Origin of the sequence: Sphingomonas sp. dw_22 (assembly GCF_018449795.1) — a bacterium.
In the GTDB taxonomy this organism is placed as follows: domain Bacteria; phylum Pseudomonadota; class Alphaproteobacteria; order Sphingomonadales; family Sphingomonadaceae; genus Sphingomonas.
Genome location: NZ_JAAVVE010000038.1, coordinates 1 through 42,010 on the forward strand (window position 1 = coordinate 1; position 42,010 = coordinate 42,010).

The 42,010-nt window shown below is 68.0% G+C and carries 42 protein-coding genes and 1 pseudogene; 23 read left to right on the forward strand and 20 right to left on the reverse strand.

Going from position 1 to position 42,010, the window contains the following annotated elements:
- The 8 genes and pseudogenes from HB724_RS15260 to HB724_RS15295 form a co-directional block, all read right to left on the reverse strand.
- A pseudogene (locus HB724_RS15260) lies at window positions 1–338 on the reverse strand (GTPase HflX); the annotation flags it as partial.
- 9 nt (window positions 339–347) lie between these two features.
- Complete coding sequence (hfq, locus tag HB724_RS15265; RefSeq protein ID WP_256731544.1) at window positions 348–926, reverse strand: RNA chaperone Hfq; 579 nt, start codon at window positions 924–926, stop codon at window positions 348–350.
- A gap of 44 nt (window positions 927–970) precedes the next feature.
- Window positions 971–2,350, reverse strand: coding sequence for a sigma-54 dependent transcriptional regulator (locus HB724_RS15270; RefSeq protein ID WP_213981803.1), 1,380 nt, complete (start codon window positions 2,348–2,350; stop codon window positions 971–973).
- Window positions 2,347–4,605, reverse strand: a complete 2,259-nt coding sequence (locus tag HB724_RS15275; RefSeq protein ID WP_256731545.1) for an ATP-binding protein — start codon at window positions 4,603–4,605, stop codon at window positions 2,347–2,349. Before HB724_RS15275 ends, HB724_RS15270 begins: the two co-directional genes overlap by 4 nt.
- Window positions 4,606–4,665: 60 nt before the next feature.
- Window positions 4,666–6,111 carry a nitrogen regulation protein NR(I) gene (gene ntrC, locus HB724_RS15280; RefSeq protein ID WP_213981804.1) on the reverse strand — a complete coding sequence of 482 codons (1,446 nt, stop codon included), beginning with the start codon at window positions 6,109–6,111 and terminating at the stop codon, window positions 4,666–4,668.
- On the reverse strand, window positions 6,108–7,226 hold the full coding sequence (locus HB724_RS15285) for an ATP-binding protein (RefSeq protein ID WP_213981805.1): 1,119 nt from the start codon (window positions 7,224–7,226) through the stop codon (window positions 6,108–6,110). Before HB724_RS15285 ends, ntrC begins: the two co-directional genes overlap by 4 nt.
- On the reverse strand, window positions 7,202–8,200 hold the full coding sequence (gene dusB / locus HB724_RS15290; protein WP_213981806.1) for a tRNA dihydrouridine synthase DusB: 999 nt from the start codon (window positions 8,198–8,200) through the stop codon (window positions 7,202–7,204). Before dusB ends, HB724_RS15285 begins: the two co-directional genes overlap by 25 nt.
- 64 nt (window positions 8,201–8,264) lie before the next feature.
- On the reverse strand, window positions 8,265–8,459 hold the full coding sequence (locus HB724_RS15295) for a hypothetical protein (protein ID WP_213981807.1): 195 nt from the start codon (window positions 8,457–8,459) through the stop codon (window positions 8,265–8,267).
- Window positions 8,460–8,596: 137 nt separating this feature from the next.
- On the opposite strand from HB724_RS15295, the gene HB724_RS15300 reads away from it, so the two are divergent.
- Both HB724_RS15300 and HB724_RS15305 read left to right on the forward strand, forming a co-directional pair.
- Window positions 8,597–9,745 carry a bifunctional 2-C-methyl-D-erythritol 4-phosphate cytidylyltransferase/2-C-methyl-D-erythritol 2,4-cyclodiphosphate synthase gene (locus tag HB724_RS15300; RefSeq protein WP_213981808.1) on the forward strand — a complete coding sequence of 383 codons (1,149 nt, stop codon included), beginning with the start codon at window positions 8,597–8,599 and terminating at the stop codon, window positions 9,743–9,745.
- 40 nt (window positions 9,746–9,785) lie between these two features.
- Window positions 9,786–10,316 (forward strand): CinA family protein, encoded by a 531-nt coding sequence (locus HB724_RS15305; protein WP_213981809.1) that lies wholly within the window; start codon window positions 9,786–9,788, stop codon window positions 10,314–10,316.
- Here the strand turns inward: HB724_RS15305 and HB724_RS15310 are convergent.
- On the reverse strand, window positions 10,247–10,738 hold the full coding sequence (locus HB724_RS15310) for a type II toxin-antitoxin system RatA family toxin (protein WP_213981810.1): 492 nt from the start codon (window positions 10,736–10,738) through the stop codon (window positions 10,247–10,249). The genes HB724_RS15305 and HB724_RS15310 overlap by 70 nt on opposite strands.
- A 153-nt stretch (window positions 10,739–10,891) precedes the next feature.
- Complete coding sequence (lipA, locus tag HB724_RS15315; RefSeq protein WP_213981811.1) at window positions 10,892–11,818, reverse strand: lipoyl synthase; 927 nt, start codon at window positions 11,816–11,818, stop codon at window positions 10,892–10,894.
- 103 nt (window positions 11,819–11,921) lie between these two features.
- On the opposite strand from lipA, the gene HB724_RS15320 reads away from it, so the two are divergent.
- The gene (locus tag HB724_RS15320; protein ID WP_213981812.1) at window positions 11,922–12,551 is read left to right on the forward strand and encodes a carbonic anhydrase; all 630 of its coding nucleotides are present in this window, start codon (window positions 11,922–11,924) and stop codon (window positions 12,549–12,551) included.
- A 2-nt stretch (window positions 12,552–12,553) separates the two neighbouring features.
- On the opposite strand, the gene HB724_RS15325 is transcribed toward HB724_RS15320, so the two are convergent.
- Complete coding sequence (locus tag HB724_RS15325; protein WP_213981813.1) at window positions 12,554–13,327, reverse strand: polyphosphate kinase; 774 nt, start codon at window positions 13,325–13,327, stop codon at window positions 12,554–12,556.
- Window positions 13,328–13,390: 63 nt separating this feature from the next.
- A complete protein-coding gene (gene aspS / locus HB724_RS15330) occupies window positions 13,391–15,184 on the reverse strand; it encodes an aspartate--tRNA ligase (protein ID WP_213981814.1) in 1,794 nt (597 codons plus the stop codon).
- Between the two features lie 177 nt (window positions 15,185–15,361).
- Here aspS and rnd point away from each other — a divergent pair, with 177 nt between their 5' ends.
- Both rnd and HB724_RS15340 read left to right on the forward strand, forming a co-directional pair.
- The gene (gene rnd, locus HB724_RS15335; protein ID WP_213981815.1) at window positions 15,362–16,537 is read left to right on the forward strand and encodes a ribonuclease D; all 1,176 of its coding nucleotides are present in this window, start codon (window positions 15,362–15,364) and stop codon (window positions 16,535–16,537) included.
- Window positions 16,534–16,821, forward strand: a complete 288-nt coding sequence (locus HB724_RS15340; protein WP_213981816.1) for an I78 family peptidase inhibitor — start codon at window positions 16,534–16,536, stop codon at window positions 16,819–16,821. The genes rnd and HB724_RS15340 overlap by 4 nt, the downstream gene beginning before the upstream one ends.
- A gap of 152 nt (window positions 16,822–16,973) precedes the next feature.
- Here HB724_RS15340 and HB724_RS15345 read toward each other — a convergent pair whose 3' ends face one another.
- The 4 genes from HB724_RS15345 to HB724_RS15360 are packed head-to-tail and all read right to left on the reverse strand — an operon-like array spanning window position 16,974 to window position 22,565.
- Complete coding sequence (locus HB724_RS15345; RefSeq protein WP_213981817.1) at window positions 16,974–18,473, reverse strand: Ppx/GppA family phosphatase; 1,500 nt, start codon at window positions 18,471–18,473, stop codon at window positions 16,974–16,976.
- Between the two features lie 5 nt (window positions 18,474–18,478).
- Window positions 18,479–20,665 (reverse strand): RNA degradosome polyphosphate kinase, encoded by a 2,187-nt coding sequence (locus HB724_RS15350; RefSeq protein WP_213981818.1) that lies wholly within the window; start codon window positions 20,663–20,665, stop codon window positions 18,479–18,481.
- Window positions 20,662–21,273: a DnaA/Hda family protein gene (locus HB724_RS15355; protein WP_213981819.1), complete on the reverse strand. Its 612-nt coding sequence runs from the start codon at window positions 21,271–21,273 to the stop codon at window positions 20,662–20,664. Before HB724_RS15355 ends, HB724_RS15350 begins: the two co-directional genes overlap by 4 nt.
- Window positions 21,270–22,565 carry a heavy-metal-associated domain-containing protein gene (locus HB724_RS15360; protein ID WP_256731547.1) on the reverse strand — a complete coding sequence of 432 codons (1,296 nt, stop codon included), beginning with the start codon at window positions 22,563–22,565 and terminating at the stop codon, window positions 21,270–21,272. Before HB724_RS15360 ends, HB724_RS15355 begins: the two co-directional genes overlap by 4 nt.
- A 64-nt stretch (window positions 22,566–22,629) precedes the next feature.
- Between HB724_RS15360 and purM the strand changes: the two genes are divergently transcribed.
- From purM to pyrF, 7 genes are all read left to right on the forward strand, one after another.
- Window positions 22,630–23,736, forward strand: a complete 1,107-nt coding sequence (gene purM, locus HB724_RS15365; protein ID WP_213981821.1) for a phosphoribosylformylglycinamidine cyclo-ligase — start codon at window positions 22,630–22,632, stop codon at window positions 23,734–23,736.
- Window positions 23,737–23,880: 144 nt separating this feature from the next.
- On the forward strand, window positions 23,881–24,402 hold the full coding sequence (gene purN, locus HB724_RS15370; protein WP_213981838.1) for a phosphoribosylglycinamide formyltransferase: 522 nt from the start codon (window positions 23,881–23,883) through the stop codon (window positions 24,400–24,402).
- Window positions 24,387–24,767 (forward strand): MmcQ/YjbR family DNA-binding protein, encoded by a 381-nt coding sequence (locus HB724_RS15375; RefSeq protein WP_256731548.1) that lies wholly within the window; start codon window positions 24,387–24,389, stop codon window positions 24,765–24,767. The genes purN and HB724_RS15375 overlap by 16 nt, the downstream gene beginning before the upstream one ends.
- Window positions 24,768–24,814: 47 nt before the next feature.
- On the forward strand, window positions 24,815–25,510 hold the full coding sequence (locus tag HB724_RS15380) for an endonuclease/exonuclease/phosphatase family protein (protein ID WP_213981822.1): 696 nt from the start codon (window positions 24,815–24,817) through the stop codon (window positions 25,508–25,510).
- Complete coding sequence (locus HB724_RS15385; protein ID WP_213981823.1) at window positions 25,507–27,795, forward strand: patatin-like protein; 2,289 nt, start codon at window positions 25,507–25,509, stop codon at window positions 27,793–27,795. Before HB724_RS15380 ends, HB724_RS15385 begins: the two co-directional genes overlap by 4 nt.
- A 62-nt stretch (window positions 27,796–27,857) precedes the next feature.
- Window positions 27,858–28,199, forward strand: coding sequence for a LapA family protein (locus tag HB724_RS15390; RefSeq protein ID WP_213981824.1), 342 nt, complete (start codon window positions 27,858–27,860; stop codon window positions 28,197–28,199).
- Complete coding sequence (gene pyrF, locus HB724_RS15395; RefSeq protein WP_213981825.1) at window positions 28,196–28,870, forward strand: orotidine-5'-phosphate decarboxylase; 675 nt, start codon at window positions 28,196–28,198, stop codon at window positions 28,868–28,870. The genes HB724_RS15390 and pyrF overlap by 4 nt, the downstream gene beginning before the upstream one ends.
- A gap of 63 nt (window positions 28,871–28,933) precedes the next feature.
- On the opposite strand, the gene HB724_RS15400 is transcribed toward pyrF, so the two are convergent.
- Complete coding sequence (locus tag HB724_RS15400; RefSeq protein WP_213981826.1) at window positions 28,934–29,671, reverse strand: SDR family oxidoreductase; 738 nt, start codon at window positions 29,669–29,671, stop codon at window positions 28,934–28,936.
- Window positions 29,672–29,775: 104 nt separating this feature from the next.
- Here HB724_RS15400 and HB724_RS15405 point away from each other — a divergent pair, with 104 nt between their 5' ends.
- From HB724_RS15405 to HB724_RS15440, 8 genes are all read left to right on the forward strand, one after another.
- On the forward strand, window positions 29,776–30,162 hold the full coding sequence (locus tag HB724_RS15405) for a helix-turn-helix domain-containing protein (protein ID WP_213981827.1): 387 nt from the start codon (window positions 29,776–29,778) through the stop codon (window positions 30,160–30,162).
- A gap of 41 nt (window positions 30,163–30,203) precedes the next feature.
- The gene (locus HB724_RS15410) at window positions 30,204–30,719 is read left to right on the forward strand and encodes a GNAT family N-acetyltransferase (RefSeq protein ID WP_213981828.1); all 516 of its coding nucleotides are present in this window, start codon (window positions 30,204–30,206) and stop codon (window positions 30,717–30,719) included.
- Window positions 30,719–31,348 (forward strand): phosphoribosylanthranilate isomerase, encoded by a 630-nt coding sequence (locus HB724_RS15415; protein WP_213981829.1) that lies wholly within the window; start codon window positions 30,719–30,721, stop codon window positions 31,346–31,348. The genes HB724_RS15410 and HB724_RS15415 overlap by 1 nt, the downstream gene beginning before the upstream one ends.
- Complete coding sequence (trpB, locus tag HB724_RS15420) at window positions 31,345–32,577, forward strand: tryptophan synthase subunit beta (RefSeq protein ID WP_213981830.1); 1,233 nt, start codon at window positions 31,345–31,347, stop codon at window positions 32,575–32,577. The genes HB724_RS15415 and trpB overlap by 4 nt, the downstream gene beginning before the upstream one ends.
- Before the next feature lie 157 nt (window positions 32,578–32,734).
- A complete protein-coding gene (gene trpA, locus HB724_RS15425; RefSeq protein WP_213981840.1) occupies window positions 32,735–33,523 on the forward strand; it encodes a tryptophan synthase subunit alpha in 789 nt (262 codons plus the stop codon).
- Window positions 33,520–34,380 carry an acetyl-CoA carboxylase, carboxyltransferase subunit beta gene (gene accD, locus HB724_RS15430; RefSeq protein ID WP_213981831.1) on the forward strand — a complete coding sequence of 287 codons (861 nt, stop codon included), beginning with the start codon at window positions 33,520–33,522 and terminating at the stop codon, window positions 34,378–34,380. Before trpA ends, accD begins: the two co-directional genes overlap by 4 nt.
- 170 nt (window positions 34,381–34,550) lie before the next feature.
- Window positions 34,551–35,873, forward strand: a complete 1,323-nt coding sequence (locus HB724_RS15435; RefSeq protein ID WP_213981832.1) for a folylpolyglutamate synthase/dihydrofolate synthase family protein — start codon at window positions 34,551–34,553, stop codon at window positions 35,871–35,873.
- An 85-nt stretch (window positions 35,874–35,958) separates the two neighbouring features.
- Window positions 35,959–36,387, forward strand: coding sequence for a DUF6628 family protein (locus HB724_RS15440; protein WP_213981833.1), 429 nt, complete (start codon window positions 35,959–35,961; stop codon window positions 36,385–36,387).
- Here HB724_RS15440 and HB724_RS15445 read toward each other — a convergent pair.
- Window positions 36,370–37,140, reverse strand: coding sequence for a tetratricopeptide repeat protein (locus HB724_RS15445; RefSeq protein ID WP_213981834.1), 771 nt, complete (start codon window positions 37,138–37,140; stop codon window positions 36,370–36,372). The two genes, HB724_RS15440 and HB724_RS15445, sit on opposite strands and share 18 nt — an antisense overlap.
- On the reverse strand, window positions 37,137–38,492 hold the full coding sequence (locus tag HB724_RS15450; RefSeq protein WP_256731550.1) for an MFS transporter: 1,356 nt from the start codon (window positions 38,490–38,492) through the stop codon (window positions 37,137–37,139). Before HB724_RS15450 ends, HB724_RS15445 begins: the two co-directional genes overlap by 4 nt.
- Window positions 38,493–38,978: 486 nt before the next feature.
- Here HB724_RS15450 and HB724_RS15455 point away from each other — a divergent pair, with 486 nt between their 5' ends.
- Window positions 38,979–40,109 carry an SRPBCC family protein gene (locus tag HB724_RS15455; protein WP_213981835.1) on the forward strand — a complete coding sequence of 377 codons (1,131 nt, stop codon included), beginning with the start codon at window positions 38,979–38,981 and terminating at the stop codon, window positions 40,107–40,109.
- 89 nt (window positions 40,110–40,198) lie between these two features.
- A complete protein-coding gene (locus HB724_RS20530) occupies window positions 40,199–40,330 on the forward strand; it encodes a hypothetical protein (RefSeq protein ID WP_256731549.1) in 132 nt (43 codons plus the stop codon).
- Between the two features lie 3 nt (window positions 40,331–40,333).
- Here the strand turns inward: HB724_RS20530 and HB724_RS15460 are convergent, their stop codons facing one another.
- A complete protein-coding gene (locus HB724_RS15460) occupies window positions 40,334–40,768 on the reverse strand; it encodes a response regulator (protein ID WP_213981836.1) in 435 nt (144 codons plus the stop codon).
- 107 nt (window positions 40,769–40,875) lie between these two features.
- Here HB724_RS15460 and HB724_RS20535 point away from each other — a divergent pair.
- The coding region (locus HB724_RS20535; protein WP_346344741.1) for a pseudouridine synthase at window positions 40,876–42,010 on the forward strand (1,135 nt) is incomplete at its 3' end.

The following is a 42,010-nucleotide window of genomic DNA, read 5'->3' on the forward strand; positions in this document are numbered from 1 at the left end:
GTGCGATCGATCACCTTGCAGCCGAGCGCAGTCTCCAGATTGCGCTGCTGCACCGGCGTCAGCGCCGCGTCGAACACCGCGAGGTCCAATTCCCCATCGCGCACCGTCTCGGCCAGCGCCTCGACCTGGCCCGAGCCGATCAGCGTGCCCGGCTTGGGGCTCCGGAGCTTCACCGCCACCTTCTCGCGCACCTCGATGCCGATCGCGGCGGCAAGGCCAGCGGTCTCCTCCAGGCGCGCCTCCGCGTCGCGCGAGCTCGCGCCCATGTCGGGATAGACGACAAGCGCCCTTGCCCCGCGAGCGAATTCGTCGGGGTCGCGCTCGAAACCGGTGCTCATAAGGTCACATCAATCGCTGTCGGAACCGTTGGTTTCCTCGGCGAGGTTCAGCGGGTGCGCGGGCTGGATCGTCGAGACGGCATGCTTGTAGACGAGCTGCGCCATGCCCTCGCGCTGGAGCAGCATGCAGAACAAGTCGAACGCGGCGATATTGCCCTGGAGCATCACACCGTTGACCAGGAACATCGTCACATTTTCCTGCGCCTTGCGCACGGCGTTGAGGAAGATTTCCTGTAATACCGGGTTCTTGTGCTGATATTCCCCCGCCGCCTCGAGGAGCGCGGAAAGATCGACCGGGCCGGCGGGCATGATCGTGGAAATGGCATGCTTGTAGATGAGCTGCGACTGGCCGTCGCGACGCAGCAGCACCGAGAAATTGTCGAACCAAGTAACGATGCCCTGAAGCTTCACGCCCTTGACCAGGAACATGGTCACAGGAACCTTGGAGCGGCGGAGTGAATTGAGGAAGAGATCCTGAAGCGAGGTTTGCTTCTCTGCCATGCTGTCGGTCCTTCTATTCTTGGCGGGATCTGTCCCGCGTTGCGCCGGTTCCCGGCGTCGGAGGGCGCGCGCCACCTCGGCGCGCATGCGCGCGTTTTAAGGGTTTAGCGTCCGCCCGTCCATAGGCGCCGCTATTCGTCGCGCGTATCGGTGATGCCGAGCAGCTTGAGTTTGCGGTGGAGCGCCGATCGCTCCATCCCGATGAACGTCGCGGTGCGCGAGATATTGCCCGAGAAGCGGCGGATCTGGACGCGCAGATATTCGCGCTCGAAGCTCTCGCGCGCCTCCTTGAGCGGCGATCCCATGATCGCGTTCGATCCCGCGCCGCCGGCGGCATCGCCCTGGCGGCCCAGCACCTCGGGGGGCAGCAGATCGACATCGATCCGCCCGATCCGGTCGCCCGGCGCCAGGATCACGGTGCGCTCGACGACGTTGCGGAGCTGGCGGACATTGCCCGGCCATTCATAGCTCTGAAGGGCCACGATCGCATCGGGCGCGATCTCGGGCGTCGGCACGCGGCGCTCGGCGGCATAATGCGCGGCGAAATGATCGACGAGCGCAGGGATATCCTCTCGCCGGTCGGTCAGCGGCGGGATCGCGACGGGCACGACATTGAGGCGATAATAAAGATCCTCGCGGAAACGCCCTGCGGCGATCTCCGCCATCAGGTCGCGCGCCGTGGCGGAGACGACGCGGACATCGACCTTGACGGTGCGCGTGCCCCCTACCCGGCTGAAGCTCTGGTCGGTCAGCACGCGCAGGATGCGCGCCTGGGTAGCGACCGGCATGTCGGCGATCTCGTCGAGGAACAAGGTGCCGCCATGCGCCTGTTCGAGCAGGCCGGTGCGGACCAGATCCCCGCCCTCCTCCACGCCGAACAGCTCTTCCTCCACCCGCTCGGGCGTCATCCGCGCCGCGCTGACGATCACGAAGGGCGCCGAGGCGCGCTGGCTCCAGCCATGAAGCAGCCGTGCCGCGACTTCCTTGCCCACGCCGGGGCCGCCGGTGATGAGCACGCGGCTTCCCGTGGAGGCGACGCGTTTCAGGGTCGCGCGCACCGAATTGATCGCGCCCGAGCTCCCGGTCAGGTCGTTCTCGCGACCCACCGAGGCGCGCAGGGATTTGACTTCCTGCCGCAGCCGATCGGTCTCGGTCGCGCGCTCGACCATCAGCAGCAGCCGCTCGGCCTCGAACGGCTTCTCGATGAAATCGGAGGCGCCGCGCCGGATCGCCGCCACGGCAGTATCCAGATTGCCATGGCCCGAGATCACCAGCACCGGGATCGAGGAGTCGCGCCGCTTGATCTCGTCGAGCAGTTCCAGCCCGTCGAGCCGGGAGCCCTGGAGCCACACGTCGAGCAGCACCAGGCTGGGCCGGCGTTCGGCGATGGCTTCCAGCGCGGCGGTGCTGTCGGCGGCGCCGCGGGTGGCATAGCCCTCGTCCTCCAGAACACCCGCGACCAGCTCGCGGATGTCGCGCTCGTCGTCGACGACCAGGATATCGAGGCTCATGATGTACTTCCGGTTCGTGTAAGCGCCGCGGGCCGCGGATCGCTGCTGTCCTGATCGGTGGTGTCGGTGGCGAGGTGGTCGAGCGCCTGGATGTCGAAGCAGATCGTCACCAGCGTGCCCCCGCCCGGGCGATCCCCGAAGGCGATGGTGCCGAAATGCTCCTCGATGATCTTCTTGACGATCGCGAGGCCCAGCCCGGTGCCGCGGCTGCGCGTGGTCATATAGGGCTCGACGATCCGGTCGCGCTCGATCGGCAGGCCGACGCCGTTGTCCTCGACGGTGAGCTCCAGCTTGTGGTCGTGTTCGGGCGACATGGTCAGGATCACTTCGCCGCGCGGCAGCGCCTCCCCCTCCCCGCGCGCCTCGATCGCCTCGACGGCGTTCTTGATGACGTTGGTTAGTGCCTGGCCGATCTGGCGGCGGTCGCAGATCAGGCTCGGCGCGGGATCGGGCGCGTTGAACTCGAAGCGGATCGTGGGGTGCGCAACCTCGTGGAGGAACATCGCCTGGCGCGCGATGTCGAGCAGCGATTCGCGGCGGAACAGCGGCTTGGGCATGCGCGCGAAGGAGGAGAATTCGTCCACCATCCGGCGGAGATCGCCCACCTGGCGAACGATCGTATCGGTGAGGCGAGCGAACACGCCGTCGCCCGGATCGATCTGCTTGCCATAGCGCCGCTGGAGCCGCTCGGCCGCGAGCTGGATCGGTGTGAGCGGGTTCTTGATTTCGTGCGCGATCCGCCGCGCCACGTCGGACCAGGCGGCGCGGCGCTGGTCGAGCAGTTGCTGGGTGATATCGTCGAAGGTGAGCACCTTGCCGCCCTCGTCGGCGGTGATCTTCACCGCAAGCGTCCGCGCCTCGCCGCCGGCATTGATCTGGACCACGGCCTCGCGGTCCCCGCCGTCGAGCAGCGCGTCGAGCTCCGGGGCGATCTCGGCCAGCGGCCTGCCGACCGGATCCTCCCCGCCCCGGCGCAGGAGCTCGGCCGCCGAGGCGTTCATCAGCCGCACAGTGCGATCCGCCGCGGTGGAAATAACGCCCGCCGACACGCCCGACATCACCGCCTCGATCAGCGCGCGGCGACTCTCGATCTGAGCATTGGCACTCACCAGCGCATGGTTCTGCGCCTCCAACCTGGCGGTCATGATATTGAAGGTGCTGCCGAGGGCGGCCACTTCATCGCGCGATTTCGCCACGGGCACGCGCACCGAGAGGTCTCCGGCGGAGACCCGTCGCGCAGCACCGACAAGCTCGTTGAGCGGCCGCACGAGCCGATCGGCGACGGTGAGCGCGATGAAGACGACCACGCCGATCACGAGCAGCGAGATCACCAGCAGCGCGATGTTGAAGCGGATCTGGAGCGATCGGGTGCGGCTGAGTAGCGAGCCGTAATCGCTCAGCACCGCGCGGGCGCGGTCCATGCGCGCGGCCATCTCCTTCGCGCCTACTTCGCGCGTCGCATAGAGGAACAGGTCGGTGCCGAGCACCCGGGTCAGCGAATAGGTGCGCTGCGAATTGGTGCCGATGACGCTTTGCGAGCTGCCCTGAAGCTTGCGGATATCGCTATATTCGATGTCCTGCATCGGATTGCGATCCGAATTCTTGACGATCGCGATCGTGTGAATCTCGCCATTGGCCGTCGCAGAAAACAGCACGGCGTTCGAAAGGCTGCGCTGGTAGACGTCGCGCACGAAGGTATTGGTGAATTCGCTGCTGTCCGGCTCCCAATGATATTCCAGGAGCATCTGGCGCACATCATTCGCCATGGCGACATTCTCATTGTCGACATAGCTCATCATCTGCGCATAGGATTCCTTGGCGAGCTGCTGCGAATTGTCGATCATCGCGCGGGTGCGCGGCGAGAACCAGAATTCTGCCCCATATTGGAACAGCAGCGAGGCGATCACCGCAAGCAGCACGGTCGGCACGCTCGCCAGGATCGAAAAGATCGCCACCAGCCGGACGTGGAGCTGTCCCTCGCCGCCCGCCGCCGAACGCGCCGCCCGGCGCTTCGCCACGCGGCGGCCGAGCAGCACGATCAACGCGCCGCAAGCGAGCAGATTGGCGACGAGCAGAAGCGCGACGAGCGGAGGCGTCAGCAGCCGTTCCGGAGAAGTGCGCCCACTGATCGCAAGATAGGTTCCGATCACAATCGCGATCGCCAGCGCCAGCACGCCGAACTCCACCGCCGGCGTGACGCCAAACCGGCGCCGCGCGGGCGTCAGTTCGGCAATCGGCTCGGGAACTCCATCCATCGTTGCTCGAATACAACGCAATTGTTGCCCAGAAAACACATAATTTGCGTCAACTTGTCGCTATTCGCTGTCATCCTGACGGCCGCCGAGACCAATCCCCAGCGTATCGAGACGCTTGCGCAGCGTGTTGCGGTTGATCCCCAGCGCCCGCGCCGCGCGGAGCTGGTTGTGCTGGTGCCGCGCCAGCATCGCCTCGATCAGCGGGCGCTCCACCTCGCCGATGATGCGATCATAGAGCGAGCCGTCGTCGAGCGCGCCGGGCTCCTCGATCGCGATCCGCTCGAGTCGCGCGCGCACCGCGGCCTCGATCCCCGCATCGCCCATCGCGGGCATCGCCGCATTGGCCTCGCCCAGCGCGCGGCGGATCGTCGCTGAGTCGATCCACTCGTCGCGGGAGAGCGCCGCGATCCGCCGCATCAGGTTTTCGAGCTGGCGGACGTTGCCCGGCCAGTCGAACGCCTCGAGCACCGCCACCGCATCGCGATCGAGCTGTTTGCGGGGCAGCCCGTCCTCGGCCGCGCGATCGAGGAAGTGCCGCGCGAGCAGTTGCACGTCCTGGCGCCGCTCGCGCAGGGACGGCAAAGCGACGGGCACGACGTTCAGGCGATAGAACAGGTCTTCCCGGAACTGCCCCGCCTGGACGAGCTGGTTCAGATCCTTGTTGGTCGCCGCGACGATGCGCACGTCGGCGCGGATCGTGCGCGCGCCGCCCACGGTGGTGAACTCGCCCGATTGCAGCACGCGCAGCAAGCGGGTCTGCGCGTCCATCGGCATGTCGCCGATCTCGTCGAGGAACAGGGTGCCGCCTGCCGCCTGCTCGAACTTGCCCGCGACTCGCGCCGCCGCGCCGGTGAAGGCGCCGCGTTCATGGCCGAACAGCTCGGCCTCGATCAGCTCGCGGGGGATCGCCGCCATGTTGAGTGCCACGAACGGCGCCCGTCGCCGCGGCCCCAGATCGTGGATCGCCTTGGCGACCAGCTCCTTGCCGGTGCCCGACTCGCCGGAGATCAGCACGGTCAAGTCGTTCGAGACGACGCGGGCGATCACCCGATAGACTTCCTGCATCGCCGGCGAGCGGCCGATCAGCGAGGTGCCGGCGCCGGTCTCGGCATCGGGCAGGTCGGCGGGCTGGCGGCGCCCGCGCGCCATCGCCCCGCGCACCGCCTGGGCCAGCACGTCGAGATCGAAGGGCTTGGGCAGATAGTCGAACGCCCCCACTTCGGTCGCGCGCACCGCCGTCGCCAGCGTGTTCTGCGCAGAGAACACGATCACCGGCAGCGTGGGATGCTCGTCCACCAGCGCGGCGACGACATCGAGCCCGTTGCCGTCGGGCAGCACGACATCGGTCACCAGCACGTCCGGCAGGCCGTTCACCAGCACGCGGCGCAACTCCGCGATGCTCGCGGCGGTCGTTACCCTGTGTCCCTCGCGCTTGAGCGCGGCGGCGACCACGGTGCGGATAGCGCTGTCATCATCGACGACCAGGACCGAACCCGGCGCGGTCACGCGCTGGCCCTGGGGAGCAGAATACGGAACACCGTTACCTCCGGTTCGCGCTCGCGCGCATATTGAACGATGCCGCCCATGTCGCGCACCAGCTTCTCGACCAGAGGGAGCCCCAGCCCCTTCCCCTCCGGCTTGCCCGATACGAACGGCTCGAACAGATGCTCGGCGATGTCCTGCGGCGCGCCGGGGCCATTGTCCATGACGAGGATCTCGATCGGCAGCGGCTGGCGCGGCCGTCCGGGTCCGGTGCTGATCGACATGCCGTGGCGATAGGCGGTCGACAACGTGATGCGCGGCTGGGCGAGGTCCACAAGCGCCTCGGCAGCATTCTTGAGCAGGTTGAGCAGCACCTGAAGGAAGGCGTCGGGATCGATCTGCACCGCGGGCAGCGAGGGATCGAATCGTTCCTCGATCACCATCCCCCGCGCGAACCCAGCCAGCGCGACCCTCCGCGCGTGATCGAGCAGCGGATAGACATTGGTCGGTGCCAGCTTGAGCGGGCGCGTATCGGTGAAATCCTGCATCCGGTCGATCAGCGCGACGATGCGGTCGACTTCGGTGGTGATGAGCTGGGTCAGCTCGGCCTGGCCCTCCCCCGCGCCGCTGCTCAGGAGCTGCGCCGCGCCGCGGATGCCGGAGAGCGGGTTCTTGATCTCGTGCGCCAGCATCGCCGCCGCGCCCACCGCCGCGCGCGCGCCCGCCGTGCGATCGGCGCCCTGGGCGATGCGGCGCGACTGGGGCGCATGATGCAGCGTCACGATCCGCCAGCCCGGATGATCGGCGACCAGGGTCTCGACGAAATCGACGCGGATGCGCGCGCCGCGGATCGCCTCGATCTCGGTGTCGAAGGCCGCGAAGCCATGCCCGTCGCGCCGTGCGGCATAGTCGGCGGGCGGCAGCAGCACCGCGTCATAGGGCTGCCCGACCATCGTCGTCTCGCTATGGTTGAGCAGTGCCTCGCAGGCGGCATTGGCGCGGGCGATCCGCCCGTCGGGATCGATCACCAGCACCGCGACCGGCAGTGCGCCGAACAGCTCGCTGAAGCCTGGTCCGGTGATCGCCTCCGCCTTAGCACGCCGCAGGGCGGCGCTCAGGCCGCCGCGCGGGAAAGCCATGGCGCATAGAATTCGGCGAGCATGTCGAGCACTACCCGGGGATCGGCCTGCTGGTTCACCTTGTTGCGGAACTCGGCCGAGCCATGGATGCCCTTGGTGTACCAGCCGATATGCTTGCGCATCATATTGACGCCCACCTCGTTCCCATAATGAGCGAGGGTATCGATATAATGCTCTGTAATCACGCGATATTGTTCTTCGAGCGACGGATCGGGGCGCTCGCCCTTGCCGCTCAGCGCGTCCATCATCTGCTTGAGAACCCATGGCCGGCCATAAGCACCGCGCCCGATCATGACGCCATCGGCGCCCGACTGGCGCAGCGCCTCGCGCGCGTCCTCGATCGTGCAGATGTCGCCGTTCGCGATCACCGGGATCGACACCGCATCCTTCACCCGGCGGATGAAGGCCCAATCGGCCGAGCCCTTGTACATCTGGTTGCGGGTGCGGCCATGGACGGTGACCATCCTGCATCCCAGATTCTCGGCGATGCGCGCCAGTTCGGGAGCATTGAGGCTGTCATGGTCCCAGCCCATCCGCATCTTGAGCGTCACCGGCACCTTCACGGCCTTGACGCAGGCATCGACGATCGCGGCGGCGTGCTTCAGGTCGCGCATCAGCGCCGAGCCGGCATCGCCATTGGTCACCTTGCGCACCGGGCAGCCCATGTTGATGTCGATGATCGCCGCGCCGCGATCCTCGTTGAGCTTGGCAGCCTCGCCCATCTCATAGGGCGTGCAGCCGACGAGCTGCATCGAGACCGGCTCCTCGATCGGATCCCAGGCCGCCTTCTGGAGCGACTGGCGCGTCTCGCGGATCGCCGCCTGGCTGGCGATCATCTCGGTGACGTTGAGCCCCGAGCCGTAGCGGCGCACGACGCGGCGAAACGGCAGGTCGGTCACGCCCGTCATGGGCGCGAGCAGCACCGGCTCGTCGATCCGCACCGGACCGATCTGGATAGGGGCGAGTTGAGTCATGATCTGCCTGAAAAATAGGCAATGGCGCCTAGCTTCACAAGCGGTGATTGGCAAGGTGGAGGATTTACACGGCCAAGTTGGCGAAGGTTGCGCCGGGCCTCCCTGCGCAGAATTTTCCACTTTCCGTCAAACGGGACGGAAACGGGCGGGTTTCCGCGGAGTCGGTGTTGTTCCAGTGGACGAAGCGAGCGCCGAAATTCACAGGGATCGGGATAATCGCGATCAGTCGATTGAAATCGCGTGCGTAATCCACGTTCATATTCGCATCCACAATGTCAAAGAGCGCTGCCGTCCTTTCGGACGACGGGCCCAGCCTGTGCGGCGATATCCTACAAGTACAGCGGTTTCGGCGGCGGCCCCTACCCTCGTCCCGTCAGTTGGGCTAGGCGCGCGGCCATGACCAAGCCGAGAACCGCCGCGCTGATCGTTGCCGCCGGCAGCGGCACCCGCGCGGGCGGCGCGATCCCCAAGCAGTTCGCACCGATCGCCGGCCGGCCGATGATCGCCCATAGCCATGGCGCCCTCGCGCGCCATTCCGCGATCGACACCGTCCTGGTGGCGATCGCCGAGGGCCAGCAGGCGGCGCTCGAAGCCGCGCTGGGGCCGGTGCCGTTCGTCATCGGCGGCGCGAGCCGGCGCGAGTCGGTGCGCAACGGGCTGGAGGCGCTGGCAGGGCATGACCGCGTCCTGATCCATGATGCGGCGCGCCCTTTCCTGCCGGCCCGGGTGATCGACGACCTGCTGGATGCCCTCGACCGGCATGAGGGCGCCATCCCTGCCCTTCCTGTCGCCGACACGCTGGTTCGCCACGACGGCGTGATGGGCGACAACCTGCCGCGCGACGGGCTTTATCGCGTCCAGACGCCGCAAGCCTTCGCCTACGCGGCCGCGTTCGCCGCGCATCGCGACTGGCCGGAAGGTGTGGATGCGACCGACGACGCCCAGATGGTCCGCGCGCTCGGCCATGCCATTGCGATCGTTCCCGGAGACCCGATGCTGGAAAAGATCACCCATCCCGCCGATTTCGCCGCAGCGGAAGCCCGCTACGCCGCGACGCTCCGCGTCCGCACCGCCCAGGGCTTCGACGTCCACCGCTTCGCCGAGGGCGAGGCATTGTGGCTCGGCGGCGTCCTGATCCCGCATTCCAGGGGGCTTTCCGGCCATAGCGACGCCGATGTGGCGCTCCACGCGATCACCGACGCCCTGCTGGGCACGATCGGCGCAGGCGATATCGGCATGCATTTCCCGCCGAGCGACCCGAAATGGAGGGGCGCCGCCTCGGCGCGCTTCCTCCAACATGCCGCGTCGCTGCTTGCCGCCCAGGGCGGGATCATCGACTTCATCGACCTGACGCTGATCTGCGAGGCTCCCAAGATCGGTCCGCACCGCGAGGCGATCCGCGCCGGCATCGCGGATATTCTCCGCATCCCCGCCGGCCGCGTCAGCGTGAAGGCGACCACCACCGAACGCCTGGGCTTTACCGGCCGCGGCGAGGGCATGGCGGCGCAGGCAATCGCCACGGTGCGAATAGCGGAAACGAACTGACTGGCTTCATTAACATGACGGTGGCAAACGCGCCTTCATCATGGACACGATTCTCCCGTCCGAGCTGATCGAAGCCGCCCGCAGGGTGCTCGACGCCAATCGCGCCGCGGGCCGCCGCATCGCCGTGGCCGAAAGCTGCACCGGCGGGCTGGTCAGCGCGGCGCTCACCGAAATCCCCGGCTCGTCCGACGTGTTCGAGGCAGGGTTCGTCACTTATTCGAACGAAGCCAAGCATGACGTGCTGAAGGTCAGTACCGACGTGCTGGAGACGTTCGGATCGGTCTCGATCGCGGTCGCCTGGAGCATGGCGCAGGGCGCGCTCAACAACACGCATGCCGATGTCGCGGTGGCGATCACCGGTATCGCCGGCCCCGATGGCGGCAGCGAGAAGAAGCCGGTGGGCACGGTCGTCTTCGCCCAGGCCGAGCGCGCCGCCGATCCGCAGCACGTGGTGGCCGATGCGCGGCACCTGGAGAATAACGGCCGCGGCGGAATCCGCCTTCAGGCGGCGCTGGTCGCGCTCGAACTGCTGATGCCGGGCGAGCCGGCGCCCGAGGAAGAGCCCGCGTAGAGCTTCGCCGCGCGCTCCTCGAACGCGCCGATCATCTTCCGCAGCGCCCGATCGAACACCTGGCCCGCCAGCATCTCGAACACGCGGTTCTTGAAAGCGAAGTCGACGCTGAAATCGACCAGGCACCCGCCCTTGCCGTCGCTCCGGAACTTCCAGTCGTTGTTCAGGTGCTTGAGCGGCCCTTCGAGATAATCGACCCGGATATGCTCGGCCCGCTGCTTCTCCACCTTCGAGGTGAAGGTCTCGCGCAGCCCCTTGAAGCCGACGATCATGTCCGCGACCATCGCGGTCGGGCTGTCGGATCGCACCCGGATCGCACTCACCCAGGGCAGGAATTCGGGGTATCGCGCCACGTCCGCCACCAGATCGAACATCTGTTCGGGGGTGTAGGGTAAGTGGCGTGTTTCGGTGTGTTTAGGCATTTTCTAACTCCTCCCCGGAACGGGGAGGGGGACCGCGGCGCGAGCGGCGTGGTGGAGGGGGGGGCCACCCTCCACCAGCAACATCCTTTGGCGAGAGCGGGGCCCCCTCCACCATGCTTCGCATGGTCCCCCTCCCCGTTCCGGGGAGGAATTTCACGCAGGCACCTTCGCCAGCTTGGCCGCGCGGGCCTCGCGCATCTTCGCGAAATCGTCGCCGGCGTGATAGCTCGACCGCGTCAGCGGCGAGGATGCGACCAGCAGGAAGCCCTTGGCGCGGGCGATGGCGCCATAAGCCTGGAACGCCGCCGGCGTCACGAACTCATCCACCTTGGCATGGCGCGGCGTGGGCTGGAGATACTGGCCCATCGTCAGGAAATCGATGTCGGCCGAGCGCATGTCGTCCATCACCTGATGGACCTCCAGCCGCTGCTCGCCCAGCCCCAGCATGATGCCGGACTTGGTGAAGATCGACGGATCGAGCTTCTTCACCGTCTCCAGCAGACGGATCGAGGCGTAATAGCGCGCGCCGGGGCGGATCGTCGGATAGAGCCTGGGGACGGTCTCGAGATTATGGTTGTAGACGTCGGGCCGCGCCGCGACGATCGCCTCGACCGCGGCTTCGTGCTTGTTGCGGAAATCGGGGGTCAGGATCTCGATCGTCGTGGTCGGGTTCGTGCGGCGGATCGCCTCGATCACCTTCACGAACTGGCTCGCCCCGCCGTCCTTCAGGTCGTCGCGATCGACCGAGGTGATGACGATATGCTCCAGCCCCATCTGCGCGGCGGCATCGGCGACGTTCTGCGGCTCCATCGGATCGACCGCGCGCGGCATGCCGGTCTTGACGTTGCAGAAGGCGCAGGCGCGGGTGCAGGTGTCGCCCAGGATCATCACCGTCGCGTGCTTCTTGCTCCAGCACTCGCCGATATTCGGGCAGGCCGCCTCTTCGCAGACCGTGGTCAGGCTTTTCGAGCGCATCAGCTCGCGCGTGGCGGCGAAGCCGGCCGAAGTGGGCGCCTTGACGCGGATCCAGTCGGGCTTGCGCTGGCGTTCCGGCCGGGGAAGCGGAGTAAGATCGTTCATGACAAGGGCAGATAGAGCCGCGCGGCCGGTTTCGCCAGCCCCGCTTGCTGCAACCGGGATGTCGCAATCGACAACCGCACCGCACCCGGCTAATCGCCCCTGCATGGAAGGTCTCGGCGCGCTCATCTCCGGCTATCACCGCTTTCGCGATACCGGCTGGAGCTCCCAGCGCGCGCGCTGGACCGAACTTTCGGAGGGGCAGAGCCCCAAGGCGATGGTGATCGCCTGCTCGGACAGCCGAGTCGATCCCGCCCAGATCTTCGATACCTCGCCCGGCGAGATCTTCGTGGTGCGCAACGTCGCCAACCTGGTTCCGCCCTTCGAGATCGACGATCGGCGCCACGGCGTCTCGGCCGCGCTCGAATTCGCGGTGACGCAGCTAGAGGTGAGCGAGATCGTTGTGCTCGGCCATGGCGCGTGCGGCGGCGTCAGCGCCGCGCTGTCGCGCCGTTTCGAGGGCAAGGCGCCGGGCGACGGCGGGTTCATCGCGCACTGGGTCGACATGCTCGACGCCGCGCGCGACCGGATCGTCGCGGAATTGGGCACCGGTCCTGAGGCGGTGCATGCGCTGGAACTGGAGACGGTGCGCGTCTCGATCGCGAACCTCCGCACCTTCCCCTGCATTCCCGAGCGCGAGGCAGCGGGCACGCTGCGGCTGCACGGCGCCTATTTCGCCATCACCGACGGCATCCTGCATGTGATGGACGAGAAGGGCGCCTTCGCGCCGGCCTGAATTCAGTCGCCGAGCGCCTTGCGCGCGACCTTCTCCACCTCGGGATCGAGCGCGGGCGGCTCCATCGGGACATGCTCTTCCAGCCGGTCGGCGATCGCGGTCAGCGCGGCGATGCGCCCCGCCTTCTTGTTGTTGCCGTCGATCACGATCCAGGGCGCCGTCCTGGTGTTCGTCTCGCGGAACATGTCGTGCATCGCGTCGAGATATTCGGCGCGCTTCGCCCGGTTGCGGTAATCCTCCAGCCCGGTCTTCCAGCGCTTCCAGGGATGCTCCAGCCGGTCGCGCAGGCGCTTGTCCTGCGTCTCCTGGGTCACATGGATGAAGATCTTGATGAGCGTGGTCGCGGTCAGAGCCTGTTGCCGCTCGAAATCGTTGATCTCGGCATAGCCGCGCTTCCACTCGGCCTCGCTCGCATAGCCTTCCACCCGCTCGACGAGCACGCGCCCGTACCAGCTCCGGTCGAACACGGCGATATTGTGCTGCGCCGGCAGCCGCCGCCAGAAGCGCCAGAGGAAATGATGCGCCAGCTCTTCCGAGGTGGGCGCGGAGATCGGCCAGACCTCGAAATAACGCGGATCCCATTCGCCGGTCAGGCGCTTGATGATCCCGCCCTTCCCCGCCGCGTCCCAGCCCTCGAACAGGATAACGGCGCGGCGCTTGTGGATGATGTGCGCGGTCTGGATATGGCTCAGCCGCCGCTGCAGTTTGGCGAGGGCTTCGTCATAGTCGCCGTCGAAGGATTTGCCCTTCTCATAGTCGCCCAGATCAATCGCCATCGCCGTCTCCTCGGCGCCCTATGTGGCACGCAGCGCCGGGGCGCTGCAATGCCACGGAAGGGATCAGGCCGGCGTGACGCCCGGCGCCAGCCGGATATGCAGTTCCTTGAGCTGCTTGTCGTTCACGAACGAAGGCGCCTGCATCATCAGATCCTCGGCCTTCTGCGTCATCGGGAAGGTGATGACTTCGCGGATATTGGGCTCGTCGGCCAGCAGCATCACGATGCGGTCCACGCCCGGCGCCGATCCGCCGTGCGGCGGCGCGCCGAACTTGAAGGCGTTGATCATGCCCGCGAAGTTCGTATCGACCTCGGCCTGGGTATAGCCGGCGATCTCGAACGCCTTGTACATGATCTCCGGACGATGGTTCCGGATCGCGCCCGAGCTCAGCTCCACGCCGTTGCAGACGATGTCGTACTGGTACGCCAGGATATCGAGCGGATCCTTGGTCTCCAGCGCCTCCAGCTCGCCCTGCGGCATCGAGAAGGGATTGTGGCTGAAATCGACCTTCTTGGCGTCCTCGTCATATTCGAACATCGGGAAATCGACGATCCAGCAGAATTCGAAGCGCTTCAGGTCGATGAGCTCGAGCTGCTCGCCCACGCGGGTCCGCGCCAGGCCGGCCAGCTTGGCCGCCTGGGCTTCCTTGCCCGCGGCGAAGAAGATGCCGTCGTTCGGGCCGAGGCCGAGCGCTTCCGCGATCGCCTTCATGCCCTCCTGGCCATGGTTGTTGGCGATCGGGCCGCCGAACACGCCGTCCTTCTGCGTGGCATAGCCCAGGCCGGGGAAACCCTCGGACTGCGCCCACGAATTCATGTCGTCGAAGAACTTGCGCGACTTCTCGTGCGTGTTCGGCGCCGGGATCGCGCGGACCACTTCGCCCGCCTCGACCATCGAAGCGAAGCGGCTGAAGCCCGATCCCTTGAACTGCTCGGAGACGTCGGTGATGAGGATCGGATTGCGCAGGTCGGGCTTGTCGTTGCCGTATTTCAGCATCGATTCGCGGAACGGGATGCGGCGGAACGGCAGCGGCGAGACGCTGCGGCCCTTGCCCTCCCAATCGGCGAACTCCTCGAACACGCCGTGGAGCACCGGCTCGATCGCGGCGAACACGTCATCCTGCGTGACGAAGCTCATCTCGAAATCGAGCTGGTAGAACTCGCCGGGCGAGCGATCGGCGCGGGCATCCTCGTCGCGGAAGCAGGGGGCGATCTGGAAATAGCGGTCGAACCCCGCGACCATCAGCAGCTGCTTGAACATCTGCGGCGCCTGCGGAAGCGCGTAGAACTTGCCGGGATGGACGCGGCTGGGGACCAGATAGTCGCGCGCGCCCTCAGGCGACGAGGCGGTCAGGATCGGCGTCTGGAACTCGGTGAAGCCCTGCCCGATCATCCGCCGGCGCAGCGATGCGATCACGTTCGAGCGCAGCAGGATATTCTTGTGCAGCCGCTCGCGGCGCAGATCGAGGAAGCGATAGCGCAGGCGGATATCCTCGGGATATTCGGCATCGCCGAACACCGGCATCGGCAGCTCCTGCGCCGCCGACTGGACCGAGACCTGTGCCGCGCGCACTTCGATCGCGCCGGTCGGCAGGTTGGGGTTCATCGCGGCGGCGTCGCGCGCGATCACGTTGCCGGTCACCGTCACGACCGATTCGCTGCGCAGCGACTCGATGGCCGCGAACGCCGGCCCGCTGATGTCGGTGACGATCTGGGTGATGCCGTAATGGTCGCGCAGGTCGATGAAGACCAAGTCGCCATGGTCGCGCTTGCGGTGCACCCAGCCGGACAGGCGAACCTCCTGGCCGACATGTTCGGCGCGCAGTTCCGCGCAGTTATGGGTACGATAGGCGTGCATGGGTCTTCTCTCGCTGTTTCGTCACCCCGGCGAAAGCCGGGGTCCAGGGTTACAGGCGATATCCCGCCTGGCTCTGGATCCCGGCTTTCGCCGGGATGACGGCTAAAAATTGATAGGCCGGGCGCATCTCCGTCCCACCCTCTTTTGTCAACCCGAAGACCGGTCTATGGGCTCCAGATGCACATCCATGGCCTGATCGAGGACTCCGCCGCCCTCGCCAATCTCTGCACCCGCTTTGCCGCCAAGCCCTATATCTGCGTGGACACCGAGTTCATGCGCGAAAACAGCTATTGGCCCGAGCTCTGCCTGATCCAGATCGCCGATGACGAGGAAGCCGCCGCGATCGATCCGATGGGCGGCATCGACATGAAGCCGCTCCTCGACCTGCTGACCGAGAATGAGGACGTGCTCAAGGTATTCCACGCCGGCGGGCAGGATATCGAGATCGTCTACAACCTGACCGGCAAGACGCCCCACCCGCTGTTCGATACCCAGGTCGCCGCCATGGCGCTCGGCCAGGGCGAGCAGATCGGCTATTCGAACCTGGTCGACACCTATCTGGGCATCACCGTCGACAAGGGCGCCCGCTTCACCGATTGGGCGCGCCGCCCGCTCGACAAGCGCCAGATCGACTATGCGATCGCCGACGTCACGCATCTCTCGAAGATCTTCCCCAAGATGCTCGACAAGCTGCGCAAGACCGGCCGCGGCGCCTGGCTCGACCAGGAGATGGAGCGGCTGGCCGATCCCGAGAATTATCGCAACGACCCCGATCAGGCATGGCAGCGCGTCCGCGTCTCCAGCCGCAAGCCCGAAGTGCTCGGCCGGCTGAAGGCGCTCGCCCGCTGGCGCGAGCTGGAGGCGCAGGGCAAGGATCTGCCGCGCGGCCGCATCGTCAAGGACGAGACGCTCGCCGATCTCGCCGGCACCCCGCCGAAGAAGCAGGCCGATCTCGGCCGCGTGCGCGGGCTTTCCGCCGCCTGGGCGGGCAATGACATCGGCGGTCGGCTGATGGCGGCGCTCGACGGCGCGGCGCCGATGTCCGCCGCCGAGCTTCCGCCGCGCGACGATCGCAAGCCTTCGCTGGGCAAGGACGGCGCGCTGGTCGCCGATCTGCTCAAGCTGCTGCTCAAGATCCGCGCCAAGGAGATCAACGTCGCCGCGCGCCTGCTCGCCCGGTCCGAGGATCTCGAATCGCTCGCCGCCGGCCAGCGCGACAGGCTGCCGATCCTCGAAGGCTGGCGCTACGAGCAGTTCGGCCGCGACGCGGTGGCGCTGGTCGAGGGCGAGCTGGGCTTCACCGTCCGCGGCGGGAAGCTCAAGATGACCCGCACCGAGGGACCGTCCGCATGATCCGTCTCGCCCTCCCCCTGATCGCGCTCGCTGCCGGGGGGTGCATGCAAAACAGCCCGCCCAAAACCGAAGTGCCCGGCGTGCAGTGCAATGCCAATGGGCTCAAGCGCCTTATCGGTCAGCAGCGCAGCCCCGAGGCAGAGACGCTTGCGAAGCAGCTTTCAAATGCGAAGACCGTGCGCTGGCTGGAGCCGGGTTCGGTCATGACGATGGACTTCCGGCCCGATCGACTGAACCTCAACGTGGACGAGCAGGGCCGCATCACCAGCGCACGCTGCGGTTGAGCCCATCCGCCACCCCGGCCGAAGTGCCCGGGGTCCACTTATCCTCCAGAGAGCCCCTTGAGCCTCCAGCGGCTCTACCAGCTTCCCGGTGGACCCCGGCACTTCGGCCGGGGTGACGACGGGTTTACCGTTTGCCGGCGGGCATATCGTCCCTAAGCCTCCAGCACCGGCGTCTTGGCAAAGGCGGCGGCCAGCGCGCGGTGGCGCTTCTCCACTGCCTCGCCATAGAGCGGCTCATCGATGCTCTCCAGGCACAGCGCCAGCTCGTCCGCATCCAGCCGCACATGCGATCGCCGGAGCGGCGCCGCGACGCCGCCGCTCAGCCGCTGGCCGAGCCGCATCGCCAGTCCCCACAGCTTGGCGCGGTGCAGCACTTCGGGGCCTGCGAGCCGGCCGAGCGGCTCGGGCGTCTCGGCCGTGCCGCCGAGCGAGGTGAACAGCGCCTGCGCGACGATCGCCCGGCCGATCGAGTCGATCCCTACCCAATTGCCGTGCAGCCCGATCTCCATGCCGCGCTCCGCCCGGAATTCCGGGTTCGCCCGCCAACCGACATCGGCGAGCAGGCAGGCGGCGTGGCGCAGCCGGGCGAGATCGGCCGCATCGTCTTCGAACAGCGGCGCCACCCAGGCATCGAGCAGGTCGCCATGCTCGGCGAAGCGCCCGAGCCGCTGGCCCTCCTCGCGCGCGGCGACGATCAGCGGATCCTCCTGGCGCTCCTGGATCGACAGGCGCTGGAACAACAGCCCTTCGCGCAGGCCATAGGCCGAGACGACGGTTCCGCTGCTGCCCAGATGCTTGAGCATGCAGCCCAGTACCGCGGTCGCGTTGCCCAGCGTCGGCACCCGCGCGCTCGACAGGTCGGGAATCGCCTTGAGATCGGATTTCGAGATCAGCCCCAGCGTGCGCCCCAGCTCGGCGATGCGATCGAGCGAGAGCGGATATTGGTGGACGATCGGCAGCGGATAGTCCGACAGGTGCATGTCGAGCTTGGCGAGCGAGCGCCACGATCCGCCGACCAGATAGAAGGGCAGATCCTTGCCCCGCCCCTTCCAGCCGGCCTCGTCGATCAGCCTGGCGACCTGGCGATCGAGCGCGCCCTTGCCCTGGGCACGGATCGCGTCGAGCCGCAGCACCCCGAGCGGGAACGACACGCGATCGGTGACGGTGCCCGCCACCACGCGCACCAGCTCCAGCGATCCGCCGCCCAGATCGCCCACGATCCCGTCGGCATCGGGAATGCCGGAGAGCACCCCCATGCCCGAAGCGGTCGCCTCCTCCTCGCCCGACAGCAACTCCACGTCGAGCCCCAGCGCCTCGGCGGCGGCGATCAGATCGCCGCCATTGGCCGCGTCGCGCACCGCCGCCGTCGCCACCGTGCGCAGCTCGCTCACCTGCATCTCGCCCGCCAGCAGCGCGAAGCGTGCCAGCGCCGATCGCGCCATCGCCAGGCTCGCCGCGTCGATCGTTCCCGTCTCGCCCAGCCCCTTGCCCAGGCCGGCCAGCACCTTTTCGTTGAACAGGATCGACGGCAGCCGCGCCGCCCCTTCATAGACGACCAGGCGCACCGAATTGGACCCGATATCGATGATCGCGACGCGCGCGTTCGCCGATACGCGCTCCTGGCGGGGTTTGCGAAAAAGCAACGTGGCCACCGCCTTCAATTCTCCCTGGTCGGGGAACGACGCCGCCTGAGCGAAAGTTTCGGCACCGGCCTGCGCGATTCGAGCGCCGCGCCCCGGCCGGAGAGCGAGGGATTGGTCATGAAATAGCGGTGCAGGTTGAACGAGCCCTCCTCGCTCGGCTCGATGCGGTCATATTGGCCGTCGCTCTGGAGGCTCCAGCTCTGCTCGTTGTCGAGCAGATTGGCGACCAGCACCTGGTCGAGCACCTGATCGTGCACCGTCTTGTTGAGGATCGGCAGCATGAACTCGACGCGGCGATCGAAATTGCGCGGCATCCAGTCGGCCGAGGAGATGAACAGCTTGGCGCCGTCGTTCGGCAATGCCTTGCCGCCGCCGAACGCCCAGATGCGGCTATGCTCCAGGAAACGCCCGACGATCGACTTCACCCGGATATTCTCCGACATGCCCGGCACGCCGGGCCGCAGGCAGCAGATGCCGCGGATGATGAGGTCGATCTGCACGCCCGCATTGCTCGCTTCATACAGCTTCTCGATGATCGCGGGATCGACCACCGAGTTCATCTTGGCCCAGATCGCGCCCGGCCGCCCCGCCTGGGCATGGGCGATCTCCTCGTCGATCAGGTCGACCAGCCGGTTGCGCAGGTCGCGCGGGGAGATGCCGAGCAGCTCCAGCCCGTGCGGCTCGACATAGCCGGTGACGTAGTTGAAGATCTGCGCCGCATCGCGCCCGATCCGCGGATCGGCGGTGAAGAAGCTGAGGTCGGTATAGATGCGCGCGGTGATCGGGTGATAATTGCCCGTGCCGAAATGGCAGTAGGTGCGGAAGGCATTGCCCTCGCGCCGCACGACCATCGAGACCTTGGCATGGGTCTTCCAGTCGATGAAGCCATATACGACCTGCACGCCCGCACGCTCCAGCGCGGTCGCCCAATAGAGGTTCTGCTCCTCGTCGAACCGCGCCTTGAGCTCCACGACGGCGGTCACCGACTTGCCGGCCTCGGCCGCGGCGATCAGCGCGTTGATGACGGCGGGCTGCTTGCCGGCGCGATAGAGCGTCTGCTTGATCGCGACCACGTCCGGGTCCGCCGCCGCCTGGCCCAGGAACGAGAGCACGACGTCGAAGCTCTCATAGGGATGGTGGACGACGATGTCCTTGGCGCGGATCGCCGCGAAGCAATCGCCGCCATATTCGCGGATCCGCTCGGGAAAGCGCGCCGAATAGGGCGAGAATTTCAGGTCCGGCCGATCCTCCTCGACCAGCGTCGCCAGGTCGCCGACGCCCAGGAAGCCACCGGTCTCGGTCAGCAGCGCCTCGCTGCCGCCCAGCTCCTCCTTCAGCACCGCCTCCAGCTCGGGCGCGATGCCGTCCTCCATCTCGAGGCGGATCACCCTGCCCCGCCGCCGCCGCTTGATCGCGGAGCGGAAGGTCATGACCAGATCCTCGGCCTCTTCCTCGATCTCGATATCGCTGTCGCGCAGCACCCGGAATGCCGCCGCGCCCAGCACGTCGTATCCGGGGAACAGCACCGGCGAGAAATGCTTGATGAGCGTCTCCACCGTCACATAGCGCGCCGGATCGCCCGGCAGCCGGACGAAGCGCTTCATCGTCGTCGGCAGCAGCACGAGCTCGCGAATCGGCTCATGGTCCGAACGGCGGACGAGATCGAAGATCACGCTCGATCCCTGGTTGGGGATGAACGGGAACGGGTGCGCCGGATCGAGCGCCTGGGGCGTGAGGATCGGGAAGATCTGCTCGCGGAAATGATCGGCAAGCCAGACTTCGGTCTCACCGTCGATTCCATCCGCCTCCAGCACGGTGATGCCCGTCTCGGCCAGCTCGGCGCGGATGTCGATCCACACGGCCTGCTGGCTGTCCGCCAGTATCTCCGCCTCGGCCGAGATCGCCGCGAGCTGCTGGGCCGGGGTCAGGCCGTCGGCCGAATGCGCCTCGATATCCTGGAGCTGCTGCCCCATCAGCCCCGCCACGCGGACCATGAAGAATTCGTCGAAATTGCTTCCCGAGATCGACAGGAAGCGCAGCCGCTCGAGCAGCGGATGGGCGGGATTGAGCGCCTCCTCCATCACCCGGCGGTTGAAGGCGAGCCAGGAGAGCTCGCGGTTGAAGAAGCGCTTTCGGGCATCCGCCGGCGCGGTGCGCGGCAGATCCTGCGGGGTTCGTTGGGTGGTGGCAGCCTTGGTCATTCGTTCTCGCTAGCGCCGGATTGCGTCAAAAGGCTTGCAGCCTCCAATGTGGCGCGCACCACCGGAATGGACAAGCGCTGTCCCTCCACCTCCAGCGCATCGGCAACGCGCAGGATCGCGACATGGCTGCGCTCCACCCGTTTGGCGATCCAGGCGATCACATCGGGCTTGGCATGCAGCAGATGCCGCTCGAATGCACGCTCCAGCAATTGCGGGATCAGCACATCGTCGGGCGGCCCGATCTCCAGCAGCGGCGAAGCTGCGAGTCGCGAGCGCAGGTCGGGCAGCTTCACGTCCCATGCGGGCGGCGCGGCATCGGCGACGATCAGCAGCGGGTGGCGCTCCGATTGGGCGCGGTTCCAGGCGTGGAAGATGTCCGCCTCCTTCACGCGCTCGGCATCGTCGATGATCGTCGCGCCGGTCTTGGCCGCGAAGATCCGCGCGAGCAGGCTCCGCCCGGACTTGCGAGGACCGACGAGCAGGGCCGCCATCACCGGCCAGGTCGCCCAGCGTTCGAGCTGTTGGACCGCGCGCAGGTTTGATTCGCCGACCAGGAACTCCGTCTCGCTCGCCTCGGGCAGGCCGAGTGGCAGGCGTAGCTGGTTCATTGGCCCCGGGGTGTCGCCGTTGCCCGGGGCGTGGGGCCGGCCCGGGGCGTCGCCGTGACCTGGGGCGAAGGCGGCGCGCTGGGCGTCGCGGCGCCTCCTCTGCGGATGCGCAGGACACCCGGCCCCTCCTGCACGCTCCATCCGCGTGCCTCCAGCGCCGAACGCAGGGCGGCCTGTGATCCGTCATAGGACACGTGCATCACCGATATGCCGCCCAGCGCGAGGCTGGTCGTGTTCGCCGAGCGCACGCCTGGAAGCCCACGCATCGCCGCCTCGGACGCGGTGAGCGACGCCGCGGTCGGCGTTTCCACCTGCACGGTCAGGCTGGTGGTCGTGGCGGCCTCGGCGCTGGGAGTCGGCATGGGGGCCTCTTCCTCGGTCGCGGTCTCTTCCACGGCCTGGGCCGAAGGCGGCCGAGTCGCCAGCAGCGGGTCGGTGCGCAGCGCCCCGCTCGCCAGCGCCTTCTGATAGGCCTCGTCCATGCGCTGGATGCCGGTGTCGAGCAGCGTGTCGATCGCGTCGCCATTGTCGACGCGCAGCGCGAAGCTGGTCACCGGGCGCCGATCAGGACCGTGGCTCGCCGAGAAGATGCCGACGATCGGCCCGCCCGGATAGTCGCGGCGAAGCTGCACTTCGGCGACCAGCACGTCCGAAGCGCCATATTGGTCGAGCACGGTGCGCCACCAGTTGCGCCCGCGCCGCAGCGTCTGCCCGGCATTGACGAGCAGCGAATCGGGGCCCGTGCCGCGCAGCCGCACATAGTCGATCGAGCTGCCCGCGGCGCGGAAGCGGTTCCAGGCGCGCGCCCAGGCGGTCTCGCGCTCATATACCTGCCCCGTCCCGCCCGAGAATTGCAGCGGCACCAGCAGCATCGGCGGCGAATGGGTGACGGCGATCGAGACGCCTAGCATCTGCCCGGCCCGCCCGCGATCGAAGAGCACGCCCAGCTTGGCGATATAGCGAGTCGGCCCGATCTGCTCGCGCTCGACGACGATGCCGGTGACGAGCGAATCGAGCGTCGAATCGGAAAGGCTCGATCCCTTGCCGGTCAATCGCTTGGCCAGCATGTCCCAGCCCTTGCGCTGGGCGATCCGCCAGCCGCCGAGCCGCGCGGTATCCGCATCCTTGCCGCTCACATCGACGGCGATGCCCGAAACCTCGAAGCTGCCGGAGGCGTCGATCGGCACCGCGCTGATGCCGTTGCCGGGCGCCTGCGCCATCACGGCGGCCACACCGCCCAGGGCGAGCGTGGATGCGATGGCGATGGCGAGGAATGGGCGGCGAAGCTGCATGCGATGGCCCTTTTGACGAACCGGGCGTGGAAATCCAAGCGCGTTGTGGCTAGGCGCTTTTTCCATGAGCGAGAACGAACCGGGCCAAGGCCCCTATACCTATGCCCAGGCGGGCGTTTCGATTGCGGCCGGAAATGCGCTGGTGCGCGCGATCGGCCCGCTTGCCCGCGCCACCCGGCGCCCGGGCGCGGACGCCGATCTGGGTGGATTCGGCGGCATCTTCGACCTGAAGGCGGCGGGTTTCACCGATCCGCTGCTGGTCGCCGCGAACGACGGCGTCGGCACCAAGCTCAAGCTCGCGATCGATGCGAACGCGCATGACGGCGTCGGCATCGACCTGGTCGCGATGTGCGCCAACGATCTGATCGTCCAGGGCGCCGAGCCGTTGTTCTTCCTCGACTATTACGCCAGCGGAAAGCTGGACAACGCCGTCGCCGAGCGCGTCATCGCCTCGATCGCCGAGGGCTGCCGCCAGGCCGGCTGCGCGCTGATCGGCGGCGAGACGGCGGAGATGCCCGGCATGTATGCCGCCGGCGACTATGACCTCGCCGGCTTCTGCGTCGGCGCGGTCGAGCGGACCCAGCTGCTCGACGGCAGCGCGATCCGTCCGGGCGACGTGATCCTCGGCCTCGCCTCCACGGGCGTCCATTCCAACGGCTTCTCGCTGGTCCGCCGACTCGCCGCCGACAAGGGCTGGAAGCTCGATCGCCCGGCGGTGTTCGATCAGGACGTGATCCTGATCGACGCGCTGATGGCGCCGACGCGCATCTATGTGAAGAGCCTGCTCCCGCAGGTCCGCAAGGGCGCGATCCACGGTCTCGCCCACATCACCGGCGGCGGCCTGCTGGAAAATGTGCCGCGCGTGCTGCCCAGGGATTGCCACGCCCGCATCGACGCCGCCGCCTGGCCGCTCCCGCGCCTGATGGCGTTCCTCCAGGCCCAGGGGAATATCGAGCCCGAGGAGATGGCGCGCACCTTCAACTGCGGTATCGGCATGATCGCGGTGGTTTCCGCCGCCGATGCGGATGCCGTGGCGGCGGAGCTCACTGCCGCCGGCGAGACGGTCCATCGCATCGGCACGATCGAGTCGGGCGAGCGTGGCTGCACCGTTTTCGGCCCCGCCGAGACCTGGAGCGCGCGTTCGGATTGGAGCGCTTCGCATAATGGCTGATCTTCTCCCCTTCCGCTTGCGGGAGGGGTCGGCGGAGGGCTTGTTCCTTGCACCCGACAGCCTCTCCCCTAACCCCTCCCGCAAGCGGAAGGGGAACACGTGAAGAAGAAGCTCGGAATCCTCATCTCGGGCCGGGGCTCGAACATGGCGGCGTTGGTCGAAGCGTCGCATGCCGCCGATTGCCCGTATGAAGTCGCCCTCGTCGCCAGCGACAAGCCCGAAGCCCCGGGCCTTGCCTGGGCGCGCGAGCAGGGCGTGCCGGTCTTCGCCCATTCGCCGCGCGGCATCTCCAAGCCCGAATATGAAGCGGCCATCGATGCGGCGCTCCGCAAGGCGGGCGTCGAGGCGATCGCCCTCGCCGGCTATATGCGCCTGCTTTCCGACGATTTCGTCGCCAAGTGGCGCGGCCGGATCGTCAACATCCACCCCTCGCTGCTGCCCCGGCACAAGGGCCTCGACACCCATAAGCGCGCGATCGAGGCGGGCGACAGCCATGGCGGCACCTCGGTCCATATCGTCACCGAGGAGCTGGACGGCGGCGAGGTGCTCGGCCAGGCCCCGGTCGAGATCCTGCCCGGCGATACGCCGGAAACCCTTGCCGCGCGCGTGCTGGCGGAGGAACATCGGCTCTACCCGAGGGTAGTAGCAGCATGGCTGACACGCTGAGCGCCGAACCCGATGCCGCGCTGGACCAAGTCCGCGCGCTCGCCCTCGACCTGCCCGAGACCAGCGAGAAGCTTTCCCACGGCCAGCCGACCTTCTTCGTCGCCGGCGCCATGTTCGCCCAGTTCCGCCACGATCACCATGGCGACGGCCGCACCATCGTCGCGGTCAAGACCGCCGACGAGGAGGATCTGGCGCTGATCGAGGCGGCGCCCGATCTCTATTCGCGCGTCGCCTATTTCGGCCGCGGCTGGGTCGGCCTCGCGATCGGCCGGCCCGATACCGACTGGGCGCATGTGGGCGACCGTATCGCCCGAAGCTGGGAGCTTGCCGCCCCGCGCCGCCTGCTGGAGGCGGGCGGACGCTGAGTCGCCCCCTTGCTCCCAGCCCCATGCCCCCGCGATAAGAGGCGCCGATGATAAAGGTCGCCAGCTACAATATGCGCAAGTCGATCGGCACCGATCGGCGCCGCCGGCCCGAGCGGACGCTCCAGGTTCTGTCCGAGATCGATGCCGATATCATTGCGCTCCAGGAGGCGGATCGCCGCTTCGGCACGCGCGAGGCGGTGCTCGCCGGCCATCTGCTCGCCGAGCACAGCCCCTGGAAGGCGATCCCGTTCGGCGCGCGCGCGCGATCGATGGGCTGGCACGGCAATGCGATCCTCGTCCGCCGCGATGCCCAGGTGCTCGACAGCGAGGCGATCCACCTGCCCGCGCTGGAGCCGCGCGGCGCGGTGATGGCCGATGTCCGCATCGACGGCCAGGTGATACGCATCGTCGGCATGCATCTCGATCTTTCCGGCCTGTGGCGCCGCCGCCAGGCGCATGCGATCCTCGCCCATGTCGCGGCCAGCACGCATCAATACCCCACGGTGATGATGGGCGACCTCAACGAGTGGAGCGTCCAATCGGGGTGCCTGCGCGATTTCGCCGCGCACTATCAGTTCGCGGAGACCGGCAAGAGCTTCCACGCCCGCCGCCCCGTCGCGCGGCTCGATCGGATCATGGCCTCGCCCGATCTGAGGATCACCGGCGCCGGGGTCCATGAGACGCTGTCCTCCCGCACCGCGTCGGATCACCTGCCGATCTGGGCCACGGTCGCGCCGCGTTGACCCAGGTCCGCGACAAGGAACTGCGCCTCGCGCTCGTCTGCTATGGCGGCATCAGCCTGGCCGTCTACATGCACGGCATCACCAAGGAGATATGGCGGCTGGCCCGCGCAAGCTGCGCGGCGCGCGAGGGCGAGGGGCCCGGCGGCGTCTATCGCGAGCTGCTGGAGGAGATCCGCGAGACCGCCGGCATCAACCTGCGCGTGTTCGTCGACATCGTCTCGGGTGCCAGCGCGGGCGGGATCAACGCGGTGTTCCTGGCCCAGGCGATCGCCACCGGCCAGTCGCTCGACCCGCTGACCGACCTGTGGATGCAGCACGCCGATGTCGAGGCGCTGCTGGAACCGCGCCAGGCGCCGGCGCACCGCTTCGCCAAGATCTGGGCGACGCCGATCGCCTGGATGGTCGCCAATCGCTCGAAGACGATCCACGAGACGGTGGAGGCCGGCGCCCGTGCCGAGGTGCGCCACAAGCTGGAGCGCTTCGTCCGCTCGCGCTGGTTCGAGCCCCCGTTCGGCGGCAAGCGGCTGCTCAATACGCTGATGAACGCCTTCGACGCGATGGCGAAGGGGCCGGTCGATCGCCGCCTGCTGCCCGCCGGGCAGCCGCTCGACCTGTTCGTCACCGTCACCGATTTCCGCGGCCATCCCGAGGCGCTGCGCCTCAATTCGCCGCCCCAGGTGATCGAGACCGAGCATCGCCTGGTCTTCGCCTTCACCGATCACGGGCTGGAGGACAGCGATTTCGCGCATCCGGCCGAGCTGGCCTTCGCCGCCCGCGCCACGTCGAGCTTCCCCGGCGCCTTTCCGCCGCTCACCGTCGCCGAGATGGACGAGCTGCTCGTCGAGCGCGGCGAGGCATGGCCCGGCCGCGACGCCTTCCTGGAGCATGTCCTGCCCCAGCAATGGGCCGACAACCGCGCCCAGAAGGCCGTGCTGATCGACGGTTCGGTCCTCGCCAACGCGCCCTTTCGCCCGGCGATGGAGGCCCTGCGCGAGCGCCCCGCCCGCCGCCAGGTCGATCGCCGCTTCGTCTTCATCGATCCCTCGCCCGACATGCGCTTCGATTTCTATGGGCGTCCGCAGGAACAGCCGGGCTTCTTCGCCACGATCATCGGCGCGCTGTCCGAGCTTCCCCGCGAGCAGCCGATCCGCGACAATCTGGAGCTGCTCGCCCGCCGCTCGGACCGGATCGAGCGGATGCTGGCGATTGTCGCCGAGATCCGTGCCGAGGTCGAAACCCAGGTCGAGGCGCTGTTCGGCTATACCCTCTGGCTCGACTATCCGACCCCCAAGCGCATCGCCACCTGGCGCCGCCGCTCCCAGGTCGCCGCCGCAGCCAAGGCCGGCTACGGCCATACCGCCTATGGCCTGCTCAAGGTCGACGGCGCGATCGATCGCATCGCCCAGCTCCTCCACACCATCGGCGATCGCCACAGCCCCGAGCGGCTGCGCGAGGTCCGCGAGGCGGTGGCGCATGCGGTCCAGTCGCGCGGCGCGGACCGCTTCGGGGCGACGCTCTCCAGCGGCGCCTCGCCCCAGACGCTCGAATTCCTGCGCAGCCACGATCTCGGCTTCCGCATCCGCCGGCTGCGGCTGCTCGCCCGGCGCCTCACCGAGATCGACCTGCCCAGCTCGCATGCCGAGCTGATGCCGATGCGCGAGGCGATCTACGAATCGCTCGCCGCCTATCTCGAGCTCAACCGCTCCGACACCTTCACCGATCTGCGCGACCAGATTCGCACCATGACCGACGATGCCGGCCCGATCCTCGACGTCCTCGCCGAACGCATGGCGCTGAAGCATCTCGACGGTGTCACCGATGCGCGCCTGTCCGATGGGTTCAGCGCGCTGTCGAAGGAGCTGCGGCGCCCGATGCTGCTCGCGCATCTCGGCTTCCCCTTCTTCGACATCGCGACGCTGCCGCTGCTCCAGGGCGAGGGCATGGACGAGTTCGATCCGATCCGCGTCGATCGCATCGCTCCCGACGATGCCTGCTCGATCCGCAAGGGCGGCGCGGAGACGACGCTGAAGGGCATCCAGTTCAACAGCTTCGGCGCCTTCTTCAGCCGCGCCTATCGCGAGAACGACTATCTCTGGGGCCGTCTCCACGGCGCCGAGCGGCTGATCGACATCGTGCTCTCCACCCTGCCCCTCGACAGCCGCATCCCCGACGAACGCGTCGCCGCCATCAAGCGCCGCGCCTTCCATGCGATCCTCGACGAGGAGGAGCCGCGCCTCCAGGCGATCCCCGGCCTGTTCCGCGAACTGCGCGCGGAAATCGGGTGAGGCTGGCAAAGCGCGGCCCGGCAGCTTAGAGTCGAGCCGTCCAAGGCAAGGAAGGGAGCGGAATGCGGTTTTTGAAGGTGCTGTTCTGGCTCCTGCTCGGCGGTCTGGTCGCCGGGTTCGTGATCTACAATGGCGACGAGCGGGTGAATATCCGCCTCTGGGGCGGCCTGATCGCCGATTTCAGCCTGCCGCTGCTGGTGATCCTCGTCTTCCTCGCCGGCTTCCTGCCCTCGCTGGTCGCCTATCAGACGATGCGCTGGCGGATGCGGCAGCGCTTCGCCGGGCTCGAGCGCGCGCTTGCCGATCTCCGCGCGGTCAATCCACCCGCCGCCAACCCTTCCTGGGAAGCGATCTCCGGCGATGCTCCGGCCGCCCCGCCGCTGATCGGGGAGGCGCAGCCATGAGCTCGCGGATCTTCGTCGCGCTCGACACGCCCGATCTGGCGCTGGCCAAGACGCTCGCCCGGCGGGTCCACCACCATGTCGGCGGGATCAAGCTGGGTCTCGAATTCTTCATGGCCAATGGCCGTCACGGCGTCCACGAAATGGCCGAGATCGGCCTGCCGATCTTCCTCGACCTCAAGTTCCACGACATTCCCAACACCGTCGCCAAGGCGGTGCAGGCGCTGCGGCCGCTGGAGCCGGCGATCCTCACCGTCCACGCCGCCGGCGGTCGCGCGATGCTGGAGGATGCCAAGGCTGCGGCGCCCGCCGGTACCAAGGTCGTCGCGGTGACGATGCTCACCAGCCTGGACGACCGCGATCTCGTCTCGATCGGCCTGGTGCCCGATCCGCACGAGCAGGTGATGCGCCTGGCCGAGCTCGCCAAATCCGCCGGCGTCGACGGCATCGTCTGCTCGGGTGAGGAAGTCGCCTCGGCAAAGGCGCTCTGGCCGCAGGGTTTCTTCGTCGTCCCCGGCGTCCGCCCGGCCAACGGCCATGCCGGCGACCAGAAGCGCGTCGTCACGCCGCGCGCCGCGATCGACGCCGGCGCCTCGATCCTGGTGGTCGGCCGCCCGATCACCCAGGCCGAAGACCCCGACCAGGCCGCGCGTGCGATCGAGGCGACGCTTTAAGGAAGCCCGCCGCTTTAGATTCCCCTCCCTTGCGGGGAGGGGAGCGTTAAATGTCGATCCGTCCTAGCCGTTGATCGCCGCGAACACCGCGTCGTAATCGCCGCGCGCCTCGGCGAAGCGCAGGAACTTGACGCGCTCGACCAGCACTTCCTTCTCGCCCTTGCCCAGCAGCTCGACCGCCTCGCGGATATAGTCGGCGAGCGGCATCGAGCGCGGATCCTGGTCCTGCCCCGGCATCAGCGTGGTGGCGACGGCCGGCGGCGCGATCTCGATCACGTCCACGTTCGTCTCGCGAAGCTGGTGGCGCAGCGACTGGCTGTAGCTGTGGATCGCCGCCTTCGTCGCCGAATAGGTCGGCGTCATCGTCAGCGGCACGAAGGCGAGGCCCGACGAAACCGTCATCACCGCCGCGCGCGGCTGCTTCAGCAGATGCGGCAGCAGCGCCGCGTTGAGTCGGATCGGCCCCAGCAGGTTGGTGGCGATCGTCGCCTCGGCATCGTCCAGATAGGTGCCGTCGACCAGCGTCTCCGCGCGCATGATCCCGGCATTGTGGAGGATCGCATTGAGCGCAGGATGGGTCTCGACCACCGAAGCGGCGAAGCGCGCGATGTCCGCCGCGTCGCCCACGTCGAGCGTCGCGATCGCCATGCCCGGATTGGCGGCGGCGACTTGCTGCAACGCATCGGCGCGGCGACCGGCGATGATCACCTGGTTGCCCAGCGCGTGCAGCGCTTCGGCCAGGCCCTTGCCGATGCCCGATCCGCCGCCGGTGATGAGAATGGTGTTGCCCGTCATTTCCATGGTTCTGCTCCTTGGGTCAGCTTCTGGACGGCAAATAGGGTAGCATGGTATCCGTTGGGGAGTAGGCACCCGATATATTCATACGCACCTTTTGGAAACCGATCATGCATATCGTCCACGATTATCCCACCGATCTCGATCCGCGCGTCGAGGCGCTGGTCACCGAGACCATCGGCCGCGTCGCCGACAAATGGACGATGATCGTGCTCGAAGTGCTCACCGAACATGGCGAGCTGCGCTTCTCGAAGCTGCGCGCGCTGTGCGAGGGGATCAGCCAGAAGATGCTCACCCAGACGGTGCGCCAGATGGAGCGCGACGGGCTGCTGATCCGCACCGTCCATCCGGTCATCCCGCCGCGCGTCGAATATCGCCTCACCGATCTGGGCGACAGCCTGAGCGAGGCGTTCTGCGGCGTCTGGGTATGGGCGGCGCGCAATCTCGATCGGATCGAGGCGTCACGCGCGGCGTTCGACGGGCGCGACGCCGCCTGAGCCCTTGCCAAAGCCGGCCCGGCATCGGAGAGAGCGCGGCCATGCCCGACATCGCCACGATCCGCATCGCCACCCGCGACGATCTGCCCGCGCTTCATCCGGTGATCGAACGCGCCTATCGCGGCGAGACCGCGCGGCAGGGCTGGACGCATGAGGCCGATCTGATCCTGGAGGAGCCGCGCACCGATCTCGCCGCGCTTGCGGGAATCGTCGCCGATTCCGCCCAGCGGCTGCTGCTCGCCGAGGCGGAGGGGCGCCCGATCGGCTGCGTTCAGGTGAGCGACAAGGGCGACGAGCTCGCCTATCTCGGCCTGCTCTGCGTCGATCCGACGCTGCAGACGGGCGGACTCGGCAAGCAGCTCCTGTCCGCCGCCGAGGATATCGCCCGCGAAGCCTTCGGCGCGCGGAGGATGGAAATGACCGTGATCGACCGCCGTACGCCGCTGATCGCCTTCTACGAACGCCGCGGCTATGTGGTGTCGGGCGAGAAGCGCGACTTCCCGGTCCCGCTCGATCCGCCGCTGTTCATGGATGTGCTGGTCAAGGATCTCGGCTGATGCCCGTCACCGCCAAGATCTGCGGCCTTTCGACGCCCGAAACGCTGGATGCCGCCGTCGCCGGCGGTGCGAGCCATGTCGGGTTCGTCTTCTTCCCACCCTCGCCGCGCAATATCGGCTTCGATCAGGCGCGGGCGCTGGCCAGCCATGTCCCGTCCCATGTCACCAAGGTCGGCGTGTTCGTCGATCCCGACGAGGCGATGTTGAACGCCGCGATCGCCACCGGCCTCGACGCGGTCCAGCTCCACAAGGTCACGCCCGAACGCGCAGCGGCCATCCGCTCACGCATTCCGGTGTGGGTCGCGGTGGCCGTCAAGACCAGCGCCGATCTCGCCGCCGCCACGCCCTTCATCGGCGCCGCGGATCGCATCCTGTTCGACGCCAGGACGCCGGACAATGCCGCGCTTCCCGGCGGCATGGGCCTGCGCTTCGACTGGACGCTGCTCCAATCGCATCGCCACACGCTTCCCTGGGCACTCTCGGGCGGCCTCGATCCCGCCAACGTCGCCGAGGCGATCCGCGTCACCGGCGCCTCGCTGGTCGATGTCTCTTCGGGCGTGGAAAGCGCGCCGGGCGTCAAGGATGTGGACAAGATCGCCGCATTCCTTAAGGCGGTTGCCTCGTTATGAACGCACCCAATTCCTATCGCGCCCAGCCAGATGAGCGGGGGCATTTCGGCCAGTTCGGCGGACGTTTCGTCGCCGAGACGCTGATGCCGCTGATCCTCGACCTGGAGCGCGAATATCGCGCGGCCAAGGCCGATCCCGCCTTCAAGGCCGAGTTCGACGACTTGCTCGAACATTATGTCGGCCGCCCGAGTCCGCTCTATTTCGCCGAGCGGCTGACCGAGCATTACCGGCAGGGCGCACCCGCCGGCATGGGCGCGAGGATCTATTTCAAGCGCGAGGAGCTGAACCACACCGGCGCGCACAAGATCAACAACTGCGTCGGCCAGATCCTGCTCGCCCGCCGCATGGGCAAGACGCGGATCATCGCCGAGACCGGCGCCGGCCAGCACGGCGTCGCCACTGCCACGGTCGCGGCGCGCTTCGGCCTGCCCTGCACGATCTTCATGGGCGCCAAGGATGTCGAGCGGCAGAAGCCCAACGTCTTCCGCATGAAGCTGCTCGGCGCCGAAGTGACCCCGGTCACGTCGGGCGCGGAGACGCTCAAGGACGCGATGAACGAGGCGCTGCGCGATTGGGTCGCGAACGTCCACGACACTTTCTACATCATCGGCACCGCCGCCGGCCCGCACCCCTATCCGGAGCTGGTCCGCGACTTCCAGTCGGTGATCGGCATCGAGGCCCGCGCGCAGATCCTGAAGGCGGAGGGCCGCCTTCCCGACCTGCTGATCGCACCGGTGGGCGGCGGATCGAACGCGATCGGGCTTTTCCACCCCTTCCTCGACGATGCGGGCGTGGCGATGCTCGGCATCGAGGCGGCGGGCCATGGCATCGAGACGGGCAAGCACGCCGCGAGCCTGACCGGTGGCGGCCCCGGCATCCTGCACGGCAACCGCACCTATCTGCTTCAGGACGAGGACGGCCAGATCACCGAGGCGCATTCGATCTCGGCGGGGCTCGATTATCCCGGCATCGGCCCCGAGCATAGCTGGCTCCACGAGAGCGGCCGCGTGGACTATGCGCCGATCACCGACCAGCAGGCGCTCGACGCTTTCCAGCTCTGTTGCAAGCTCGAAGGCATCATCCCGGCGCTGGAATCCTCACACGCGCTCGCAGCTCTCGAGTCCAAGGCCCGGGAAATGGGCGACGACCAGATCATTATCGTCAACGTCTCCGGCCGCGGCGACAAGGACATCTTCACGGTGGCGGAAGCGCTGGGGTTCGAGCTGTGAGCACTTTGGATCAAACCCCTCCCCTTCAGGGGAGGGGCAAGGGGTGGGGTAGCGGCGAGCGGGGCTCGATGCCCCGGTCGGCGCTATGCGCCGAGCGAGCCGCTACGCGTCTCGCACCCACCCCCATCCCCTCCCTTGAAAGGGAGGGGCTTATATGATGACCCGTCTCTCCACCGCTTTCCCGGCCGATCGCGCCGCGCTCGTCACCTTCGTCACCGCCGGCGATGGCCCCACCGCCGAAGTTCTCGACGCCCTGGTCTCCGGCGGCGCCGATGTGATCGAGCTCGGCATGCCCTTCACCGATCCGATGGCCGACGGCCCCGCGATCCAGGCCGCCAACCTGCGCAGCCTGGCCGCGGGCACGCGCACCGCCGATGTGCTCGCCATCGCCGCCGCCTTCCGCCGGCGTCACCCGAACGTGCCGCTCGTGCTGATGGGCTATGCCAACACGATGACGCGCCCCACCCCCGCCGAGTTCGCTGCCAAGGCGGGGCAGGCGGGCGTCGACGGCATCATCTGCGTCGATATCCCGCCCGAGGAGGCCGACACGCTCGCCCCCTTCGGCGAGCACGGCCTCAGCGTCATCCGCCTCGCCACCCCGACCACCGACAAAGCCCGGCTCCCCGCCGTGCTCGAAGGCGCCTCGGGCTTCCTCTATTATGTCTCGGTCGCCGGCATCACCGGGCTGCAACAGGCCGCGCAGTCCTCGATCGAGGACGCCGTCGCGCATCTGAAGGCCGCGACCGACCTCCCCGTCGCGGTCGGCTTCGGCGTCCGCACCCCCGAACAGGCCGCCGCGATCGGCCGCGTCGCCGATGGCGTCGTGGTGGGCTCGGCGATCGTCGAGTTGGTCGGCCGGCACGGCACCGATGCGCCCGCCGCCGTCCGCGCCTATATCCAATCCCTATCCGCGGCGCTCGCCGTCGCACGCAAGGAAGTCCGATGAGCTGGATCAGCCGCGTCCGCAACGCGCTCGCCTATGTCACCACCAAGGGCGGCGCCTCTCCCGATACGCTCTGGCACAAGTGCAAGGGCTGCGGGCAGATGGTGTTCATCAAGGAGCTGGAGGACAATCTCTATGTCTGTCCGCATTGCGAGCATCACGAGCGGATCGGTCCGTCGCTACGCTTCCAATATCTGTTCGATGAGGGTAGCCACACCGTCCTGACCAGCCCCCGCGTGGTCGACGATCCGCTCAAGTTCCGCGACCAGAAGCCCTATCCGGCACGGCTCAAGGCGGCGCGCGCCGCGACCGGCGAGCCCGATGCCTTCCTGAACGCGAGCGGCACCATCCTTGGCCACAAGGCCGTGGTGGGGGTCCAGGATTTCGCCTTCATGGGCGGATCGATGGGCCAGGCGGTGGGCGAGGCGTTCATCGCCGGCGTCGAGGCCGCAATCGCCGCCCGCGTGCCCTATATCGTCTTCACTGCCTCGGGTGGCGCGCGCATGCAGGAGGGCATCCTGAGCCTGATGCAGATGCCGCGCACCACCGTCGCGATCGAAATGCTCCACGATGCGGGCCTGCCCTATATCGTCGTGCTGACCGACCCCACCTCGGGCGGCGTGATGGCGGCCTATGCGATGCTGGGCGACGTCCAGATCGCCGAGCCGCGCGCGACCCTCGCCTTCACCGGCCGCCGCGTGATCGAGAACACCATTCGCGAAAAACTGCCCGACGATTTCCAGACCTCGGAATATTATCGCGAGCACGGCCTGGTCGACATGGTCACGCACCGCAAGGAACTGCGCGAGACGCTCGGCCAGCTCATCGGGCTGCTGTGCGAAGCGAAGAAGGCGGCGTGAGGCAAGTTTAGCCCCTCCCTTTCAAGGGAGGGGTTGGGGGTGGGTGCGCGCGCCGGCGCGCGCAAGAGACTCATCCTCGCTCGTACAGCGTCGGTCGAGGCATCGAGCCTCGGCCGCCGCTTGACCCACCCCTTTCCCCTCCCTTGAAAGGGAGGGGCTGGATTGTCTCGATGGCCGATCACGCCTCCTCCTCCGATCCTGCGGTCCAGCGCCAGCTCGACCGCCTGACCGCGCTCTCCCCCGGGGCCGATATCCTCGGCCTGGAGCGGATCACCGCGCTGCTCGCCCGTATCGGCGATCCGCATCTCCGCCTGCCGCCTGTGCTCCATGTCGCCGGCACCAACGGCAAGGGTTCCACCTGTGCCTTCCTGCGCGCCGCGATCGAGGCCGCCGGCCTCAGGACGCATGTCTATTCCAGCCCGCATCTCGTCCGCTTCAACGAGCGCATCCGCCTGGCCGGCAAGCTGATCGAAGATGCCGAGCTGGCACCGCTGCTGGAGGAAGTGCTCGACGCCGGCGGCGATATCGGCGCCAGCTTCTTCGAAGTCACCACCGCCGCCGCCTTCCTCGCCTTCGCGCGCACCCCGGCGGATGCCTGCATCGTCGAGGTCGGCCTGGGCGGGCGCCTCGATGCCACCAACGTCGTCCAGAAGCCCGCCGCCACCGGCATCGCCCAGCTCGGCATCGATCACCAGTCCTTCCTGGGCGACACCGCCGAGGCGATCGCCGCCGAGAAGGCCGGCATCGCCAAGCCCGGCGTGCCGCTGGTGACGATGGCCTATCCCACCGCCATCGCCCGGATCGTCGCCGATGCCGCCGCCCGCGCCGGCGCGACGCTCCAGGCCGAGGGCAGTGCTTGGCGCTACGCGATCCGCGACGGCAAGATCCGCTACGAGGACGCGCAAGGCAGCCTCGATCTCCCCCTCCCCCTGCTGGCCGGCCCGCACCAGCCCGGCAACCTCGCGCTCGCCACCGCGATGCTCCGCCACCAGAGCGTCCTCGCCCTCCCGCAATCCGCCTTCGCCGATGCCGCGCGTACCGCCCGCTGGCCCGCGCGGATGCAGAGGCTCTCGCCGGGTCCGTTGCTCGGTCTCCTCCCGCAAGGAAGCGAGATCTGGCTCGACGGCGGCCACAATCCCGCCGCCGCCGAAGCGGTGAGCGCCACGCTCGCCCAGGTCGCGCAGGGGCGCCCCGTCCAGCTCGTCCTCGGCATGCTCGCCAACAAGGACGCGCAGGGCTTGCTCGCCCCCTTCGCACCGCTCGCCGCCGGACTGCACGCCGTCCCGGTCCCCGGCCATGAGCACCACAGCCCGGCCAGCCTGGCCCAGGCAGCGCAGGCGCTCGGCATCTCCCAAGCGACACCCGCGAGCGATGTCCCCCAAGCCCTGGCGGCCATCGCGCAACAGGCCGGCCCCCCGCCGATCGTGCTGATCCTGGGCTCGCTCTACCTCGCTGGAACTGTGCTCGAAGCCAATCGCGAGCTGCCCGACTGAAGGCGGAATCGATCTGTCTTATTGCGATTGACTATTAATAGCGAAATGCGGAACACTCCCGTCATTGCCAGGGAGAGTCGCGTTCATGTCCGTCACCAATGCCCTCACCACCGCCCTGCCCGAGCTCCAGCCCGAGGATTCCGGCGCGCGCCTGTTGCTGTTCGGCATCCGCCAGCTGGGCGCGCACGGCCTGCACGATGCCTGCACCGCCCACGCTTTCGTGGTGGCGTTCGGCAAGGGCTTCCAGCGCCCGCTCCTGCTGCTGCGCGCGCTGATGCAGGAGATGTCGGCGATCGCCTCGGGGCCGATCCAGATCGCGCCCTGGTGCTGCCCGCGCATGACCGCGTCGGAGGCGGCGCTGCTTCAGGTCGTCGCCCGCGTCGGCACCAATCCCCATGCCGCGCAGGTGCTGCTGGCCGATGTGCTCGGCATCCGCGACGCCACCGGCGTCCTGCCCACCGCCCACGCGCTGGCGAACGCCTTTGCCGACATGGCGCTACCGCTCGGCGACTAGCCCCTGCGCGCGCAGCCGGCCCAGCGTCTCGCCCGCCCAGCGATACATGTCGGCATCCGCCGCGCGCTGCTGGCGGTCGAGCCGTTTCATCCGGCTCTCGACTTCCTCCAGCACCGTCATCGCCTGGCGCTCGCGGCCCTGGTCGATCAGCAGCGCGGCGTAGCGGCACCGCGCCTCCTCGCCCGGCAGGCGGGTGACGATATCGGCATAGAGTGCCAGCGCCTCGTCCGTCCGCCCCAGATGCTCGAATATCTTGGCGCGCAGCAGCCCCCGGCGATCCTTGTCGCTCTGCCCGATCGGCTCGGGGATCGCGTCGACCAGCGCCAGCGCCTCTGCCCCTTGCCCGGCCGCATAGAGCGACGACGCCAGCTTCATCTGGGTCCGCGCATCGGGCTCGCCCGGCGTCATCCGCAACGCTTCGCGATAATAGGGCAATGCCTCGCCATGCCGGCCCAGCGCCGCAAGGGCATCGGCGAGCCGCAGCCGGTTGGCGGCGGTATCGGCAAGGTCCAGCGCATCACGTGCCGCGCGCACCTCGCGCTCGGGATCGAGCGTCGCCACCGCCTGCGCCCGCACGGCACGGACATGGCGGTTGCTCCCCATCCCCGGCAATATCTCGACGACCAGATAGGCAAGCGCGGAGACCATCGGCAGGAAGATCAGCGCCGTCAGCCACAGCGGATTGCGCCCGTTGCGCATCAGATGGACGATGCACAGCACCTGGATCGCGATGACGACGCCATAGGCGATCATGCCTTTGGCTCCTCCTCGCGCGCATCCCCCTCGCCCACCGTGCCGGCGGTGCCGATCGAGCGGTCGACCAGCCCGGTATGCATCATCCACCAATAGATCAGCACGCCCGGCACCGCGATCACGGTGGTCAGCAGGTAGAAGTTCACATAGCCCATCGCCTCGATCAGGCTGCCTGCGGTCGTGCCGGTGACGAAGCGGCCGACGATGCTCGCCCCCGCCGAGATCAGGGCATATTGCGCGGCGGTGAAGCGCAGATCGGTCAGCGCCGAGAAATAGGCGATCACCACCACGCCGCCGAAGCCGCTGGCGATATTCTCGAAGCCGATCGACGCCGCCATGCCCAGGTTGGAATGCCCCGCCGCGGCCAGCCCCGCGAAGCTGAGGTTCGATACCGCCATCAGCACCAGGCTCAGCATCACCGAACGCTTCATGCCCATGCGCGCATAGAGCACGCCGCCGATGAACACGCCGATCATGTACGCGAAGAAGCCGAGCGACACGTCGTAAAAGGCGATCTCGTCGTTGGTGAAGCCGAGGTCGTCGAACAGCAGCCGGAAGGTGAGGTTTGCCAGCGTGTCGCCGATCTTGTGGACGAGGATGAACAGCAGCACGATCAGCGCACCCTCGCGCGCGAAAAACTGCGCGAACGGGCCCCAGATCGACTTGGCCACGGTGCCCAGCCCCTTGCGCTCGGCAGGCGCGCGGTGGCGCGTCGGCTCGCCGATGACGAGTCCGGCAATGATCGCCGGCAGCGCGAACAGCGCGCAGGCCATATAGGCCGCTTCCCAGCCGAACCGCGCCGCGACCACCAGCGCCACCGCGCCGGCTCCGGCGGATCCGATCCGCCAGCCATATTGCGACATGCCCGAGCCGTAACCCAGTTGCTGCGGCTCCAATATCTCGATCCGGTAGCCGTCGATGACGATGTCATAGGTCGCGCCGGCGATGCCGACGAGCACGGCGGCGATCACCGTCGGCATGATATTGGCCGGGTCCGGATCGGTCAGCGCCAGGTTCCAGACTGCGGCGACGACCAGCACGCCCGCGACGATCAGCCACGAGACGCGCTGCCCGAGCGCGCCGTGCAGCGGAATGCGGACGCCGTCCACGATCCACGCCCACAGGAATTTGAAGTTGTAGACCAGGATCGCCAGCGTGAACGCGGTGATCGTCGATTTGGTGATCCCGTCCTGCGCCAGCCGGCTGGTCAGCGTCGCGCCGATCATCGCGAAGGGAAAGCCCGAGGACAGGCCGAGCGCGAAGGAGGCCAAAGGCCCGTTCTCGAAATAGGGTCGCACACCCTCGGGCAGGTCGGCGCGCCAGTCCGCCGGCGCCGCCGCGCGCCCGGCCAGGAATGCCGCGACCAGCGCGGCCAGCCCGAGCCACAGCCCGATCGCAGGCGTGAAGCTGAGCGCGGACAGCGCTTTCGGCGGCGAGAACAGCGCGAACAGCACCGCCAGCAGCAGCAGCACCGCCCCCACCGCGCTTCCTCCCACCATCAGGCTCGCCCCGCCGCTGCGCCGCCAGGCGAAGCTCAGCACCAGCGTCGCCAGGATCACCAGCAGCCCCAGGTTGAACGTCATCGACGGGCTCAGCGTCGCGGTACCCGAGGTCCAGCCGAGCGCGATGTCCACACCGCGCACGGCCAGGGGCGCGCCGCCCGGAAACGCGACCGTCATCCACGGCAGCGCGAGCAGCCCCAGGGCCACCAGCAGCGCGGCTTGCGCGGCCAGGTAGAGCCCTGCGGGCCTGGATTGTCCTTGCATTATCGTCTTGTCCCCAGGGCCTTTCGGGCTGAAACTAGCCGAAAATGGCCGGAAGGCCAGAGGGAGAGGATCATGAACGCCAGTCTGCCGACCGATGGGCAACTCGCCCTGGCGCGCAAGCTCGCCACGGGCGGTATGCGGGGCGAGGGCGCGGTCGCCCATGTCGATGCGAGCGCCTATACCAGCCCCGAACGCTTCGCCGCCGAGCAGGCGCGCATCTTCGCCCGGACGCCGCTGGTCATCGCCCCTTCGGCGCTCCTGCCGGAGCCCAACATGGCGATCCCGCACGACGGCTTCGGCAAGCCGCTGCTGATCACCCGCGACAGGCAGGGCGAGGCGCATGTGTTCCTGAACGTCTGCCGCCATCGCGGCACCCGGCTGGTCGAGGGATGCGCGGCGGTCCACGGCCTGCGCCTGGTCTGCCCCTATCATGCCTGGACCTACACGCTGGACGGCCGCCTCGCCGGGCTGCCGCGCCCCGATACCTTCCCCGGCCTCGACAAGTCCGCCCACGGCCTCAAGCGCCTGCCCACCCACGAAGCCGGCGGCCTGATCTGGTTCGCCTTCGACGGCACCGCCGATTTCGCCGAAGCCGACACGCTGGCCCGCGATTTCGCCGCTTTCGATCTCGCCGGCCAGCACAGCTTCCGCCACCGCACACACCGGGTGAAGGCGAACTGGAAGCTCATCATGGACGCCTTCCTGGAGGGCTATCACATCCAGCGCCTCCATGCCGGCACGATCGCGCCCTTCTTCAAGGACGGCGTCTCCACCGCCGACGCGATCGGCCCGCACCAGCGCTCCGCCGTAGGCCGCGACGCGGCGCTGGCCGCGCTGTCCTCCAGCGACTGGGCGACGCTGCGCGCGGCGATCACCTACACCTATCAGATGTTCCCCGGCACCGTGCTGGTGGTCAGCCCCGATTACATCAACCTGATGGTGCTGATGCCCCAGGCGGTGGACGAAGTGCTGGTCGAGGATTTCATGCTGATCCCCGAAGCCCCCGCCACCGAAAAGGCGCTCGCCCATTGGGAGAAGAGCTGGGAGCTGCTCGACGGCGGCGTCTTCGCTTCCGAGGATTTCCGCGCCTGCGAGCTGGGGCAGCAGGGCCTGGCATCGGGCGCGCTGGACCGGGTCACGCTCGGCACGCTCGAACTCGGCATCCGCCATTTCCACGATGCCGTCGAAGCGAGGCTGGGCTGAGACGAGCCGTGTCCGCGCACGGAACCGGTATCGCCACGGTTAAGGAATCGCGCCCTACGATATGTCCAAGTCATCGATAGGAGTTCGACATGTCCTCTCGCGCTTCCGCCCGTGCCCTGCCGCATCGGCCCACCCCCGTGCTGGAGGTCGTGGCACGGCTTTCGGTCGCCGCGTCGGTCTTCTCGTGGCTCGGCGTGGTTCTCGCGCTGCTCTGGCGCTGAGCGTCAGCCCGCCGTCCCGAACAGGCTGAAGCTGTCGGGCAGCCGCCGCGGCACCTTGCCGCCTTCGATCACGGCCTCGATCGCCCGGATCGCCACGAACAGGTCGCGCTGCTGATAGGGCTTGGTAAGGCAGCCCGCCGCCAGCGCCTGCGCATCGACCGGGCAGTTGCCGGTCACGAACAGCACCGCGATCCCCCGGCCCTGCGCCGCGCGCGCCACCTCGATGCCGTTGCCGTCGGCCAGGTCGATATCCACCAGCACCAGGTCGATCCCGCCGCCGCCCTCCATCGCGCGCACCGCAGCCGCCACCGAATCCACCGTCGCCACGATCGCGAAGCCTTCGCCGATCAGGAAATGCTCGGTATCGAACGCGACCAGCGGCTCGTCCTCGACGATCAGCAGCCTCTCTATCCGTCGCTTACGCCTGCCGAACAACATTCGTTACGCACCCATGCCCGATCGCTTCGCCAACGCCTAACGCGCGAAACCCCTTTCAGCGCCGCAATAATTTTTGCCCAACCCGTCATAATCGCTATATCGCCGCAGTGCCCGCCTCCAAGCCCCCAAAACCCGAAGCTGCCCTGCAGCGCATCGCCAAACTGCTCGCCCGTGCAGGAATCGCGTCGCGCCGCGAGATCGAGCGGATGATCATCGACGGCCGCGTCGCGCTGGACGGCAAGGTGCTCGATACGCCGGCCACCGTGCTGCCCTCGCTCCACGGCGTCACCGTCGACGGCCAGCCGGTCCAGGCGCCCGCTCCGGCGCGGCTGTTCCGCTACCACAAGCCCTCGGGCTTCCTCACCGCCGAGCGCGATTTCACCGGCCGCCCGACCATCTACGATCGCATGCCCAGCGGCCTGCCGCGCGTCATGCCGGTGGGCCGGCTCGACCTGAACACCGAGGGGCTGCTGCTCCTCACCACCGACGGCGAACTCAAGCGCCAGCTCGAGCTCCCCTCGGTCGGCGTCGAGCGCAGCTATCGCGCCCGCGCCTATGGCCAGGTGAGCCAGGCCCAGCTCGAAGACCTGATGCTCGGCATCGAGATCGAGGGCGTCCGCTACGGATCGATCAACGCCAATATCGAGCGGCGCACCGGCGCGAACCTGTGGATCGAGATGACGCTGACCGAAGGCAAGAACCGCGAGGTGCGCCGCGTGCTCGAGCATCTCGGCCTCCAGGTCAGCCGCCTGATTCGCACCCGCTACGGCCCCTTCCATCTCGGCGACCTGCCCGCCGGCGATGTCGACGAGATCCGCCAGCACGATCTGGTCACCTTCCGCACCGTGCTCGGCAAGCCGGGCGGGGGCAAGGCGGCCTCCAACCTCCAGTTCGCGGTGCGCGAGCGCGTCGTCGCGCCGCCGCTGCCCAGGGCCAAGCCGGTCGGCGAACCCGAACGCCCGAGCACCCGCCCCGCGCGCGGTCCCCGTCCGATGCCCAACGTGCCATCGAGATTCGCGCCTCGCTCCGAACCCGCGCCCCAGGAGGAACGCCCGGCCGGCCGGAGCGGCGGTCCGGCCCGTGGCGCCGCCCCGCGTCCGGTGCGCGACGTACAGCCCAAATTCACGCCTCGCGTCCCCCCCGGCCGCCGTCCCGACCGCGCAGCCCGGACAGAGCGGCACAGGGAGCGTTGGGGGAAGGGGGTGAGACCCGCGTGGCGCGGGCCGATTTCCAACAAACACA

What these genes read in the sequence shown, in the direction of transcription:
- hfq (WP_256731544.1), bottom strand. Translation starts at nt 926, where the DNA reads ATGCGCGCCGAGGTGGCGCGCGCCCTCCGACGCCGGGAACCGGCGCAA.
- HB724_RS15270 (WP_213981803.1), bottom strand. Translation starts at nt 2,350, where the DNA reads ATGAGCCTCGATATCCTGGTCGTCGACGACGAGCGCGACATCCGCGAG.
- HB724_RS15275 (WP_256731545.1), bottom strand. Translation starts at nt 4,605, where the DNA reads ATGGATGGAGTTCCCGAGCCGATTGCCGAACTGACGCCCGCGCGGCGC.
- HB724_RS15285 (WP_213981805.1), bottom strand. Translation starts at nt 7,226, where the DNA reads ATGGCTTTCCCGCGCGGCGGCCTGAGCGCCGCCCTGCGGCGTGCTAAG.
- dusB (WP_213981806.1), bottom strand. Translation starts at nt 8,200, where the DNA reads ATGACTCAACTCGCCCCTATCCAGATCGGTCCGGTGCGGATCGACGAG.
- HB724_RS15295 (WP_213981807.1), bottom strand. Translation starts at nt 8,459, where the DNA reads ATGAACGTGGATTACGCACGCGATTTCAATCGACTGATCGCGATTATC.
- HB724_RS15300 (WP_213981808.1), top strand. Translation starts at nt 8,597, where the DNA reads ATGACCAAGCCGAGAACCGCCGCGCTGATCGTTGCCGCCGGCAGCGGC.
- HB724_RS15305 (WP_213981809.1), top strand. Translation starts at nt 9,786, where the DNA reads ATGGACACGATTCTCCCGTCCGAGCTGATCGAAGCCGCCCGCAGGGTG.
- HB724_RS15310 (WP_213981810.1), bottom strand. Translation starts at nt 10,738, where the DNA reads ATGCCTAAACACACCGAAACACGCCACTTACCCTACACCCCCGAACAG.
- lipA (WP_213981811.1), bottom strand. Translation starts at nt 11,818, where the DNA reads ATGAACGATCTTACTCCGCTTCCCCGGCCGGAACGCCAGCGCAAGCCC.
- HB724_RS15320 (WP_213981812.1), top strand. Translation starts at nt 11,922, where the DNA reads ATGGAAGGTCTCGGCGCGCTCATCTCCGGCTATCACCGCTTTCGCGAT.
- HB724_RS15325 (WP_213981813.1), bottom strand. Translation starts at nt 13,327, where the DNA reads ATGGCGATTGATCTGGGCGACTATGAGAAGGGCAAATCCTTCGACGGC.
- aspS (WP_213981814.1), bottom strand. Translation starts at nt 15,184, where the DNA reads ATGCACGCCTATCGTACCCATAACTGCGCGGAACTGCGCGCCGAACAT.
- rnd (WP_213981815.1), top strand. Translation starts at nt 15,362, where the DNA reads ATGCACATCCATGGCCTGATCGAGGACTCCGCCGCCCTCGCCAATCTC.
- HB724_RS15340 (WP_213981816.1), top strand. Translation starts at nt 16,534, where the DNA reads ATGATCCGTCTCGCCCTCCCCCTGATCGCGCTCGCTGCCGGGGGGTGC.
- HB724_RS15350 (WP_213981818.1), bottom strand. Translation starts at nt 20,665, where the DNA reads ATGACCAAGGCTGCCACCACCCAACGAACCCCGCAGGATCTGCCGCGC.
- HB724_RS15355 (WP_213981819.1), bottom strand. Translation starts at nt 21,273, where the DNA reads ATGAACCAGCTACGCCTGCCACTCGGCCTGCCCGAGGCGAGCGAGACG.
- HB724_RS15360 (WP_256731547.1), bottom strand. Translation starts at nt 22,565, where the DNA reads ATGCAGCTTCGCCGCCCATTCCTCGCCATCGCCATCGCATCCACGCTC.
- purM (WP_213981821.1), top strand. Translation starts at nt 22,630, where the DNA reads ATGAGCGAGAACGAACCGGGCCAAGGCCCCTATACCTATGCCCAGGCG.
- purN (WP_213981838.1), top strand. Translation starts at nt 23,881, where the DNA reads ATGGCGGCGTTGGTCGAAGCGTCGCATGCCGCCGATTGCCCGTATGAA.
- HB724_RS15375 (WP_256731548.1), top strand. Translation starts at nt 24,387, where the DNA reads ATGGCTGACACGCTGAGCGCCGAACCCGATGCCGCGCTGGACCAAGTC.
- HB724_RS15380 (WP_213981822.1), top strand. Translation starts at nt 24,815, where the DNA reads ATGATAAAGGTCGCCAGCTACAATATGCGCAAGTCGATCGGCACCGAT.
- HB724_RS15390 (WP_213981824.1), top strand. Translation starts at nt 27,858, where the DNA reads ATGCGGTTTTTGAAGGTGCTGTTCTGGCTCCTGCTCGGCGGTCTGGTC.
- pyrF (WP_213981825.1), top strand. Translation starts at nt 28,196, where the DNA reads ATGAGCTCGCGGATCTTCGTCGCGCTCGACACGCCCGATCTGGCGCTG.
- HB724_RS15400 (WP_213981826.1), bottom strand. Translation starts at nt 29,671, where the DNA reads ATGGAAATGACGGGCAACACCATTCTCATCACCGGCGGCGGATCGGGC.
- HB724_RS15405 (WP_213981827.1), top strand. Translation starts at nt 29,776, where the DNA reads ATGCATATCGTCCACGATTATCCCACCGATCTCGATCCGCGCGTCGAG.
- HB724_RS15410 (WP_213981828.1), top strand. Translation starts at nt 30,204, where the DNA reads ATGCCCGACATCGCCACGATCCGCATCGCCACCCGCGACGATCTGCCC.
- HB724_RS15415 (WP_213981829.1), top strand. Translation starts at nt 30,719, where the DNA reads ATGCCCGTCACCGCCAAGATCTGCGGCCTTTCGACGCCCGAAACGCTG.
- trpB (WP_213981830.1), top strand. Translation starts at nt 31,345, where the DNA reads ATGAACGCACCCAATTCCTATCGCGCCCAGCCAGATGAGCGGGGGCAT.
- trpA (WP_213981840.1), top strand. Translation starts at nt 32,735, where the DNA reads ATGACCCGTCTCTCCACCGCTTTCCCGGCCGATCGCGCCGCGCTCGTC.
- accD (WP_213981831.1), top strand. Translation starts at nt 33,520, where the DNA reads ATGAGCTGGATCAGCCGCGTCCGCAACGCGCTCGCCTATGTCACCACC.
- HB724_RS15435 (WP_213981832.1), top strand. Translation starts at nt 34,551, where the DNA reads ATGGCCGATCACGCCTCCTCCTCCGATCCTGCGGTCCAGCGCCAGCTC.
- HB724_RS15440 (WP_213981833.1), top strand. Translation starts at nt 35,959, where the DNA reads ATGTCCGTCACCAATGCCCTCACCACCGCCCTGCCCGAGCTCCAGCCC.
- HB724_RS15445 (WP_213981834.1), bottom strand. Translation starts at nt 37,140, where the DNA reads ATGATCGCCTATGGCGTCGTCATCGCGATCCAGGTGCTGTGCATCGTC.
- HB724_RS15455 (WP_213981835.1), top strand. Translation starts at nt 38,979, where the DNA reads ATGAACGCCAGTCTGCCGACCGATGGGCAACTCGCCCTGGCGCGCAAG.
- HB724_RS20530 (WP_256731549.1), top strand. Translation starts at nt 40,199, where the DNA reads ATGTCCTCTCGCGCTTCCGCCCGTGCCCTGCCGCATCGGCCCACCCCC.
- HB724_RS15460 (WP_213981836.1), bottom strand. Translation starts at nt 40,768, where the DNA reads ATGTTGTTCGGCAGGCGTAAGCGACGGATAGAGAGGCTGCTGATCGTC.